The organism is Xylanibacter ruminicola Ga6B6 (assembly GCF_000687715.1).
In the GTDB taxonomy this organism is placed as follows: domain Bacteria; phylum Bacteroidota; class Bacteroidia; order Bacteroidales; family Bacteroidaceae; genus Prevotella; species Prevotella ruminicola_B.
On record NZ_JHXD01000001.1, the window covers coordinates 173,015 to 229,654 of the forward strand.

The window sequence follows — 56,640 nt, forward strand, 5'->3', positions numbered from 1 at the left end:
TCACGACTGCCGCGAGGGTATCTGCGGTATGTGCTCGCTCTACATCAACGGTACACCTCACGGTCTTACCGAGCGTGGTGCTACCACCTGTCAGCTCTACATGCGCCGCTTCAACGATGGCGACGTGATTACTGTAGAGCCTTGGCGTTCAGCTGCCTTCCCCGTCATTAAGGACTGTATGGTTGATCGTAACGCCTTCGATAAGATTATCCAGGCTGGCGGTTACACCACAATCCGTACCGGTCAGGCTCAGGATGCTAACGCTATCCTGATTCCTAAGGAGGATGCTGATGAGGCTATGGACTGCGCATCTTGCATTGGCTGTGGCGCTTGCGTAGCAGCTTGTAAGAATGGTTCTGCCATGCTGTTCGTTTCATCTAAGGTAAGCCAGCTGGCACTGCTCCCACAGGGTCGTGTAGAGGCAGCTCGTCGTGTTAAGAACATGATTGCCAAGATGGACGAGCTTGGTTTCGGTAACTGTACTAACACCCGCGCTTGCGAGGCTGTTTGTCCTAAGAACGAGACCATCGCTAACATCGCTCGCCTCAACCGCGAGATGATCAAGGCTAAGATGGCCGATTAATAACTCTTTATAGGTAGTGGAGACAACATGTCTCCATTACCTCTTTTTATTATTATGGAATAACTAAAAACTTAGGTATAATGAGAAAAAACGAAAGATTTGTCATCACCATTAATCGCGAGTTGGGTAGCGGTGGTCGTACCGTCGGTCGTGTTTTAGCCGAGAAACTGGGTGTGCCCTATTACGACAAGGTGCTTCCTAAAGCTTTGGAAGAGAAGTTCGACCTTTCACATCGTCAGATTGAGGATTTGAAAGGCAAGAACCGTAGCTGGTGGGAAGAAATTAAGCGTGTGTTGGTTCTAGGAGAAGGAGCAGCCAATTCTTCTGAGTATTACGACGAGGATAATAACAGGTATGTGACCTCCGAGGCTGTGTTGAAGGCAGAAAGAGAAATCTTGCAAAACATTGCAAGCGAGGAGTCGTGTGTCATCGCCGGTCGTTCGGCCTTCTTTGCTATGAACGATAATCCCAACCATCTGAGCGTTCTCATTCAGGCTTCTATGGAACACCGTGTGAAGCGTGTTATGACCAAACAGGGTCTTACCGAGAAAGAGGCCAAAAAGGTTATTAAGATGGTGGATGATACGCGCGAGGAGTATATGAAGAATAATGCCCATACTTCGCGTTACGACACCCGTAACTACGATCTGGTTATCAGAATGGATGGTAAAACCGAGGAAGAGGCAGCCAATGTGATATTAACATATATTGGTTGATATATCCCTGATAAGGATAATATAAGAGCGCCGCAATATTCTTGCTTCGGCGCTCTTTTTTTTGTGCTGTGGGGTAGGGCTACTCCAATGGGATATCGGGGTGCTGTACGGCCAGCGGCAGGTCTTTCTGCGACAGATAGAACATGTACAGAATAACCGGTTTGGTGCCACGGTTCTCGCCATGGTGTATGGTGCCTACCATCTCAACTACGGCCTCGCCCTCATGTACCACCTTGGTCTTGCCATCCTGTCCGATAATGGTCAGTTCGCCCTGCGTCAGTACACCATAGTTCATAGCTACGTGGTGATGCCATCCCAACTTCTGTCCTGGAGGAAATACGTACTTTACGGCCACCAGTTCGGGGCGCCCTTGGAAATAGTCGGGCAACTCTACACCGTCCCAACTCTGACTTGTACGAATCAGTTCTACACTCTCAACCTTGGCCGCCGCTCCGTTATCGGCGTGCGAATTAGGGCAAGCAGTTAAAGTAGTAGCTGTAGCCAGCATGGCTGTTGCCACGATAGCATGCATAAATACCTTTGTGTTCATGATAAATAATGTTGTTAATAGATTATACTTATTGTTCTACTTATTGGTACTATGTTGCAAATGTACAAATAAATCTTCATCACGCAACAAAATAGTTATCTAAATTTTGTTAATTTATAAGCAGGGCTAAGATGTGGACTATTCAGATAATCTCTGTGCGCTATTCGGATAATCTTTATCAGGTGTTCAGATAATCCCTATAGGGGGATAGAGATAATCTGAACGAGTGGCTCGTGACGTCTGAGCGAGTCGTAAGTCCCGTCCTAACGATCTGTCTTGCTTTTTGGGGGAACGGAGCAACCGGAGCAGCAGAATTTGGAATTTTTCTCCTGCGTACGTGCGTGAAGTTTTTTTTCGATTTTAAAGTTCCTGCACGTACGCGCGAGGATTTTTAAAAAAATGCCTGCTCCGTATAAAATGCCTGCTCCATATTTTTGTGTGTAAATTGAAAATGGTGTCTATAGTATAACGTTACTGGATGATGGGCTGTTTGCCGAAGTAGCCTGACAGTAGTAATACTAATGCTGTGCAGGCAAGGATCCCATCGGCGATTCCTGTGGGAATCATGAATAACATCAGATTCATGGTTATCGCGGAGTGTATTATTTTTAGCTATAAATTTGATTATTCGGATATTATTTGTATCTTTGCCGCAGGAACATAAAACTTAGATGCGTATGAATATTGGTGATAAGGCGCCAGAGATTCTGGGCAAGGATGAACAGGGACGGGATATCCGTTTGAGTGATTATCGTGGACGTAAGTTGGTGTTGTACTTTTATCCAAAGGATAATACCAGCGGCTGTACGGCTGAGGCTTGTAGTTTGCGCGACCATTATAACGAACTGCAAGGGGCAGGCTACGAGGTGGTGGGCGTGAGTAAGGACTCGGCAGCATCGCACGTGAAGTTTAAGGAGAAGCATGAACTGCCTTTCCCGTTGATAGCGGATGTGGACAAGGAACTGCTACAGGCGATGGGTGCCTGGGGCGAGAAGGTGATGTACGGTAAGAAAACCGAGGGCACCATACGTACCACGTTTATTATTAACGAGGAGGGCATCATCGAGCAGATTTTTGCCGGCAAGCAGGTAAAGACCAAGGAGCATGCCGAGCAGATACTAAGCCGATAGCTTAGGGCGCTTGGTGTTAACCAGGTACATGCCGTACAGGATGAGCACAGTACCGATGATGAACCATACGGTGATCTGTTCGTTAAGAACCATCCAGGCAAACACGATGGTAGTAACGGGATTAAGATACACGTAGTTGGTGGCTACCACAGCCCCCAAGCGCTTAAGTGCCCAGTTCCATGCCACGTAACAAAGCATGGAGGCTACACAACCTAAGAATAGCAGGTTGGCTAACAGCGTGGGCTTGTTGATGACCAGCTGGATGTTGAGGTCGGGATGCAGGATGTTATAGGGTATCATGGACAGCAGACCGTAAAAGAATACCTTGCGGGTAATGAACACCGTGGGGTAACGCTTGCTAACGGGGATAATCAGCAAACTGTAGAACGCCCAGCACATGCAGGCACCAAAGGCCAAAGCATCGCCCAAAGGCGAGAGGTGGAGCACAAAATGGCCGTTCATCACCACCATGATAACTCCCAATGCCGCCATAACAGTACCAACGGTTTGCCAGCGACTAAGACGCTCGGTTTTATAGAAAGCACCGATAATGGCAGAGGCAAACAGGGGGCATAGACTTACGATGATGCTGGTGTTGGTGGTTGTGGTGTAGTTCATGGCGCTATTCTCGGTGAGGAAGTAGAGCGATCCGCCAAATACACCTAATGCCATCATGTTGAGCTCGTCGCGCCAACTGTTGCTGAGCCAGTGGATACCCTTTGACAGGCTATAGCCTAACAACAGCAAGTAGGCGATAATAAATCGCAGAATAAATATCTGGGCTGCAGTTAGTCCGCCTAGCAACAACAGTTTAGTGCATACAAACGTGATGCCCCAGATGGCCACCACTATAAATGCTATAAGATGAGGTAGAAATCGCTTCATATTAAGTAAGTTTATGGGTGCAAAGATACAACTATTTTCCCATATTTAACAAAAAAAGCAAGATTTGCTTGCACTTTTCGGTGAAAAGCCGTACCTTTGTCCGCATAATATTAAACATATCTGATTAATCATGGAAACAGAACTGTTGTGGGGTTTCAATCTCCAAGCTTGGATTACGATTATTACAGTGCTGGGTATGTTTACTACTCTGCTACTAACCAAATTGCGTGCTGATGTGGTATTCTTGGCTGCTATAGGCATACTGCTTGTTACAGGTGTGCTCGATGCTAAAGAGGCGTTTTCGGGCTTCAGTTCTTCGTCGGTAGTGGTTATCGGAGTATTGTTTGTGGTAGTGGCTGGTCTTACCTATACCGGCGTGCTGCAATGGATAGTGAAAAACTTGTTAGGACAACCCAATAGCTATGGTAAGGCTGTGATACGACTGATGCTGCCAGTGGCCGGACTGAGTTCGTTCTTGAGTAATACCACGGTGGTGGCCATGTTTGTGGGCATCGTGAAAATGTGGTCGAAAAAGTTGGGTATCTCGCCCTCAAAGCTGCTTATCCCTCTGAGTTATGCCTCGGGAATGGGTGGTGTGTGTACGCTGATTGGTACACCGCCAAACCTGATTATCAGTGGACTGTATGCCGATAAGACGGGCCATGTGATGAACGTGTTGGCAACTACGATACCAGGCTTGTTCTGCTTGCTGGTAGGTGTGCTGAGCATTATTGCCATGCGCAAGCTGCTGCCCGACAGAAAGGCCCCCGAGTCGGATTTTGAGGATACAGCCGAATATACCGTAGAGCTGCTGGTGCCATCGAGCAACAAGTTTATAGGCGAGACACTCGACTATGCTGGCCTGTACGATGTGAAGGGCGGCCGACTGATCAGGATCCGCCACTTTGATAATGTACCCGTAGCGCTGAGCAAGAACGAGTTTGTGATGGGAGGTGACCATCTGACATACGCCGGACATATTAAAGACATACTGCAGCTGGCCCAGGAGCGTGGCTTGCAGGTTGGCGACGAGGTGATTAACGTGGGTAGCAAAACGCTGATATCGGCGCTTGTCATGATAGCGATGGTAACAGTATCGGCCTTGGGTATTATGCCACTGCTGCACTGTGCTTTTATTGCCGCTGCTGCCATGATGATACTGCACTGCTGTACGCCCGACCAGGCCATGCGCGCTATTAACTGGGACATATTGATGGTGTTTGCCGGTAGCGTGGTGCTGGGACTGGCTATCCAGAAAACGGGTATTGCCGAACGCCTGGCCATGGGTATTCTGGATGTGTGTGGTACCAACCCGATAGTGGTGATGACTGCCATCTGCTTTGTGGGTACGTTTATCACCGAGTTTATATCAAACACCGCTGCCGGTGCCATGTTCTTCCCCATCATGTACGAGGCTGCCGAGAAGTTGGGTTACGAGCCATACCCATTCCTGATAGCCCTGATGGTAAGCGTGAGCAGTAGCTTTGCCACACCTATCGGATCGCCTACACACATGCTGGTTTACGGTCCTGGTGGCTACCGATTCAGCGATTTTATGCGTATAGGACTGCTGATGAACCTTATCATACTGGCAGCTAACATATTTATAGTGAACATTATTTATCCACTGACACCCTTGCAATAAACAATACGAACTAAACATAAATGAACGAACTGATTACTCAGATTAATGATGCCGTTTGGGGCTATGTGCTGATTGCCGCGCTGGTAGGCTGTGGCGTGTGGTTTACTATTAGAACACGCTTTGTGCAGTTCCGGATGGTGGGCGAGATGCTCAGGTTGCTGACCGATTCGGCAGTTGACACAGTAGGCGACCAAGTAAAGGATACAGGTAAAGAGGGCAAGCATAAGCATATATCCTCGTTTCAGGCTTTTGCCGTGAGTGTGGCCACGCGTGTGGGTACGGGCAACTTGGCTGGTGTGGCTTCGGCCATTGCCATCGGTGGACCAGGTGCCGTGTTCTGGATGTGGATTATCGCCCTTATCGGATCGGCTACGGCTTTTGTAGAATCTACCTTGGCCCAGCTGTTTAAGCAGAAACACAAGGACTCGTTTATCGGCGGTCCTGCGTACTATATCCAGCATGGCTTGCACCAGCGATGGATGGCCATTACGTTTGCGGTGCTGATTACGCTGCAGTTCGGACTGTCGAACAACTCAATCCAGGCTAACACCATTTGTGGTGCCATGCAGGAGGCCTTTGGCTGGAATCCTGTATGGGTGGGTATTGCATTGGCAGTTCTGGGCTTGTTTATCGTGTTTGGCGGTATTCAGCGTATTGCCCATGTAAGTGCGGTGCTGGTGCCTGTGATGGCTATCGGCTATGTGGTTCTGGCCATTGTGGTTATTGCCATGAACATAGAGCATATACCACATGTGTTTAAGGTGATTGTAGAAGATGCCTTTGGCATACACCAGATAGCTGGTGGCGGTATTGGTGCAACGATTATGAATGGTGTGAAGCGTGGTCTGTTCTCGAACGAGGCGGGCGAGGGTAGTGCACCTAACGTGGCTGCTACGGCTGCCGTGTCGCACCCCGTAAAGCAGGGCTTGATTCAGGCATTGGGCGTGTTTACCGATACCTTGCTAGTTTGCTCGTGTACGGCGTTCATCATTTTGATTAGCGGCCTGTATGAGGTGCCTGAGCTGAATGGTATCGCACTCACGCAGTCGGCACTCCAGAGCGAGGTGGGATCGGCTGGTCCGGTGTTTGTGGCCATCGCCATCTTCCTGTTTGCCTTCTCGAGTATCATCGGCAACTATTATTACGGCGAGGCAAATATCCGTTTCATTACGTCGAATGCACAGGTGATGACAACCTACCGCATCTGTTCGGCTGGTGTGATGGTGATTTTTGGTGCGTTGGCCAGCTTTGAACTGGTGTGGAACATTGTCGACTTTTTTATGGCTTTCCTTACAGCTTGTAACCTGATAGCGATTGTGCTGTTGGGTCGTTACGCCTTCCGACTGCTTGATGATTACCGCCAGCAGAAGCGTGCAGGTATCAAGGAACCCACATTCCACCGTAGTCAGTTTCCTGAGTTAGAGAACGAATTAGAGTGCTGGGAGTGATGAACGAAACACAACGTGGATTTATACAACTGCACCTGAGCGTGCTGCTGGCAGGCTTTACAGGCCTGTTTGGGCGACTGATTACCCTGAACGAGGTTGATATTGTGTGGTACCGTATGCTGTTTACGAGTGCCATTCTGCTGGTGTTTACTGGATTGCCACGTGTGGGCTGGCGTAAGTTTCTGCAGCTGTGCGGTTGTGGAGCGCTGTTAGGCTTACATTGGATACTGTTTTACAGTAGCATCAAGGCCTCGAACGTGTCGATTGGTGTTATCTGTTTCTCGTTAGTGGGCTTTTTTACCGCCCTTTTCGAGCCGCTGATTTACCATCGTAAGCTGTCGGTTACCGAGCTGGTGTTCTCGCTGATTACCGTGCTGGGTGTGCTGTGCATTTTTTCATTAGATGCCCGTTACCGCTATGGTATCGGCATTGGTGTGGTGTCGAGTGCCGTGTGTGCGCTCTATGCCATCTGCAATAAAAAGGCAAGCGTGGGTGTGCGTAGTCGTACGGTGCTGATGTACCAGATGTCGGGTGGTATCGTGCTGGTATCGATGATCATCCCCATCTATCTGGCTTTCTTCCCCAGCAATCAGCCCGTGGTGGTTATTCCCGAGGGTACTAACCTGTGGCTGATGCTCTGTCATGCACTGTTCTGTACGGTGGGTATGTATCTGCTACAGATACAGGCGCTGAAGCGACTCTCAGCCTTTACGGTAAACCTGACGTACAACCTGGAGCCTTGCTATACCATTATATTAGCATTCCTGATTTTTGGCGAGGGCCGCGAGATAAACTTCTCGTTCTATATCGGCATCGCCCTGATACTGCTCAGTGTGCTGTTGCAAACCCGACGGGCACTGGGACCTAAAAAATAAACATATATGCAGACAAGTTACGCATTATTCTTTGATATCGACGGTACGCTGGTAAGTTTCGAGACGCACCAGATTCCCGCTTCTACCATCCTGGCACTTACACAGGCCAAGGCCAATGGGCACAAGGTGTTTATAGCTACCGGGCGCCCACCTATTATCATAACCAACCTGGGTGCTATCGAGCACCTGATCGACGGGTATGTAACTACTAATGGCGCTTACTGTTTTGTAGGCGATGAGGTGGTGGCCTGTAAGAGTATTCCGCCACACGAGGCCCGATTGATAGTTGACGATGCCATAGAGAAGAACTATGGCGTGATAGTGGTAGGCGAGAAGGATGTGGCTGTGCTCGACCCGCAGGGACAGGTGGATGAGATTTTTCGTCAGCATTTAGCGGTGGAGAATCTGGATAAAGCCAAGCCTGTAGAGGAGGTGCTACAGCAGCGTATTATGCAGATAACACCTTTCTTTAGTAAGGATTATGAGGCAGAGTTGATGGCACGCGTGCCAGGCTGTACCTCAGGGCGCTGGCATCAGGCATTTACCGATGTAACCGCATTAGGTGCCGATAAGGGCGAGGGACTGTTGGCAATGGCCAAGCACTTAGGGCTGAATCCCGACCATACCATGGCCTTTGGCGATGGCGGTAACGACACTACCATGGTGCGTAAGGCCGGTGTGGGCATAGCTATGGGTAATGCCATCGACGAACTGAAAGCTGAGGCTGACTACATTACTGCATCGGTTGACGATGAGGGGGTGCGCAAGGCCCTGCAGCACTTTGGCTTGATTTAGTTAGGCCAAAGGCAACGTCATGACAAAGCGGGCACCTGAGGTGTAAGTGGTATCGAGCACCACATCGCCACCAAGTCGACGTGCTAATGAGCGTGCTACGGTGAGGCCAATACCAGTACCTTCGTAGTACTCATCCAGCTGAACAAACTCATCAAAAATATGTTCTACTTCATTGTTGGGTACACCAATACCAGTGTCCTCAACGATGAATTCGATGGTACTGTCAGTCTTTTTGAGTGCAAGTGTAACCTGTTGTTGCTCTGTTGGTTCTTCGTTCTTCGCCTCGGCTGGATGGGTAAACTTACGGGCGTTATCAAGCAGCATGGTAAGTGCACGGGTAGCAGCCTGTTCGTTGGTGGTGATGGTTACTGCGCCTTCGGCGTCGCCAACCTGTAAGTCGAACTTCAGGTGCTTGGCATTGGCAACCTCGCTGGCATCGGTGGCCTGTGCCGCAATCTGTACGGCCAGCACATTGTCGGTGCGGTCGATAACGGCCTGACTGCTGGCATCACTCAGTTCCAGCATCTTGTTAACCAGACCGGTAATACGGTCGGTATTCTCCACAATCTTATGATTGATATCGGTGCGGGTAGCCTCGTCGAGCTTCATATCGGGCATAGTGATAATCTGTGTAAAACCACTCAGGATATTCAATGGCGTACGTATCTCGTGCGAAATCTGACGGATAAAGTTGGTCTTCATCTTCGACGACTCCTCGGCGCGTTCGTTGGCTATCACCAGGTTGTTATAGCTAATCTCGAGTAACGTGTGGGCACGGCGCAGTTTGCGATAGAACTCGAACAGCACTCCTAAGAATATCAGCAGCAACAGTACCACTACTACGATGGCCTGCATGCGCTGACTGTTGAGTGAGGCTCGCTGGGCGGCAATCTCCTGCTCTTTCTGTTCGGTTTCGTAAATCACAGCTAATTCCTCGGCATCGCTGCGGTGCTGGTATGCCTTTACCGAATCGAGCATCTGAACAATGTGCTCGGCTTTTTGTAGCGCCTCTTCCTTGCGCCCGGTCTTTACCATGGCTTTGAAGATGATTCCGGGGCTGTTAATCAGATAGTCGAGTGTGGGCGGAACCTCTGCAGCAATTTCAGCAGAATCAATGCGAAGTACAATAGAAAGCAGTTTCTCCCACTGCTCGGTAGTTTCCAGGTAAAAAGCCTGATCGTACACGCCTCGTAACTTATGGGCATAATTGGATGACAGGAAACTCTGGTAGGCGGCTTCTGCCTCCTCGTGGTGCCCGGTCATTGACCACATAATGGCTTTGTCGCAATTCAGTGTGGCCAGATAGTCGCTATATTTTTCTGTAGGTGCATTGGTGGCGGCATAGCGCTCAAGGGCAGTTTCCATCATATCGAGCCATGGCTCAATCACGTCGAACCTGTTCTGGTTCATGTAGTAGTTGATGATATTAGAGGCTATCAGCATGCAACTTTCCTGGCAGTTGGGGCTGTTTGGATAGCTCTGTGCCAGTTGTAGGGCTCCTTGGCGCACCTCTTCGAAGGTTTCGGCGGCCTCCTTGCTATAACCAAGACGTAATTGGCACATACCAATTTCCATCTGGAGGTTGTTGCTCATGTCGCGACCAACGATGCTACTATCTTTGCTGGCGATCTCGTAACCCTCGGTGGCGGTTTTAAGCGCTAATTCTACGTTGTTATTGTTTAGATAGCCTGTGCATACGCCCATGTATGCATCGTAGAAGTTGCCCTTGCTGATTTGCAGTAGTTTGTTGCCTTCGATGGCTTTGTTATAGAAAATCAGGGCCGAACGGAGTTGCTCCATTTCTTCATACTTCTCGCCCCTCATAAAGTCGGCTTGGCAGGTGGCTACCTTGCCTATCTGTTCCAAACTGTCGAGCACTTGGAACCAGCGGTTGCCCTCGTACTCGTCCAATTGTTTTCTAATTTTGTCGCCGGTTTGTTCTTCGGGGTTGGGTTGGTTCGAGGCTTCTTGTTTGTTCGGCTGGTTGTTGTGGCACGAGGTGGCAGTTAGTACAAGCAAGGGTAGCAGCACGGCTGCAAAGTGGCGTCGGCGGAACAGCAAGCGCCATAGAGGCATGAACATGAGCATAATGGATAATAGAATTAGTGGCAATAGGAAATAAAGCAATAGGCGATAGTTGCTGAGAATAACCTCGTTGGGGCATACAAGGGCTATGCTCCAACCTGTTTGGCGGAACGGCATGTAGAATACATGACTATCTACGCCATCCAGTCGTAGTGACTTGTAACCTGTTTCGCCATCGGTCATAGCACGGCCCAATGAGGTAAGGGCTGTGTCGGGATGCTCGATGGTAGAGGTGAAAATGGTTTCGTACAGCAGACGGGTGCTGTCGGGATGAACAATGTAGGAGCCGCCACGACCTAACAGCATGCAATACGATTTGGGCATGGGCTGATAGTTTTCTATCTGATCGGCCAGCCAGCTCAGTGGCACATCGGCCGAGAGGATACCCACTGTTTTATCGGGGCCACCTTGTATGGGCTGGCAGTACGAGGTCATAATATCATTAACCACAATACCGCTGGTGCTCTTCTCGGCAAACGGCTCTATCCAGTACGAGTGGTACAGCATACGTGGGATAACGTACCAGTCCATATAAAAATACTGATAGTTGTCGTTACCCTCCTGTTCGGTTACGATGCGGTTACCTTTTTTATACGAGTAAGCCGAGAAATATTGACCTTTCTCTTTATAGAAATAGGGATCGAACGAGATGCTGCAGCCTTTCAGGTCGGGGTGCTGATTCAGTAACTCTCTGCTATACTCGAACATCATGTCGGGCTGGTCGATATGCTGTTCAATCTTTGGAATCAGACTGTCAGCAGCGGCCTCTATCTGATGCAGATGACGGTCGGTACGCTCCATGACCTGTTGTAGCGATTTTACGGCATCGTCCATCGCCTGCTGCTGTATAATCTGGCGACTATAGATGAGTACTGCTGCCAGCAACAGTGCGAGTGCTGCACCAAAGGCAGCTGTTATCCAAGGGTGCTTTTTCATAGGCCAATCAGTTCTTTATAGGTTACTTCGCGTTTCAGCATGCCGGCTTCGAACATCATCTTACTGGCCTTTCGTACCATATCGGCACGTACACGGAACTCGCGGCGTTTCGACTCGCGATCAATCTGCAGGCGTAACACCTCTTCGAGCATCATCTTCTGCATCACGCGGTTGGTGTGGATACCGTTCTTGCGTACATACTTCATGACAATCTCCAAGGCCTCGTCGGGGTGAGCGGCTACCCATTCCCAGCCACGGCGACTGGCGGCTGCAAACTTACCCACAGTGCTGCGGTGGGTGTCATAATACTGGCGTTTTACATAAACGCCGTTTTCCTGTATGTTATAATCGTGATCGCTAAAACGATACAAACTTCTCTCGGGTAGTTTAAAGCCGGCCTGCTTCAGCTGACAGAACTCGTTGTAACTCACTACCATAGTGGCATCTACGGCACCCGACAGGAATACGTTGATATCGCTGGTAAAACGCACCCACTCGTAATCCATGCCCTCCTTCTTACTCATAATATAGGTTAGGTAGTTGGGGTCGGAATTGAAGATAGCCACACGCTGACCTTTCATCTTTAACGGATCAGCACCCCAGCGCGAAACTAAGATGTTACTGCTGTTCATGGAGTCCTGAAAGATGTTTACCAGTGGTGTGCCTTGGGCAATGAAGTCCATGGCCGACATCATTGAAAACATGGCGGCATCGCACTGGTCGGTCTTCAATCTGTTTGAGGCCGAACTGGTGAGCGAGGGGTGCTGGATAACCACATCCAGGCCCATTTCAGCGTAAAATCCTTTCTCTTTGGCGGCATAATAGCCGGCAAACTGTGCCTGCGCCGTCCAGATGGTAGTAAACACAAATCTTTCACCCTTTGCCGCTACTGGTAAGGCCAGCATCACAGCAAAGACCAAGGTGATATGTTTAAGGCTATGTCTCATTCTATTTTTCTCTCGTCGGGCGCAAAGATACAAAAAAGTTTTAAACTATGTGCGTTTTTTTGTACAAAGATGTAACTTTTTGTACACTAAGTATCTAATTTCCATATATTTTTATTAATTTTGCACCCAAAATTCGAAAGATATGAATATTGAAGCATTAATCAGCAAGGCTGCAGGCGAGGCAGTAAAGGCCCTCTATGGCATGGATGCCACAGAGAAGATGCTGCAGTTGCAGAAGACAAGAAGTGAGTTTGAGGGTAACTTGACTCTGGTGGTATTCCCCTTTGTGAAGGCTGCCAAGAAGAGTCCGGAGCAGACAGCACAGGAGATTGGTGAATACCTGACTGCTAACTGTGCAGCTGTTGAGAAGTTTAATGTGGTAAAAGGTTTCTTGAACCTGAGCGTTGGTGATGGTGCCTGGTTGCAGTTGCTCGATGCTATCGATAAGGATGAGCATTTCGGCATGAAGCAGGTTACTGATGAGTCGCCTCTGGTTATGATTGAATACTCATCGCCTAATACCAACAAGCCTTTGCACCTGGGTCATGTACGTAATAACCTGCTAGGTTGGAGCTTGGCACAGATTATGGAGGCCAACGGCAATAAGGTGGTGAAGACGAACATTGTGAACGACCGCGGTATTCATATCTGTAAGTCGATGCTGGCTTGGCTGAAGTACGGCAACGGCGAGACTCCTGAGACATCGGGCAAGAAGGGCGACCACCTGATTGGTGACTACTATGTAGCTTTCGATAAGCACTACCGCGAGGAGGTGAAGGAACTCGTAGCCCAGGGTATGGACGAGGAGAAGGCTAAGCAGGAGGCTCCGCTGATTAAGGAGGCTCACGAGATGCTGGTTAAGTGGGAGAACAACGATCCCGAGGTACGCGCTCTGTGGGAGAAGATGAATAACTGGGTATATGCCGGTTTCGACGAGACCTACAAGAAGATGGGCGTATCTTTCGATAAGATCTACTATGAGAGTCAGACCTATCTGAAGGGTAAGGCTAAGGTTGAAGAGGGCTTGGCTAAGGGCCTGTTTGAGCGCCACGAGGACAACTCGGTTTGGGCCGACCTGACTAACGAGGGGCTCGACCAGAAGCTGCTGCTGCGTAGCGATGGTACTTCGGTTTATATGACTCAGGATATCGGTACAGCCGAGATGCGTTTCAAGGATTATCCTATCGATAAGATGATATATGTGGTAGGTAACGAGCAGAACTACCACTTCCAGGTACTCTCTATCTTGTTGGATCGCTTAGGATTCAAGTGGGGTAAGGAGCTTACACACTTCTCATATGGTATGGTAGAACTGCCAAACGGTAAGATGAAGAGTCGTGAGGGAACGGTTGTTGATGCCGACGACCTGATGGCACTGATGGTAGAGGATGCCTACAAGACCTCGATGGAGCTTGGTAAGTTCGACGATATGACCGAAGAGGAGCGCCGTGAGATTGCTCGTGTGGTAGGTATGGGTGCCCTGAAGTACTTTATCCTGAAGGTTGATGCTCGTAAGAACATGCTGTTCAACCCCGAGGAAAGTATCGATTTCAACGGAAATACCGGTCCTTTCATCCAGTACACCTACGCTCGTATCCGTTCGATCCTGCGTAAGGCCGAATCGGCCAGCGTAACTAGTATCTCTAGTAGCTCTAGTCTTTCTAGCAAAGAGGTGGAGCTTATCCAGAAGATGAACGAGTTTGGTGCTGCTGTAGAGCAGGCTGGTAAGGATTACTCGCCAAGCGGTATCGCTAACTATTGCTACGAGCTTACCAAGGTGTTCAACCAGTTCTATCACGATTACAGCATTCTGAACGAACCCGATGAGCAGAAGAAGGCAGTACGTTTGATGCTGGCAAAGAATGTAGCCAAGATTATCAAGAACGGTATGGGCCTGCTGGGCATCGAAGTTCCTGAGCGTATGTAATATGCAGAATCCCCCAGATTATAGACACGATACAGTTCTGCCCTTGCCAATGGAGGTAAGGGCAGACGCTTTTGCAGTAGATGCTGCTTGTAGCGGAAACCCTGGACCGATGGAGTATCAGGGTATTGATCTGACTACAGGCGCAAGGGTTTTTCATTTTGGTCCTGTAAAAGGCACAAATAATATCGGTGAATTCTTGGCTATTGTGCATGCCTTGGCACTTTGTTGGCAAAAGGGATGGCACGATAAAACCATTTATTCGGATAGTTATAATGCCATTCTATGGGTGTCGAAAGGCAAATGTAAAACTACACTTGAACGCACCCCACAAACCGAACAGCTCTTCCAAATTATTGCAAGAGCCGAGAACTGGTTACGTACCCACCAGTACCGTAATCCCATCATTAAATGGGAAACACAGAAGTGGGGTGAGGTGCCTGCCGATTTTGGTAGAAAATAACTATTTGTTTTTTCGCTGATAAACTACAATCACATTTTTGTCGTAGGTATGACTGCTTACCACTTGGGCGCTAGCAGGAATCTGTGGTGCGCGCGTACCATCGCTAACGGTCAGTGATGTGTTGGTTTCAACACGGAGTTCGTCCCAGAGGTCTTGCATGATAAAGGATTGCAAAGTTTCGGTACCGCCTTCGACAATAATCGACTGGATGTTCTGAGCATGTAAGCTCTCAAGATTTAGCGGGTGAGCACGATCTATCACCATGCGCTTGGGATCAGGTCCGTACCATTCGCGTACATTCAGCTGCGGATGTTCGCGCTCATCGGTAACGCGACCAACTAGAATTGCATCCTCCTCAGCACGCAGTTTATGCGAAAGCATCTTAGTAAAGTCGCTCGAAATCTGTACGGGCTGGTGATGATTGTCGATAAAACCATTGGCGGTTTGCGCCCATTTCAAGATAATGTAAGGACGTTTTTCGCGATGGAATGTGAAAAACCGACGGTTCAATGCCTTGCATTCGGCCTCAAGTACACCTACTTCTACTTCGATGCCTGCATCGCGCAGTTTCTGGATACCTCGCCCCTGAACTTCGGCGAATTCATCGATACAACCCACAACCACGCGACGTACACCTTTCTTGATAATCAAGTCGGCACAGGGGGGTGTTTTTCCATAATGCGAACATGGCTCCAGCGATACGTAGATGGTTGATTCGGGTAATAAGGCTTCGTCTTCTGCTCGTACAGATGCAAAGGCATTTACCTCGGCATGAGCCAGACCGCATCGCACGTGGTAACCCTCGCCAATAATACGGCCGTTATGCACAATAACTGCGCCCACCATGGGGTTGGGCTTGGCGTTCAGTTGTCCGTTTATAGCCAGCTGAATGCAGCGTCGCATGAATTTTTTGTCGTCTATCATATTATTTTCACTATTCACTATTCACTATTCACTACTTTTTTGTATTTTTGCACCATGAATTACGAAGAACTCTGCCAAAGACTCTGCAAGATTTACGATGCCGGCGAGGCGAAAGCCCTTGTCCGTTGGGTGCTTGATGTACGCTTCGGCCTGTCTACTGCCGATATTTATTGTGGCAAAGTTACACAATTATCGGCAAACGACCAAGCAGAACTCGAAAAAATCATGCAAAGACTCGAAAAAGCCGAACCTGTGCAGTATGTTTTGGGTGTGGCCGACTTCTGTGATCGTCAGTTCTTTGTAGCGCCTGGCGTGTTGATCCCCCGCCCGGAAACGGCCGAATTGTGTCATTTAATTGTTAACAACGGTGGCAGGGATATCTTGGATATAGGTACAGGTAGCGGCTGTATCGCTATTACATTGGCATTGGATATATCCGACTCTGAAGTTACGGCTTGGGATATTTCTGAAGATGCGCTGGCCATTGCTCAGCATAATGCTCAGACGCTTGGTGCCGATGTGAAGTTTGAGAAACGTGATGCTTTGGCTTTGGAGACAGAGACTGACAGATGGGATGTAATCGTAAGCAATCCGCCATATATCTGCCGGAAGGAAGCCAATGAAATGGAAGAAAATGTGCTGAAATACGAACCTGATACAGCCCTGTTTGTGCCCGACGATGATCCGTTGCTGTTCTATCGCCATATCATGCATTACGCCATATCAGCCTTAAAGCAGGGTGGACGATTGTATTACGAAATTAATCCCATTTATGCCGATTCCATTGTAGATAATCTGCAGACCTTAGGCTTTGTAGATATCGCGAAGATTGACGACCAATACGGCAAAACAAGATTTATAAAAGCAACAAAAGCATGACAAAGGAGAAAACAGAACAAGAGGCTTATCTGCAGTTGGCGGCAGTTTGTGCGCAGGCCGAACACTGCGAGCAGGAGATGCGTGATAAGATGAAACGGTGGGGGATGGACCCAGAGGCGCAGGACCGTGTGGTGGAGCGTCTTACCAAAGAACGCTATATAGATAATGAACGTTATGCCCGTGCTTTTGTAAAGGATAAGGTACGTTATAACAAATGGGGGCGTCGCAAGGTACAGCAGGCGCTCTGGATGAAGCGTATAGATGATGACATACAGCAGCGTGTGCTCGACGAAATCGATGATGAGGAGTACCTGAAAGTGCTGGTGCCGCTGTTGAAACAGAAACGCAAAAGCATTAAGGCGGCCAACGATTATGAGTTGAATCAGAAACTGGTGCGTTTTGCCTTGAGTCGTGGATTCGGCTATAGTATAATTCGTCAATGTCTGGATGTTGACGAAGAGATGGATATTGACGATGAAATGGATTAGTATCTGGCGACGACTACTGGATTTCATTTCGCCACGCACTTGCGTGGTTTGCGGTCGCCGACTGTCGGCTACCGAAGAGGTTATTTGTATGAAATGCCACTTTCATCTGCCACGTACTGGCTTTGGGCTTAATCCCTATGATAATGAGATGGCGAAAAGCTTCTGGCATCTGATTCCCATCGAACGTGCTGCAGCGTATTTTTATTACGAAGCCCATTCTGATACTGCCAACATGATTTATCAGCTTAAATACAAGGATCATCCCGAGGTTGGTGTGATTCTTGGTCGAATGTTGGCTAAAGAGATGCAAAGTGCAGGATTCTTCGAAGGAATAGAAGGTATAGTGCCTGTGCCATTAGCTAAGAAACGTTTGCGCCAGCGTGGCTATAACCAGAGCGATGCCATTGCTCAAGGTGTTAGTGAGATTACTGGATTGCCTGTTTGGACCGATGTGGTGAGACGAGTGGATTTTGTGGAGAGTCAGACCAAGAAGAGCAGATGGAGCCGTGCAGAGAATGTGGACCAGATGTTTGCGCTGAACCAGATTCCTGAAGGGACGAAACATCTGCTAGTGGTTGACGATGTGGTTACCACAGGCGCTACTGTGACAGCTTGTGCTAAGCAAATAGCCCAGAATGGTGGCATAAAGATAAGTGTTCTGGCGCTTGGCTATACAAAAAGATAGGTAATAATTTGGTTATTCGCCTGATTTACACTATCTTTGCACCCAAAATACAGAATAACGTTATGGAAATCAAAAATCAATTTGCCCAGAAACTGATGGAGATTCAGGCCATCAAGTTGCAGCCAAACGACCCGTTTACATGGGCTTCGGGTTGGAAGTCGCCTATTTATACTGATAATCGTAAGACGCTTTCGTTCCCACGTCTGCGTTCGTTCGTAAAGCTGGAGCTTTGTCATGCTATTCAGGAGAACTTTCCTGAGGCTGAGGCTGTTGCAGGTGTGGCCACTGGTGCCATTGCACAGGGTGCACTCGTAGCCGAGGAGCTGGGCTTGCCTTACAGCTATGTTCGGCCAAAGCCAAAAGATCATGGTATGGGTAACCAGGTTGAAGGCGAGATTAAGAAAGGTGCCAAGGTGGTTGTAGTGGAGGATTTGATTTCTACTGGCGGTAGCAGTCTGAAAGCTGTTCAGGCACTGCGCGACTATGGTGTTGAGGTAATTGGTATGGTAGCATCGTTTACCTACGGATTCCCTGTAGCAGAGAAGGCTTTTGCCGAGGCTGGCGTGAAGCTGATTACATTGAGCAACTATGAGGCAGTGATCGAAGAGGCTGCCAAGACTGGTTATATTAAGGAAGAGGACAAGGCTGTTCTGGCTGAGTGGCGTAAGAGTCCTGATACCTGGAAGCAGGATTAAAGTTCAAACCTCAAAGTTCAAAGTAATATGGGATTATTCGGAGGAGAAAGTAAGTTTGAGAGCAGCGTGAAGTTGGTTCCTTACTCGCAGCAGGCTGTCTACAATAATATCAGCGATCTGACCAATCTGGAGAAGGTGCGCGACCGTGTGCCCGAGGATAAGGTGCAGGGATTTAGTTTTGATACCGACACCGTGAGCATTAATGTGGCTCCTGTAGGCGAACTGAAACTGCGTATCTGTGATCGCGAAGAGCCTAAGTGCGTAAAGTTCGAAACGGTTCAGAGTCCAGTTCCCTTCAATGTATGGGTGCAGGTGTTGCCTGTAGATGAGAACTCATCGAAAATGAAAGTGACGGTTAAGGCTGAATTGAATCCATTTATCAAAAGCATGGTAGAGAAACCTTTGCAGGAAGGCGTTGAGAAGATAGCCGAAGCTCTTGCAATGGTACACTATGAATAAATGAATAGTGATTAGTGAATAGTGAAAGATGAAACTCTGGGAAAAGAATTTTGAAGTCAACAAGGAGATAGAGCGCTTTACTGTTGGTCGCGACCGCGAGATGGACCTCTATCTGGCTAAGTACGACGTGCTGGGCTCTATGGCTCACATCACCATGTTGGAAAGCATCGGACTGCTGGAAAAGGATGAACTGACCCAGCTGTTGGCCGAGCTGAAGAACATCTACCACCTGGCCGAGCGAGGTGAATTTGTGATTGAAGACGATGTGGAGGATGTACACTCGCAGGTTGAGATGCTGCTGACACGTAAGTTGGGCGATATGGGTAAGAAGATACACTCAGGTCGCTCACGTAACGATCAGGTGCTGGTAGATCTGAAGTTGTTTACACGTCATGAGTTGATGGAGATTGCCGATGAGGTGAAGAGTCTTTTCGATGAGCTCATCCAAAAGAGTAATCAGTACAAGGATGTGCTGATGCCTGGCTATACCCATCTGCAGATTGCCATGCCATCAAGTTTTGGCTTGTGGTTTGGTGCTTATGCCGAGAGTCTGGCCGATGATATGTTGTTCCTGCAGGCTGCCTATAAGATGACCAACCGCAACCCCTTGGGTAGTGCTGCTGGTTATGGCAGTTCGTTCCCCCTGAACCGTACGATGACCACCAATCTGTTGGGCTTCGACTCGATGGATTATAATGTGGTGTATGCCCAGATGGGACGCGGAAAAATGGAGCGCAACGTAGGTTTTGCTATAGCTACCATTGCTGGTACTATCGCTAAGATGGCGTTTGATGCCTGTTTGTTCAACTCGCAGAACTTCTCGTTCGTCAAGTTGCCCAAGGAGTGTACCACAGGTTCGAGCATCATGCCGCACAAGAAGAATCCTGATGTGTTTGAGCTGATTCGTGCCAAGTCGAACAAATTGCAGTCGCTGCCCCAGCAGATTATGCTCATGATGAACAACCTGCCTGTGGGTTACTTCCGCGATCTTCAGATTATCAAGGAGGTGTTCCTACCTGCTTTTGACGAACTGAAGGACTGTCTGCAGATGTGTGCATACATTATTAATAAGATTGAGGTTAACGAGCATATTCTTGATAACCCCATGTACGATCCGATGTTCTCGGTTGAGGAGGTAAACCGCTTGGCTGCTAATGGCATGCCGTTCCGCGATGCCTACAAAAAGGTAGGTCTTGATATCGAAGCTGGCGAGTTTAAGGCCTGTCATGATATACACCACACCCACGAGGGTAGCATCGGCAATCTGTGCAACGACCAGATTCAGGCTTTGATGGAGCAGACGCTGAAGGGCTTTAACTTTGAGCGTATGACCGAGGCCGAAAAGAAACTGTTGGCATGAAACGCTGTCTGACACTCTTACTCTGCACCTTGCTGATGGCTTGTGTGGGCGATGAGAATATCTATCGCGAGTACGAGTGTAGGTTTGTGTTCGATCCTACGTTGCATCCCTTGCCTTGTCAGCTAACGGCTATGCTCTCAACCCCTGGGCAGTTTATGAAAATTGAGACGAGTGTGCAGCAAGGTGTGCGCCACCTGAAGACGACACGTAATTTTGATGGTGCCACCGAGGATATCCGTCTGACTACTGAGCGCGAATCGCGACAAACTTATGCGTTAGGCGCCAACAATTGTATTATTGTGGGTGTGAGCAGCTATGATAATATACTGGTGGCTTATGAGGGACAGTGTGCCAACTGTTTGAAGGAACTGGGTGGACGAAATTATCCGCTGACATGGCAGAATAGTGGTCTGTATCTGCATTGTAGCAAATGCAACCGAACATACAATGTGAACAACGGTGTATTGGCCGAAGGTAACGCAGGAATAGCACTTTACAGGTATAAAGTGGGCTTAGATGGCGGTATTCTGAGGGTTTGGAATTAAAAAAAGATAAAAAGTTTGGTGATTCCAATAATTAAACTTACCTTTGCACCGCAAAAAAGGCGCCGCGATGGTGAAATGGTAGACACGAGGGACTTAAAATCCCTTGGCCATTAAACGGCTGTGCGGGTTCGAGTCCCGCTCGCGGCACACAACAATACTGAGACTTTATTTTATGCAAAAAAAAGAAATTCTACTACTGTCAGCAGCTACGCTGATGATGTTTACATCGTGTTCAAAACTTGGCGAATTATCAGCAGATAACTTCACCGTAACACCAAATCCACTCGAGACTCAAAAAGGTGCCGTTCCTGCAACTATCAACGGCCATTTCCCCGAGAAGTATATGAAAAAGAAGGCTGTAGTTACAGTCGTGCCCGAACTGCGCTATTCGAATGGTGTAGTTGAGAAGGGTACCACTGCCACTTTCCAGGGCGAGAGCGTGCGTGGTAACGATCAGACCATCAACTACAAGATGGGTGGTAACTACACCATGAAGACCAGCTTTGCTTACGCTGGCGACAACAAGGCTGAGATGTTCCTCACATTCGATGCCCGCATTGGTAACAAGAAGATGGAGGTGCCTGCTGTTAAGGTGGCCGATGGCGTTATCGCTACCTCTGAGCTCTACAAGCAGACTATCCTGACTACTCAGGCTGCTGTAGCTCCCGATGCTTATCAGCGTATCACTAAGAAGAAGTTGGATGCTAACATCAAGTTCCTCATCCAGCAGGCTAAGCTGCGTAAGAGCGAGCTCAAGAACAACTCGGTTCAGGAGTTTGTTCGTATGCTCAAGCAGATTAACAATGATCGCGAGAAGTTGAATCTCGACAATATCGAGGTTTCGGCCTATGCTTCGCCCGATGGCGGTTTCAGCATTAACGATAAGTTGGCTGGCGAGCGTCAGAAAGTTTCTGAGAAGTACGTAAATCAGGAGCTTAAGAAGATTAAGCTCGATGCCCCTGTTGATGCTAAGTACACTGCTCAGGACTGGGAGGGATTCCAGGAGTTGGTTAAGGCCAGCAACATTCAGGATAAGGAGGTTATCCTGCGCGTGCTCTCTATGTATAAGGATCCACAGGAGCGTGAGCAGCAGATCAAGAATATCTCAACCGCTTTCCGTGAGTTGGCTGATGGCGTTCTGCCTGAGCTGCGCCGTGCGCGTCTCACCATCAACTACGAGACTATCGGACGTAGCGACGAGCAGATTTTGGAACAGCTCCAGAACGATGCTACCAAGCTGAGCATCGAGGAGATTCTGTATGGTGCAACTCTGAAGACTAATGCCGATGAGAAAAAGCAGGTTTACATGACTGCCGCTAAGGTTTATCCTAACGACTATCGTGCTTACAACAACCTGGCTACCATCGAGTACGAGCAGGGTAACTACGAGGCTGCCAAGCAGTATCTGCAGAAGGCTACAAACGTGCCTGAGGCTAATGCGAACCTTGGTTTGCTGGCTCTGAAGGATGGCGACGTAGCTACCGCTGAGCGTTATATCGCTGCTGCTACCGATGCTAACGGACTGGCAGAGATTATGGGTAACCTGAACCTGGCTAAAGGCAACTATGCTCAGGCTGAGGAGAACTTTGCAGAGGTTTACTCAAACAGCGCTGTGCTGGCTCAGATCCTGAACCACGATTACGTATCTGCTGCTGTTACTCTGAAGTACATCAAGAACCCTGATGCTGTGTCAGAGTATCTGAAGGCACTGATGAGTGCCCGTATGGGTAACAATGCCGATGCTGCCGAGGCACTGAAGGAAGCCATCAAGAAGGATCCTGCTTTTGCCAAGTATGCAGCTAACGATATCGAACTGAAGAATATTGAGAAATAAATAATGAAAAAGACGTGTCTCCTTGCTCTTGTAGCAGCATTCTTACTGTGCTCTTGTGGCGATGGCCAGAAGAAGTTTAAGATAGAGGGCAGTTTTAAGGGCTTCAATCAAGGAGAACTCTACGTCTATGGGCTTAATTGCGCCCAAAAACTGGATACCATCGGAGTGTGTAGGGGTGAGTTTACCTATAAGGCCGACATCACCGAACCTACTACACTCATCGTGGTGTTCCCTAACTTCTCTGAGATTCCTGTTTTTGCTGAGCCTGGCGTTACCATCACCATGGAAGGCGACGCTGTTCACCTGAAGGAAACGGAAGTTAAGGGCACCAATATCAACAAAGAAATGACGGCATTCCGCCTGAAAACCAGTGCGATGATGCCCCCAGGTGTGAAAGGCACAGCTACGCAGTATATTTACGAGCGTCCTGAGTCGCCTATCTGCACTTATCTGCTTACCAAATATTTTGTAATGGTGCCTAATCCCGACTATGATAATATACAGAAGTTGGGAAATATGATTATGAAGGCTCAGCCCGATAATAAGGAGGTGGCTGCCCTCTTGAAGAAATTAGGTACCTTACGCGCTGTTAAGCAGGGCGCACATCTGCCTTCATTCTCGGCCAAAGGATTGAAAGGCGAGACTGTATCGTCGGCCGATCTTAATGGCAAGGTAAATGTAATCAGTCTCTGGTCTTCGTGGAACTACGAGAGCATAAGCATTCAGGGACTATTGGCACGCATGCAGCGTGATAACCCTGGCAAGCTGAAGGTGGTGAGCATCAGCGTGGATGGCAGTGTGAAAGACTGTCAGCATATCGTGGATCGCGACTCCGTAAAATGGAGCACCATTTGCGATGGGCGCATGTGGGAGTCGCCTATACTGCAACAGTTAGGTATGACTTATCTGCCTGATAACATTGTTATCGACAGTCAAGGCAAGATAGTGGCACGCACGCTGAACTATCAGGATCTGACCAATAAAATCAAGGAATTAATCGAATAAACAATGCTTGTTAAAACCTATAGTGCAGCCGTTACCGCACTCGAAGCAACCACCATAACCATCGAGGTTAATCTGACAAGAGGCACTTCGTTCCACTTGTCTGGTTTGGCCGACACCGCAGTTAAAGAGAGTTACGACCGTATTCGCGCAGCTATCGAGAATATTGGTTATAAAGCCCCAACAGCCGATTTGACAATTAATATGAGTCCTGCCGACATCCGTAAAGAGGGTAGTGGCTACGACTTGCCATTGGCTATCGGTATATTATCTGCCTACAGTAAGGTAGAGGAAGATGCGCTGAAGGATTATATGATGGTGGGCGAGTTGGGCTTGGATGGCAAACTGAAACCCGTAAGTGGTGTGCTGTCGGTAGCCATCCGTGCACGCAAGGAGAAATTTAAAGGTCTGATTGTGCCCAAGGAGAATGTGCGCGAGGCAGCCGTAGTAAATCAGCTTGAGGTGTATGGCATGGAAAATATTGCCGATGTTATCGCTTTTTTGAACGGTGGCGAGAACTGCGAACCTACCATTGTTGATACACGTAAGGAGTTTTACGCTCACCAGTATGCCTTTGATCTTGACTTTGCCGATGTGCGAGGTCAGGAGAGCGTGAAGCGTGCTTTGGAGGTAGCTGCTGCTGGTGGGCACAATGTGATACTGATTGGTCCTCCAGGAAGCGGTAAGTCGATGATGGCCAAGCGTCTGCCTAGTATCTTGCCGCCATTGTCGCTGGCCGAGAGCTTAGAAACTACCCAGATACACTCTGTGGCAGGCATCCTGCCCAGTGGTACCTCACTGATATCACAACGTCCTTTCCGCAGTCCGCACCACACCATATCGCAGGTGGCTATGACGGGTGGTACGCAGAAAGCGCAGCCTGGTGAGGTGAGCCTGGCCCATAATGGGGTGCTCTTTTGCAATGGGATGATTTAACAATAATTACATAAAGAAATTACTACCTTTTTGTTTGTTTTTTGTATCTTTGCATCCGTAATCATTGAACTAGTTAAGGATGGCAAAGAAACAACGTGCAGCACTCATTTGTCGAGTTAGTACACCTCAACAGATTAAATTAGGGTTGGAAAGTCAAGTGGCAGTCCTTAAAAAACGTGCCATTAAGGACGGTTACGAGGTAACTGATGAACTAATCTTTCAAGAACAGATAAGTGGTCTTGATGCAAAGAAGCCAATCCGTAAGAGTTTGCAAGACCTTATGGATGCAGTAGAAGAACACAAGGTAGATGTTTGTTACACATTTGAGCTCACAAGAATTTCACGTGACCCATACAACTTGGTAGAACGTGTCAAGTGGTTTACTGACCGCAAAATCCCTATGTATATCTATGATGCAGAAATGTGGACTTTAGATAGGGAAACCAAAGAAGAACTAGAAGAAACTACTAGTTACGTATTTGGTGCGGCAACCTATGGAAAAGTTGAAATCAGAAAAATGAAGGAACGTACAATGCGAGGAAGAAATGAAGTCGCTAAAGAAGGTATGTACGTAGGTCATTTAAGCGATGGTTACTGTGTGGTTAAAACTGAGCGAGGAAAAGAAATTAGAGTAGATGAAGATAGAGAAGAAGTTATTCATAAAATCTTTGACCTATACACTCAAGGAAATACTATTGACCGAATAGCGGAGTATCTTAACACTAACAATATACCTTCTGCTAACAGTTATAGACTCAATTCACCCAAGTTTAAAGGGTATCAAGAAACATACCGTAGAAAAGGCTCAGTTGTACCAATTAAAAGAGTAGGTATTAAATGGCAAGGTTCTACCATTTCTAACTATCTACATAACAAATGGTACATGGGTGAAAGAACGTATAACAAGCAAACTTACTACATAGAACCAATCATAAGTACGGAGCAATGGAGAGTTGTATCTGCAATGTTAGAGCGTAATGCTATAAGCTTTCGTTCAAAAAAAGAAAGCACCAAACACCCTTACTTGTTAAGCGGTTTGCTGTTTTGTGGGAACTGTGGGAGGCGAATGTACGGTCATTTCACTGGTCTAAATAACCACTACTATTGTTCATCGGTGGAAGAAGGTGTAAAATGTGGTTTAAGAGGCGTGTCTAAAGAAAATATTGAAGCAGCAGTAGCACTAGTGGTTAAGCAAAAAGGTGGACTTGATGTTGTGGAGGGGAAAGAAGGTGTAGTAAGCAACTTTTTCAAAGTTAGTCCTAAAGAAGAAAAGAGGTTAAAAGAGGAGATTAAGACTAACAACAAACTTATAGCAGAATATGAAAAGAAGTCAGACGAACTTGATAAGAACTATGCAGAAGCGGTTAAGCAAACTGTAAAACATGCTGATGATAAGAATAGGGTAGCCGTATATGAATCCATGATAGCTGAGATAGAAGATGAGAAAATAAACTTAAACAACAAGAAATACAGATTAACTCAACAGAACATTTTAAACACTAAGAAACTGAATGTAGGTTCTAATGCAGACAAGATTCTCACAAAGTTGATGGATGAACGTAATTTATCTACATTAAGAGAATTGTTTGTAACTGTAATTGAGAAGGTACATGTGTTTAACCTAACCCCAAGTATTAATGTAATTATAATCAATTTTGTTGATGGTACTAAAGAGTGTTTTCTGTATTCTTATAGACTGATGAAACAGAAAATCAAAATCTTTACTCGTAGTCTGTTCTATTATGACATGAGGGATAATGTATTGAGGTACAAAGATAGTTCTGTAATAGTAGATGCAAAAGAACTGATTAAGACCGACCCACTGCTAATACCGTTTGAACGTCTAGAGGAGTTAACAGATAAAGCCAAGGAACAAGATGCAAAATATAAGGAATGGAGAAAGAAGTATAACACTGGTTTGCCTACCACAGTCCCTTATGTGGTGAAGGATGAAACTTATAAGGAAATCTCCCTAAAGAAGAAACACCTTTACAATAGAAAGTATAAAATAAAGAAGCATAAGAAACTGACTAGTGAAGAAAAGAAACAAATGTTAGCAGAGATTGATAAAGAACTAGCTTTCTTGTCTGCCAAGGTTAAGTATTTGAATAGAGAAGAAGCCGTTAAGGAGTATAGAAAACAAAAGGGTAATCGGTGATGTGGTTAGGGGTAGCTACTGAGGTAGCCCAATAGGGCCACCACCCATCTATGTCCTCCTTCATTTCAAAGCACAAATTGAAAAATTCACCAATTCATGACATCTGTTGGTTAAATTCTGGAGGACCTCCATTGGAATCTCTGAGGGGGTCCTCCTTCATTTTGCCTAGGAAGTATATTGTTGAGGCTTGGTATAAGGATGTTTTTAGAGCCGTAGAGCCGTTTTCTCGCCTAGGAGGTATAACTATCCACCTTGCAGAACTAATGCTGCAGAGAACCGTAATTTTGAACTACAGATAGGTACTCAGATATTTCCATTTCATCTGGAATCAGTTTTGTTTTCTTGTCTCTCAATGCAGAGCCTACCACTTTGTTCATCTTTTCAATAACCGTTGGACTTGTATCTTCATGGCTATCTAAATACTCACTTCCACTTTGAGATAGTCTATTCTTGATGTTCCTAAATTGCTCTAGTGTTCTTACACTCTCTAGTTCCTTGAGATAAGGACTTATGACTTGAAACCACTGTTGGTATTGTTCATCTTCGCTTGGTATATGTGTTTCTTCAATCTTAATAGCTTTCTCCATAAGAGATTCCGTAAGGGTTTGTTGAGATTCTGTAAGACTTTCTACTATCTCAAGTTCCTTATTGCCCTCAGTTTTTTCTATATTATTTAATATATTATTCTCTTTATCTAATTCTTTATCTATATCTTCTTCTGTACTGTAATTCTTACCTTCAATTACTGTAATTCTCTCTACTAGTCTTTTTACAGTAATCTCAAGTTCTTTGATTCTATTGGTCATTTCAACAATCTGTTTACTGTAATCATTACTGTGATTGTCTATTTCCTTTTTACAGTTATCATCAATTGGTGTTCTACAGTAATCGACTATCAACTTCTGATTAATTCGGTACAGTGATGCACCATCTTTTCTTGAACCACTTTTTCTTTCAATGAAACCCAACATAACTAGTTTATTAACGGCTGCAATCAATGTCTTTTCTTGAACGTCACAATCATTGCACAAGTCCTTATTAGAACGGTAGAAGTAGCCATCTTTCTTTACTATCTCAAGACCGTTGTAAATAACCAACTGACCTAGTACGACCTTTTGTTTAGTTGTCAGTTCTTTAGATTCTCTTAGGCTAGGGGGCAGAACCTCTAGTAATTCTTCATTAGTGTAATTTACCATAACTAATTTAGTTTAATCTTATTATTTTCATCTATTGAGCGGTTTTTAATTAAAGGTTGATGGGGAAGATTAAACCGCTCAGATGAAACCCCATCAACCCATTCACAGATGTAATCATCAACTTAATAAAGATTCTCTATCAGAGTTTTTCAAGTATTATATAAAACATCGGCTCAATGCAAATATATAGAAAATTATCGAAAAAAGCAAATATTTCTAGGATTATTTCTAAAATGCCATATATTTATGAATATAATTCAAAGATAATTCATGTAATAATTATATCTATAAATTGAAAAGTAATATGAACGATACGAATAACAATCAGAATCCAAGTACACGACCATCAAGAAAGGGAATTTTGAATCCGATGGCAAATCGGTCACATTCTTTACAGAGTCGCCAAAAAATGAGCCAATCTCACAAGAATTATTGGGCAAAGGTTCATCAACAACAGCAAGCCAATAGTGGAATGACAATGGACGAATTTCTAGGGAACAATAAGGATTTGGATATTAAGGGTTATATCAAGTCACTGATGCAAAAAGAGGGATTACTTAAAGAAATAATCAGAGAAGAAATTAACAAGTTGTATGACACCAAGTTACGTAATACGTCAGAAATATAAAGACCTAGTTAAGAGATACGAGAACGAGAAAGACCTTGCAACAAAGATTGAAATGAAACATAGGTTTATTCATTGGATGAAAGTCTATTATGTTGAATTAACCGATGCAGAAATTGAGTACCTTCAAACTTTTATCTGCAAGGTTAACTTTTATGACTAGTTTATTGGGAGGCTATTTTAAGCCTCCTTTTTTGTTGAAATTCACACGCACGGTAGGTTTGTGGGAATAGCCACAAAAAGCCAAGAAATGCCTAAATAAAGGCAATTCCAACGATTTTACTAGTCAAAACAAACGCTTTGGTGCGTTTATCTTCTACTATAATTTTATAATCAGATGTAACCATCTTCTTTCATTTTAGCCCTCACAGCATCATTGATATACGTATTTCGCTTAACGTCACTAGGTAAGGCACTAAACAAGTCTGATGACATTTTGTAGTGTATATCAACGGTTGTTACACCAGTTGAAGGTCTGCCCCTACGCTTCTTTTCTTCTGTATTCATATCTTTAGAATTTTCTGCAAAGGTAAGCATTATTTTTATAAAGTGTACACTTTAAATGTTAATGAAATTTAAGTGTACACTTATATTCAAAAACAATCTTAAAAACGAATATAAAAGTGTACACTTTAAATATATTATTTGTATCTTTGCAATGTCAAACAGATAGTAATATTAACAATTTAAAAAGTATCAGTTATGTGGGGCATCTATTTCAAAGTAAACGGCAAAGGTCAGTATAAGAACTATATGGATGGTACTTATGCAGAAATGAAGAAGGTATCTGATGATTTAATCAGCAGAGCAACCGCAAAGGGTTTCAAGATGGTTAGACGTGCTCAAGGTACTGGTGGTGTATTCCTCACTTATTCAAACGGTACAACTAAAGTAGAATTGGTCTATGTAGAGACTGAGAGAGATAGAAAGTGGCTAGCATTCTACGACAAGTGCCAAGCAGAGCGTGAGGCATAAGAGAACAAAGCAGCATTATAAGTTTAACAATTTAATCAGATAGGAGATTTAGTTATGAAGCAGATTTCAACAGTTAGCACCAATGAGATTGCTCGTTACGCAGCAAAGAACATCGTTTTGAACCACGTGGATATGCTTACAGCCACAAGTAAGGGTATCGCCCTTGAGACAATGAAGAAACGCATGATGCGTGGTGAGGTCGTAAGATTTGCCTATATGAAGAAGGATGGCAGTGTACGTGTTGCTGTTGGTACATTGCAGCCACAAGCAGTAGAGGCAAACGTGAAGGGTACTGGTATTCCTAAGAAGTATTACGGTATGTTTGCCTACCTTGACCTTGAGAAGATGTCTTGGAGAGGATTCAAAGAAGAGAGATTCATCGGTACGATTGAGAACTAAAAGGAATGGGGAGAAATCCCCATCCTTCACAAAACATATAATCATACAGTTATATTAAATAGAATATTCAATTTGTTTATAGAAATGAATATGAATTGAAAATCAGATAGTTACGAAATGAGTAATAAGAGATACATTCAAAAACATTGTTGAACTAATAAAAACATAGGATTATGAAGCAAGAATTTCACGAATATAGGACGAGCAACGCTTTGGATTGGGACGTTATGTTATCACTAGTGAGAAAGTTGTATAGGGATGGTGATTACCGTCTTTCGTTACTTATTGGTTGTTCCTCGTTTTTTGGTTTACGCATTTCGGACACTTTGAGTCTTACGTGGGCAATGTTGCTCGATGATGATAAGTTCGTTATCTATGAGAAGAAAACAGGTAAGAGAAGGGTTGTTAAGATAAACAAGGGATTTCAAAAGCATATCAAAGATTGTTATGATGCCTTGCATATCACCAATGAAAATGAAAAGTGTTTCTTGTCGAGAAAGAAGATGGTGTATTCAACACAGCGTATCAACATTTTACTGAAAGAAATAAAGAAGAAATATAACGTAAGAATTGAGCACTTTTCGACACATTCACTTCGTAAGTGTTGGGCTCTGAAGGTCTATAAGGAGAGTGGAAATGATGCCTCTCTAGCCTTGCAAAAACTAAGCATTCTGATGAATCACGCCTCCGTATCAGTCACACGAACCTATTTGGGGATTACAGAGTCTCAGTTGTTAGATACTTATGACCTTTTAGATTTTTAAAATGGTTATATGATTGCGCCGATCCGGCGCAATCATCACAAATAAATCACAATAAAATCATATTATTAACTAGATTTCCAAATAAAAAGAGTAATTTTGCAGCATGAAAGAATTGAGTTTATTTGAAGAACCTATACAAGGGAAGCCATTTTTGAAATGGGCTGGTGGTAAAGGACAGCTTATAGATGCCATTTCAGCCCATCTTCCAAATATGGATAATATAGATACCTACGTAGAACCATTCATCGGTAGTGGTGCTGTAATGTTTTGGCTAGTAAGTAACTATCCAAACATCAAACAAGTGGTTATAAATGATTTAAACACTGAATTGGTGAACCTCTACCAAATAATCAAATATGACGTAGAAGGTCTGATTACAGAATTAAAAGCACTTGATTCTGAGTATAAGGCTAGACCCACTCAAGAAGAAAGAAGTGAATATTACTACCAAATCAGAGTAGAGTATAACGCTAGAGATTTGGCTTCTAGAGAAAGAAATGTTAGATTGGCTGCATTATTCATCTTCTTAAATAGAACGTGTTTTAATGGCTTGTATAGGGTAAATGGAAAAAATCTTTTCAACGTACCATTCGGCAAATATGCAAATCCCAAAATCTGTGATGAGGATAATTTGAGAAATGATAGCGCACTTTTGCAAAAGGTTGAGATATTGAATGGAGACTATGCAGAAACTCTTCAGTATCTCAGTGAAAGGACGTTTTACTACCTTGACCCACCTTATAAGCCCATCAGTGAAACATCTAGTTTCAACTCCTATAGTTCAATGTCTTTCGATGATGAACAGCAGATACGCCTAAAGGGGTTCTGTGATGCCATCAATGCGCATAATGGCAAATTCATGCTGAGTAATTCAGACCCAAAGAGTGTTGATGATACCAATACCTTCTTTGATGATTTATACAGAGATTATAATATTAATCGAGTTTTGGCGAAGAGAAACATCAATGCTAAAGGTAATAAACGTGGAGAGATTAACGAATTGCTCATAACCAATTTCTAAGCAGATGGCATATTTCGAGGGTAACGCATTTAAACTGTATCTAGGAGATTGCTGTGATGTCCTTTCATCAGTGAAGGATATAGATATGGTTTTTGCTGACCCTCCTTATTTTCTCTCAAATGGTGGACTTACAATTAATAGTGGTAAGATTGTATCAGTAAACAAAGGCGATTGGGATAGTAGAACTGTTGATGTTGACGAGTTCAATTATAAGTGGATTAAGGCTGTTAGAGAGAGTCTAAAACCTAGTGGCACTGTGTGGATATGTGGCACTATGCACAATATATATTCCATTGTCAAGGTACTAGAGGAACTAGGTTTTAAGATTCTCAATACGATTACATGGCAGAAGAAGAATCCACCACCTAATTTCTCATGCAGATTCTTTACTCATTCAACAGAGTTCATTATATGGGCTAGGAAATGTGGAAAGGTTGGGCATTATTTCAATTACGACCTTATGAGACAGCTTAATGGTGGCAAACAGATGAAAGATGTTTGGACGTTTAATGCAATCTCAAGATGGGAGAAGTTGAACGGTAAACACCCAACACAGAAGCCTCTATCAGTAGTTTCTAGAGCCATCTTAGCATCAACAAAGCTTGGTGATAGAGTTTTAGACCCATTTTGCGGTAGTAGCACTACTGGTATTGCAGCATCCATCTTTTGTAGAGAGTTTATAGGCATTGACACAGAACCATCATACCTTGAACTCAGTAAGAGAAGGTATGAGGAACTGTTGAAGAATGGTAGTGAGTATTACATCAAGAAAATAGAAGGTCTTATTGATGGAATTGACTATTTGAAGCCTGACAGCAAGTGCATATAGTCAATATCACCATCAATGAAAGCCTTTAGTTTGTTCAATAGTTCTTTGAACATAAAGGCACCTTCATTTCGTTTCTCGCAGTAACAGAATAATTCGATAATCAGTGCATTGTAATCAATTGGTAAGGTCTTATCAACCTTTACATGACCATACTTGGATAGTATTACATCCACCGTCTGAGGCTTATAGTTCTTTCTGTCCTCGACAGAATCAAAAGGCACACACCTATCATAGAATGAAATATAGTATTCTACTATTTCCCTAATCTCATTGGGATATTTCTGAGACTTAATTATCAAATCAGTAATCCAATACAGATGGGGAGGTGTTTCTGGTCTTTCGTCTTTGCCAACTCTCAGCAGTTTGATAACGAAATCCAAATCAGGATGCGCACCTCTACTACCTTGGAACATGGCTACTATTGTCCCATCAGTCAGTATATAGGTGTGTATCGCAGTCTTTTTAGGTCTTAACTGATGTAACGCACCTTCGAAATAGTAATTTGAGTTATATGCGTACATAACTTATTCTAATCCTAGGTAATCCAACGGAATTTCATCAAAGAAGTAACGACAGCCCACATCTTCAATATATTCCTTAACGTCTCTGTATTCTCCTTGTTTGAACCATTCAGACAGATAATAACAATACTCAACTTTGATACCTAGGGGGCTAAATAATTTGGTGTATTGCTTCTTCTTGAAATCACAAGTCTGTAGTTTTTCATCAACGCTACCACTAGAACTTTGAAACTTTTTCTCAATGATGAACAGTGTGTTGGTCTTATGAACCAAAATTGCATCATCTGGCAAAAGTTTCTTTGAGATAATTTTGGTGTAATCAACTTTCTTGGGCTCAAGTAGATTCTTGTAAAGCTTGTGCTTCTGATAGAGAGTGGCAACCTTCTCTTTGTCTTTATAAACGTTGTCACCTAGCAATGTGAATACATCGCTATTCTCAAATAAATCTCTCAATTCAGTAGTTTGCTCAAAATGCAGTCCATTAGCATTTGTCTGAGCACCACCACCAACAGTATTAATATTCCTTGGCATAATTAAAAACCTTTAGACCTACATATTTCGTCTAACTCTCTCCACTTTTTCCCTCTGCTAAAGTTTGCAGCAGTGTTGTAATCCATCCCATCAATAAGAACTTGATAAACTCCTAACCTTTTAACACGTTTACCAAGTCTAGTGAAAGCCTTATTTTCTTCTGCTACCATTCCCATATAGATGATAGAGAAATCTATGGCTACACTAATTTCATCAGTACCGTAACCCTTAGCAATTTCCTTGATATAATCGAATACAGCGTTTGAACGTTCTTTAGTGGTCTTGTTGTAGATATTAACAAAATCATCATATAGTTTCTGTGACCCATGAGTTAAGGAATACTCATGCAGTCGTTTGAAATACTGATAGTCCTTTGGTGCATAGCGTGGTACATTAGGACGTGACAGATAAACACACCAATCATCAAAAGAGCCTCTATCATACTCTAGGTAACTCCCATCGGAGAACTGTGTTACTATTTGACCCATAATATTAAGTTTTTAATTAATGGCTACAAATTTCGGAAAAATATCTGGAATGGCCTAGAAAAACACTAAAAATATTCATTTTCATAACATTTTTGAATACAAAACTTGGAAGTTGCCGATATATTACCTATCTTTGTGGGCAAATTAGTAACATAAAACAATTAGAGTATGAAGAAAATCAATTTATTACTGGGTGTGGTGTCAATGCTTCTATGTATTTCTTGTTCAAGTGATGATTTTGAAATAACCACAAAAAACATCATTGGTCATTGGCAATCTGTTACATATTATGGTTATAGTATCAATCTTAATACTAACGAGAGAACAGATTATGAAGAAAAACCCTACACTTCATTATCTATCAAATTATATGAAGATGGAGCATGTACCAAAGGAAGCACAAATGGGACATATAAACTTTTAGGTAAAGAATTAGACTTATTCCTTAGTTATTACCATAGTATGCTGAAAAAAGAAATATCATGGACAGAGCATTATACAATAGACGAATTGTCATCTGACAAAATGGTTCTGACAAATATTTCTCATGGAACCTCAGGTGGTTCAGACCCAACATATTATGAAGATAGGACTACATACACAATGAAAAGAATAAATTAATAATGCAATAGAGAAAAGCCCCTCCTTATTCGATTCTGAATCTAAAAGAATATTAGAATCTCTGGAAAACCCTCTATTTATGAGGGTTTTTCTTTTTGTTGAGGCTCTAATCATACCTTTTTATCAGTTAGCTTACGTAAATGAATGTGATTTTTAGACTAAATGATGAAGCAAAAACAAGGCTAGCAGTCAATGATTCATGTTAATTGGTGAACCTAATCAATTTTGTGGAATTGTGAATATAGGTTAATTTTTTTGGATATTTCGATTTTTTTTCGTATCTTTGCAATAGGTCGGTTGAGTTACTGAGATTGGTAAGAGGATATTTCGAGTAACATTTAGTAGCAACCATTGGAAAGTTTTTAAGCGAATTAGAGTAACCTTAAAACTAATGAATTAGCTAATTTTACGTGATTGCAATTTTGTTGCAGTGGTGATATTTTGTCTCTAAAACTAAATACTAATTGAAATATTTGATAACTTAAAATTATACAAACAATGAAAAAAACAACTGATAAAATTAAGAAGGTATATGTGAATAATGTATTAATGAATTTAGAAACTAATGGTAAGAAACACGAAATCGAACTGATAAATAGACAGTCTGATTTGACCAAACAATATAAGAGAGCACAATCCTTTGTAAGAGATAATAAGGATATATTTAAGGGAATTGATTTGTATAAAGCCATAATTGCTACATTAGAAAAACGTGCAAATGGTTTATATGAAAACGATATTGTTGGTGAAAAAGATGAAGAATTTTTAAATAAAATCGATGAATCTGATAAAAGTATAATTAGAAAAGAAATTGTCGTAGAAGGGGACAATATTCCTAAGTCGAAACTGATGAATTGGTTCTTTGGTGAAACACAATATAAGATAAAAAAGGATTTTATTGATAAGATGGATTTAAAGAAAGAATTTGTTGGTTATAAAAATGGTAATGAGGTTTTTTATTGTGAAGAGTTTAATTGTTTGTATGAGGTCGTTTAATTGGTAAATAAAGCAGTTATGAAAAAGTGTAGTAATAATATAATAAAGGAAAAGTATGAAATGTTTTATGATAAAGATGATGTAATACTTTTCAATTCGAGATTATTAAATAAGGGTAATAAGGATGAAGTAGAAAGAGAAAAGGGTATAATGAGTAACCTATATACTGGTGATTTTAAAATACCTTATGATGGCAAAGAATTCCATTCTTCCGAACAATTATTATTCTATATTAATATTGTTAGATGGGCTAAAATAGTTGGATTTGATGATGAAGAAATTACGAAGAGAATTGATTATCTTATGAGTTGTAAAAATGGTTTTTACGTTAAGAATACACCTCAAAGTATGTATTTCTATGAAAGTGTAGTAAATAAAAAGAAAAAACTTATCGGTGTAGAAAACGCTGCAATAGATTGTTGGAAAAATCAATATTTCATTTTGAGACTGAAATATTTATATTGCGGAGAGTTTAGAAATGTTTTAGAAAAATATAAGGATAAAGTATGGTGTGAAAACTCAGATAAGGCTACTTGTAAGTTTTCCTTTGCTGGAGTAATATGGGATGAAACATTACAAAAATATCGAGGTTGTAATGTTGTAGCACGTGCTATGAGAAGAGTGTTTAATGAGCGAGAAATGATAATGAGAGGTCAATAATACCTCTCATTTTCTAAAATTATATTTCAAAAATTTGGAATTTTAAAATATTATTTATATATTTGCAATAGAGGTCGAGATACATCATTTTGATACTCAATATTTTGAATAAGGGAAATCTTTTTTGAGATTTTCCTTATTTTTTTTTGTTTAATACAAATTTAGTTTGTATTTTTGCATCCGTAATTGTTCAACTAATTTAATATTCTTAGTTATGACAAAAGAGGAATATGCGAAATCATCTGTTGATACTGATTATGATGAGTATCAAGATTGGGTTGTTTCCAACTACGATGTTGCTGATATTGATGATGAAGTCTTTGAAAATGCAATCAATGATGCAATCTATGAAGGCTATATGGCTCATCTATATCAAGATGAAGAAGATAATGATGATACTTGGTTAGTAGATGATTATCAAGTATTGGTGTCAGATATTAAATTTGAGATAAGAAAAAGATTAAAAGTTGATTAGTATCACTTATAAATTTATATAGTATGGCAGAAGTTAAGAATGAAAAGAAGCCCCCTAAGAAGGGTAAGCGAGGGAAATCCAAGGTACAACTTAAACTGGATAAGTTGAAGGAGGTACTAAAGAAGGGCACTAAAGAGCATTTGGATGCCATTGATATGGTTATTCAGCAATATGATGATTACACAAAGCTATCCTCTCTTGAAGATGAATATGAAGCCTTAAAAGCAAGAATCGAGGTGGCTAAGGCTACTAAGGCTAATCAGGCGGAAAGAGAAAGATTGAAAGCCGAAGCCGAGAAGAAGAAAACAGAGGAATCAAAGTAACTTAGGGGTAGTAAAAATCGATATTATTGTCACTGATTAGGGTGCTATGGGGAGAAATATTACAGCTAAAAAGGTAGTAAAATCTGGTTACAAGTATTTGTTAATCAGTAAATTGCCAAACTCTGGTTGTCTTATTTCGTTTTGTGATGAGCTACCAGAATTCTCACGTGCTACACTCGAGGTGCTGCGCCAACCATTGGAGGATAGAAAGATTACCATCAGTCGTGCAAAATATACCATCGAGTACCCCTGCTCGTTTATGTTTGTGGCCTCGATGAATCCATGCCCTTGTGGCTATTATGGCGACCCTACGCACCATTGCGTGTGTACGCCAGGACAGATACAGCGTTATATGAACCGCATTTCAGGTCCGCTCCTTGACAGAATGGACCTGCATATCGAAGTGCCGGTAGTACCTTTCAACCAGTTGTCGCAGATGCAGCAGGGTGAGCCCAGTGAGATGATCCGTGCTCGTGTGATTGCTGCTCGTAAACGTCAGGAAGAGCGATTTAAGGAGTTTAAGGGTGTCTATTGCAATGCACAGATGTCGGAACGTATGATTCACCAGTTCTGTGAGCCCGATGAGGCTAGTCTGAATATGCTCCGTATGGCTATGGAGCGCCTGCATCTGAGTGCACGTGCCTACAACCGCATTCTGAAGGTGGCACGTACCATTGCTGATATCGAAGGTACAGAGCGCGTTCAGAGTCACCATATTGCTGAAGCCATTGGCTATCGCAATCTGGATCGTGATGATTGGAGTGAACGATGAAATAGATTTTTATTATACAAGTATAGCTTATGGACACTAAGAATTACGAACAACTGCTTTTAGAGCATGGCATCAAGCCCACTGCCAACCGTATTACGGTGGTAAAGGCGCTCGAAGCTTCTATGCTGCCACAATCCATGGCTGAACTACAGAACCGAATCGATACTATCGATAAATCAGGCATTTTCCGCACGTTGCAGCTTTTCCGTGAGCACCACTTGGTGCATGTGATTGATGGTGCTGTGGATGGTCAGCGTTTTGAGCTCTGCCATAGTCATCACGACGATCACGATGATGATGTGCACCCCCACTTCTACTGCGAGCAGTGCCTGCAGACCTACTGTCTGGATGGCGTTATGATGCCTAAGGTAGAACTGCCCGAGGGCTTTGAGGCCCATACATCTAATTATATTATTAAAGGAACTTGTCCACATTGTAAGAAATGAAGATAGACGTTAGAAATCTCCGTGTGATAGCTTTCGACGCCGATGATACCTTGTGGGATTGTCAGAGTCATTTCGAGGAAGTAGAGAAACATCTCTACGATCTGATTGCTCCTTATTGCGACGACCCAGCCCACGAGTTATTTGTTACCGAATCGGGAAATATGGCCGATTTGGGCTATGGTTGCAAGGCTTTCACTATTTCGATTATAGAAACAGCGCTCCGTGTTGGTGGCGCACATTTATCACATACCCAACTGGCTGAGTTGTTGGCACACAGCAAACAGCTGTTGCATCTGCCTGCCACACCATTGCCTGAGGTAGAGGAAACATTGCAGCGTTTGCAGGCCTATCCCTACCGTCTTGTGGTGTTTACCAAAGGCGAGTTGCAGGATCAGGAGAATAAGCTGTACCGCAGCCATCTGGATAAGTATTTCTCGCATGTAGAAATCACCAGCAATAAAACCGAAACAGAGTTCTCGCAGCTCTGTGAGCGTCTGGAGGTTCAGCCCTCACAGTTCCTCATGGTGGGTAACTCGCTGAAGAGTGACATTGCTCCAGCCCTCAATATCGGTGCCTGGGCCATTCATATCCCCTTCCACGTTACCTGGCAGTTGGAGCACTCTGAGGATATTGAGCATCCACGACTGACAAAGATTACCCATTTCAACGAAATATTGAAGCTATTATGAACTATATTTTCGAAACCCGCATGGAGGTGCGCGACTACGAGTGCGATATCGAGGGCATCGTTAATAATGCCAACTATCTGCACTACGCTGAGCACACCCGTCACCTGTTTCTTCGCAGTCTGGGCGTTAGCTTTGCTGCGCTGCACGAGCAGGGTATCGATGCCGTTGTGGCTCGTATGAACCTGCAGTATAAAACGCCACTCCGCTGCGACGATGAGTTTATCTCACGTCTGTCGCTCACCAAGGAGGGTATCAAATATGTGTTCCATCAGGCCATCTATCGTGCCAGCGACGAGAAGCTGTCGTGGAAAGGCGATATCGAGCTGGTATGCCTGGTAAACGGTCGCCTGGCCAATAGTCCTGAGTACGACGAGGCTTTCAAGGATTTTATTTAATGGTATGAGAAAGGTTTTATTGTCGTTGCTGTTTGGTATGCTTGCTGCGCCTCTTGTGGCAGAGGAGTATCAGCTGGTTTTTGCCGATGAGTTTGATGGTAACGGGCGCCCTGATAGCACCATCTGGGGCTATGAGCAGGGATTTGTGCGTAACCACGAAGCTCAGTGGTATCAGGCAGATAATGCCTACCTGCACAATGGCATGCTGGTGATCGAGGCTCGCCAGGAAACTGGTCGTGAGGGTATTCCCTATACCTCGGCCAGTTTAAATACTAAGGATAAGTACAGCTTCCTGTACGGACGACTGGAGGTTTGCGCCCGCATCCCAACTGCTGGTGGTGCTTGGCCCGCCATCTGGACGTTAGGCAACGACATGCCTTGGCCCTCGTGTGGCGAGATTGATTTGATGGAGTATTACCGTATCAATAGAGTGCCTCATATCTTAGCCAATGCCTGTTGGGGTAACGACCAGCCCTACAAGGCTGTGTGGAATAGTAAGAAAACACCATTTACCCATTTTACTGAGAAAGACCCTGCATGGGTCCAGCATTTTCATATATGGCGTATGGACTGGGACGAAACGGCTATCCGATTGTATCTGGATGATGAGTTGCTGAACGAAATTCCTCTCAGTACCACGCAGAACGGTAAGATTGGCGGTTATACCAATCCCTTCAACCATCCGCAGTATATCCTTCTGAACTTGGCCATAGGTGGCGATAATGGTGGTAACATCGATAACGCCGCCTTCCCTATGCGTTACGAAATTGATTATGTACGTGTGTACCAGAAAAAATAATACGCACATGAGGATTGAAGATAAGATCACAGAGCAGGCTTCGCATTACGACCATCTGGAGCAGATGGAGGTAGGCGAGGTGCTGAGGAGCATCAACCAGGAGGATAGGTTGGTGGCCGAGGCTGTGGGACGCGTGCTGCCGCAGATAGAGACACTGGTGCTGGCCATCGAACCAAGAATGAAACGCGGCGGCCGACTGTTTTATGTGGGTGCGGGCACCAGCGGTCGTTTAGGCGTGCTTGATGCTAGCGAGCTGCCACCAACTTTTGGTGTACAGCCCGATTGGGTGATAGGCTTGATTGCTGGTGGCGACGAGGCCTTACGACGCGCTGTAGAGCGTGCCGAGGACGATAAGGAGCAGGGTTGGAACGACCTGATGCGCTATCAGCCTACCGCCGATGATACGGTGATAGGTATTGCAGCCTCTGGTACCACACCTTACGTGATTGGTGCCATCGAGGGAGCTCGCAAGCAGGGTTTGCTTACAGGTTGTATTACCAGCAATCCTCATACGCCTTTGGCTGCTGCCGCTGAGTATGCCATAGAGACGATTGTCGGCCCAGAGTTTGTAACTGGTTCCAGTCGTATGAAGAGCGGTACTGCCCAGAAGATGGTTCTGAATATGATTTCTACTGCCTTGATGATTCGTATGGGGCGTGTAGAGGGTAATCGTATGGTAAAGATGCAGCTTACTAACGAGAAATTGATAGACCGAGGCACCCGCATGATTGCCGACGAACTCGGTATCAGTTATGACGAAGCCCATCAGAGATTATTAGCAGCAGGGAGCGTTGATGTTGTATTAAAACAGAAACTATGAATATAAAGATGTTTAAACTTAAGGCCATTAACAAGATGCTGACGCTGCTGGGTTTCAGTTCTGTGGCATTTGTGTTTACTGCTTGTTATGGTACAAAACCTTGCGACTATCGTGAGGAGATGGCAGATAGTCTAAGTGTAGCTTTCAGAAATGCTGCGAGCGATTCTATAGGAGTTAATCAGCAGCCTGCTGTAAGCGCTTCAGATGGCACAGCAGAAGTTCGCCGTTAGCATCGCGTAGGTGCATGCCGTTGCCCTGGCAATAGCGGAAGTATTTGCAGTCCTTGCACTCGCCATTGCGCATCCATTCGCGATTGCGATAGGGGGCATAGCGGTTCTCCCAAACCTCCATAAAGTCATCCTCGTAGATGTTGCCCTGATGATAGTCGGCACGTATGCTGGCACAAGCAGCTATCGAGCCGTCGGCCATCACTGAGCCTACCGTAATGCCGGCCTGACAGCTGAAGAACCTGCTGCGGGCCTCGCCTTCGTAGTTGCCCAGAAATCCCTCGCAACCATAATCGGCACGGATACGCCCCTCCTTTCTTGTTTCACGGATAAAATCGAACACCCCACGAAACTGCTCGTTGGTTAAGCGCATGTCAGGATCGAGTGTCGCACGACCTACTGGAAAAACAGTAAACAATCGCCAGCGCTGTACACCTTTTGAAATAAGGAATTCCTTAATATCGTTCAGCTGCGTATAGTTACGGCGGTTCACGCAGGTCACAATATCAAATACAAAGCCTTTGGTGGCTACCAGCATACCGATGGCATTGCTCACCATCTGAAAGCTCTGGTCGTTGCCTCGCATCCAGTTGTGGTTATCTTCTAAGCCATCCAGACTGATGGCCATCGAATGGATCCCAGCACGTAGAAGATTCTGCCAGCGCTGGGGCGTAAGATGCAGCGCATTGGTAACCATTCCCCAGGGGAAGCCCTTGTCGTATATCGCACGGCCGCACTCCTCGATGTCCTGACGCATCAGCGGTTCGCCACCCGATATGATGACAAATACCTTGTGTGGATCGGTTTTTTGGGCGATGCTATCGAGTACACGCAAAAAGTCGTCCTTGGGCATATCCTTGCTTTCCGACTTCATCTTGCAGTCGCTGCCACAGTGGCGGCATTTCAGGTCGCAACGCAACGTACACTCCCAGAACAGTTGTTTCAGGGGATGTTCCTTGCGCACCATTTCTTCCTTCTGTCGCCAGAGTTCTAAAGCTAACTTTTTGCGAAGGGTAAGGGGAGTTGGCTTCATTATTTCTTCTTCAGTTTAATATCCTGTTTAATCGTAAAAGTGCCGTTGTTCCAAATGCCTTCGCCATCTTTTACCTTCTGGGCGTTGCTGTAGTTAATGTCGATTGTATCGTTCTGGTAGGCACCATTGGTATCGCCATCCACATCCTCAACAATCAACTTGATTTCCGGACTTTGGGGGAAGTGGGTTGATGTCATATCGTAGTGTCCGTTAGCATCAGTCAGTACAGAGTCGATGGCAAACGTTATGGGTTTGCCCTCATAGTTTGTTACTTGTTTCACTGATGTCTTGATGCCTTCTACAGCCTTGCCACCCTCGTCGGTTACTGTGCCCGATATCTTATACTCGGCTGAAGGAACGCCATACATCAGTACAGGTGAACCGTACATCTCCATAGAATTCTCTGATGAGCAACCATAACCCAACAGCGACAGCAGGGCTGTGAGGATGGTGTTGTACCAGCGATTGAATCTTACTTTCATTGTTCGATTTTGTTTAAAGTGGATACAAAAGTATGAGTTTTTTCTTAAATAACTTGAACAAACGGCAAATCTTGCATCCAGAAGCGTAGAATTAACGATTTTTTGTATAATTTTGCAGCCTGAAGTTTTAACGTGTTTATACTAAGCAATGACTTACATAGGTGAATTGATATCGATTGGCGTAGCCTTTTCATGGACAGCTACGGCGCTTTTGAGTGAATTTGGTAGTAAACGACTGGGTAACCTGACGCTGAATGTGCTGCGTATGGGTTTGGCCTTGGTGTTTTCGTTGGTGCTGTTTTTTGTTGTAACAGGTAGCATGATGCCTCCAGGCGCTTCAGTCGAGGCTGCTGGTTGGATGCTGCTGTCGGGTGTGGTTGGCTACGTGATAGGCGATTTCTGCCTGTTTCAGTGCTATATCATCATTGGTTCGCGCTACGGACAGTTGTTTATGACCTTAGCACCGCTCTCAGCCGCCCTGATGGCCTGGATAACCCTGGGACAGCAGATGAACGCTATGAGTATCTTAGCCATGCTGATTACACTGGGTGGTATCAGCATCTCGGTATTAGGTCGTGGCGAGCATCACAAGGTGGGACTGAAACTTCCTCTTAACGGCGTGTTGTTTGCTATTAGTGCAGCTATGTGTCAGGGTATTGGTTTGGTGCTGAGCAAGATTGGTATGGACCACTACGAGGCTTCGCTCACAGGCACACCCGAATGGCTGGTGCCCTTCAGCGCTAATTTCTATCGCTGTGTAGCGGGTATCATAGGCTTCTCGCTGTTATTGTATTTCCGCAAGGGTTTAGAGCCTCTACGCGAAGCTATGCACGATCGTAAGGGATTGGCAGTTGCCACAGCCACCACCGTGTTTGGTCCGTTTGTTGGTGTAGGCTTTTCGCTGATGGCTGTACAATACACAGCAGCTGGCATCGCCAGCACACTGATGGCGATGACACCTATTATTATATTGCTGCCGTCGTATTGGTTGTTTAAGCAGAAGATAACCTGGCGCGCCGTAGTGGGTGCGGTTATCTCGGTGGTAGGTGTTAGCCTGTTCTTCTTAGGCTAACCCTATTTAATGCGCCACACGTTGAGCACAATGCCCTTGAAATCGCTTGAGAACGAAGGTGCGCAAACAAACAGCGAATTGTTCAGCCAGCCGTATTTGCTGTCGGCAGGCGCCTCGAATTGGGGTGCTGCGCGGAAATAGAAGCTGGGCTTGCCATCGGCATCCTTGCCGTTGGCAATGATACCACGGTTACGAACGTGGATGTAGATACCATCATCGGTCTTGATACAGTAGATAGCCTCCAGCTCTGTACGTCCTTCGGCATTCAGCTGGTAGTCGGCACCACCGTTCACAATGGTTCCCTTCAGACCCTTACCCTCAAAGGTACCACCTGTAATGGGGATAACGGTGCGGCGTCCGTGCTGCGTGTTGTCGATACCATAAGCTTCGCCAAGGGTCACCTTCAGCTGCAAAGCAAACTCTAACTGTGGAGCCTCGGGCTCCTGAATCTGTGCGCTGGCACTGATAGAAATGGCGGCCAGCAAAGCCATAAACAGTTTTCTCATTGTAGTATTTTTATAGTTGATTTGGTGGTGAGCGTTAGAACTCACCAAAGTCGATGCTCAGCTGTCCATCGCCCAGCAGGTTGTAGCTTTTGCGATGATAGGGCGTAATGCCGTGCTGCTTGATGGCCTCGCGATGCTTCTTGGTGGGGTAGCCCTTGTTCGAGTGCCAGTCGTATTGAGGGTATTCCTCAGCCAGCTGGTTCATATAGTCGTCGCGATAAGTCTTGGCCAGAATGCTGGCAGCTGCTATGGCGAGATATTTACCGTCACCCTTGACTATGGTAGTGTGGGGGAGTGTTTCGCCGTTAGCAGGCTCTTTATAGGGCTTAAAACGGTTGCCATCAACGATGATAGCCTCTGGACGTACCTTCAGTTGGTCGAGTGCGCGGTGCATCGCCAAGATAGAAGCATTCAGAATATTGATTTTATCTATCTCTTCAGGTGTAACAATGCCTACAGCCCACGCTACAGCGTCGCGCTCAATCATCTCTCGCAGCTGATAGCGCTTCTTCTCCGACAGTTGTTTGGAGTCGTTGAGCAACTCGTTCTGATAACCTTCTGGCAGTATGACAGCTGCAGCATACACACTACCTGCCAGACAGCCACGCCCAGCCTCGTCGCAACCTGCCTCTATCTTACCTTTGTAATAATGACTTGCTAACATAATGATCTTTATTTTGGCTGCAAAGGTACTAATTCTCCTCGATAAAAGCAACAAAGATACAAAATAATTATGTTATACAGTTGTAACGCAAGCATATTAGTAAGTAGTTGATTATCAGGAAACCTATGCCGTCATCAGATAATAATACCTTATACAATTCATAAGTTATCAAAGTATTTGCCAGTAGTTATGTAATTTTGCTGCATAAAATCAAATTAAAACTAACATCAAAAATGAAACGAATACTATTATCAACACTTGTTGTCGCCTTTGCGATTGTAGCATCAGCAAGTAAGAAGAAGGGCCCTACAATGGGGTGGAGTTCATGGAATACTTTCGCAGTAAACATCTCTGAAGACATCATTAAAGGTCAAGCCGATGCGATGGTGAACCAAGGATTGAAGGCCGTTGGTTATCAATACATTAATATCGATGATGGATTTCAGTACGGTCGTACGCCAGAAGGTAAGGTATGCATACATCCTGAGCGATTTCCTAACGGGTTGAAAGTGGTGAGTGACTATATCCATTCGAAAGGACTCAAAGCTGGAATCTATAGTGATGCCGGTGACCTTACTTGTGGTAGTATCAGTAATGGTGATGTGAGGAATACAAATGTAGGTTTGTATGGTTATGAACAAGTGGATGCTGATTTCTACTTCAAGGAGTTGGAGTTCGATTTTATTAAGGTAGATTATTGTGGTGGTAATCATCTGAGTCTTAATGAGCAAGAGCAATATACGCGTATCTCAAACGCCATTAAGAATACCGGTCGCGATGTTGTGTTTAACATTTGCCGTTGGCGCTATCCAGGCGATTGGTGCCACTATGCCGCAAACTCTTGGCGTACCACGGGTGATATCCACGAGAGTTGGCAGTCGGTAAAGGACTTGGTAAACGAGAACCTCTATATGTCGGCCTATTGCTATAATGATACCTATAATGATATGGACATGTTGGAGGTAGGACGCTCGCTGACAGCAGAAGAAGACAAAACTCATTTTGGCTTGTGGTGTATCATGGCAAGTCCGCTACTGATCGGTTGCAATATGGCTACTATTAATGAGCGTGCCTTGGAGTTGCTCAAGAACAAAGAGCTGATTGCCTTGAATCAGGATCTACTTCATTTGCAAGCCTATGTGATTCAGCATATTGGTGAAACTTATGTATTGGTTAAAGACTTGCTGAAACTGCATGGTAACACCCGCGCAGTAGCGCTCTACAACCCTTCAGATAAGCCTGTAGAGATGTGTGTTGATTTCAGCGAACTGGAGTTAGGTGGAAAGGTGTCTGTGCGCGACTTGTTCGAGCATAAGGAGTTAGGTAAGATGCAGAACTCGCTTACAGTTCAGGTTCCAGCCCATGCCACACGTATCTATCGCCTGAAGGGCGAGAAGCGCCTTGAGCGCCGCGTTTATGAGGCTGAGACTGCTTTTCTGCACGATTATCAGCAGGTGGCTAATCATGAAGCCTTGGGTACAGCTATCTATCTACCAGGCGATGGTGCCAGCGGTCGTATGTTTGCAGGTTGGTTAGGTCACCGTCGCAGTAACTATTTAGAGTGGAGAGATGTGTATGTGAAGAAAGGCGGTAAATATGTGGTAAAGTTCCGTGCAGGTTCTCAGGAAAAACGTTCATTCAACGTGGAAGTGAATGGTGAGACAGTTGGTACTGTAAGTGTGAATACCAATGACTGGAATCATTTCCAGGAGTTTGAGCTTACCCTCAAACTAAAGGCTGGCTCAAACCGTATCCAACTGTATAATGCAGATGCCTGGATGCCGAATATCGACAATATGACTATATGTTCTAACAGCCTTTAGTGGGGCTGTTAGAACATTTGTGACACACGACGGATGCCCGCTATAAGGGTATCAATCTCTTCTTTTGTGTTATAAAGTGCGAATGAGGCACGAACGGTGCCTGAGATGCCCAAACGGTCCATCAATGGCTGTGCACAATGATGACCGGTACGAACAGCAATGCCCAGACGGTCGAGTAGGGTACCCATATCCAAGTGGTGGATATCGCCAACGTTGAACGATACTACAGCATCCTTCTTCGATGCATCCATCGGACCGTAGATCTTCATGCCGTCGATGGTCATCAGCTGCTCCATGCAGTAACGGGTGAGTTCCTGCTCGTCCAGCTGGATGGCATCAAAGCCGATAGCATCGATATATTCGATGGCCTTAGCCAGTCCGTGGGTAGCCACATAGTCGGGTGTGCCAGCCTCGAACTTGAATGGCAGGCGCTCAAAGGTGGTCTTCTCCCAAGTCACCTTGTCAATCATCTCGCCGCCACCCTGATAGGGAGGCAACTTCTCCAGCCACTCTTCCTTTCCATACAGCACACCGATGCCGGTTGGTCCGTACATCTTATGTCCGCTGAAAGCAAAGAAGTCGCAATCCATTGCCTGTACATCTACCTTGAAGTGGGGCGCACTCTGGGCACCATCCACCAGCACAGGGATGTTGTGGGCGTGGGCTATCTTGATAATCTGCTCTACAGGATTTACCGTTCCCAGCACGTTGCTTACGTGGGCCACGCTCACGATCTTGGTCTTGGCAGTAATCAGCTGCTCCAGCTGATCGATACACAAGATACCATCGTCGGTAATGGGGATGTGCTTTACCACAATGCCACGCTTCATGGCCTGTAACTGCCACGATACGATGTTTGAGTGGTGCTCCATCTCGGTTACAATCACCTCGTCGCCGGCCTGCATCTGGCTTTCGCAGAACGAGCTGGCCACCAGGTTAATGGCCTCGGTAGTACCACGCGTAAAAATAATCTCCTCTATCTTGCGGGCATTGATGAATCCACGAACTGCCTCGCGCGCCGCCTCGTGCAGGTCGGTAGCCTGTTGCGACAGGTAGTGTACACCACGATGCACGTTGGCATTCACGTTGAGATACTCGTCGCGCATAGCGTCGAGCACCATCAATGGCTTCTGTGTGGTAGCCGCGTTATCCAGATAAACCAACGGCTTTTTATATACCTCGCGACCCAGGATAGGGAAATCCTCGCGTACCTTTTCTATATTAAACATTGAACTTTGATATTTTTATTTGCATAGTTTGCAGCCTGAACATTTGTTCAGTTCGCCACGGAATCGCTTCTCTACCAGGTAGTGCAGACGATCGCGCAGTGGCTCTAACTGCATGTGGTCGATAACCTCGTTGATAAAGGCATTCTGCAGCAGTACCTTAGCCTCCTGCAATGAAATGCCTCGCTGGCGCATGTAGAACAGGGCGGCATCGTTCAGCTGTCCAACGGTAGAACCGTGGGCACACTTCACGTCGTCGGCATAAATCTCCAGCATGGGCTGGGTGTACATGCGTGCCTCTTTGGTGGCAGTGAGGTTCTGATTGGTCATCTGCGAGGTGGTTTTCTGAGCACCATGCTCAACCAGCACACGACCGGCAAAAGCACCTGTAGCCTTCTCGTCGAGTACATATTTGTACAGCTCCTGCGAGTTGCAGTGAGGCACCTTGTGAACTATCAGCGTGTTGTTATCTACGTGTTGCTGCTTGTCGGCAATCACACAGCCATAGCATTGGCACTCGGCACCCTCGCCACTGAAGGTCAGGTCGAGCTTGTTACGGGTAATTCCATTATGTAGGGTGATGACGTTGTGGTTTACACGACTGTTGGCCTGCTGGTCGATATATACGTTGCTTACGCGTACATTCTTATGATGCGTCTCCTCCATGCAATAGAGGTCTAACGATGCATTCTCGCCTACGTAAGCCTCGATAACCTGTGTGGCCAGGAAGTTACGGTCGTCGGCAGCATGATCGCAGAACAGCATTTTAATTTCGGCACTCTCTTCGAGTACAATCAGCACACGACGGTTCACCATCAGGTCGGTCACTACATGCTGAGCGTTCTGTGGTGTTGCCTTCAGGATGTTAATCACCTGAATGGCGCGATCCACCTTCACGTTCTTGGGCACGTAAACCAGCAATCCATCCTGTGCCAGCATGGTGTTGAGTGCTGTAACGGAATCCTCACCAGTCTTAGCTAGCTTGGTGTAGTACTTGCTAACCAGCTCAGGGTAATCGCGCATAGAGCCGATTACAACGCCCTCAGGTAAGTGCCCCTTCTGCTTGTCGTCGTGGTAGAACATATCGTTTACCACAAAGTACAGGCTTGTGCTCAGGTTGGGCACGTCGCAATGGAAAGCCTCGTAGGGATCCACAGGTATCTGCAGGCGATTCAGGTTCACACCGTAGTCGGGCTCAAACAGCTTCTGCATATCGGTGTACTTGTATCGCTCCACTTTTTTTGAGGGGAATCCCTGCTTACGGAAGTCCTCAAAGGCCTGGTCGCGCACCACGTTCATCGACTCTGGGGCATGCTTGATAATCATCTCGCGTGCCTGCTGATAGAGGTCAATATATTGTTGTTTGCTATTCATTATTCCTCGCCTATTTCTTCCTTAATCCAATCGTAGCCGTGCTCCTGAATCTGTACAGCCAGCTCTGGACCGCCAGTCTTCACGATTCTACCCTTGTACAGCACGTGTACAAACTGGGGCTTGATCATTTCGAGCAGACGGTCGTAGTGGGTGATAACGATGCACGATGTCTCAGGTGTCTGCAGTTTGTTTACACCCTCTGCCACAATACGCATGGCATCTACGTCAAGACCAGAGTCGGTCTCGTCGAGAATGCTCAGTTTGGGCTCCAGCATAGCCATCTGGAAAATCTCGTTGCGTTTCTTCTCACCACCGCTGAAACCCTCGTTAACCGAGCGGTTAGCCAGCTTCGAGTCGAGCTCAACAATCTTACGTTTCTCGCGCTGCAGTTTCAGGAATTCGGCAGCGTTCATGGGCTCCAGTCCCTGATACTTGCGCTTCTCGTTGATGGCAGCCTTCATAAAGTTGGTCATCGATACACCTGGAATCTCAACGGGATACTGGAACGAGAGGAACAACCCCTCGTGGGCACGGTCCTCAGGCTTCATCTCCAGCAGGTTCTTACCGTTGAAGAAAGCCTCGCCCTCGGTCACCTCGTAAAGTGGGTTACCCACCAGTACGGCGCTCAGGGTAGATTTTCCTGAACCGTTAGGACCCATGATGGCATGTGTCTCGCCATCGTTAATCACGAGGTCGATGCCTTTTAGTATCTCTTTATCGCCAATCTTGGCGTGTAAGTTCTTAACCTCTAACATTAATGTATTTGACTATTTGACAATTTTCTATTTTACAATTAAAGGAAGGCGTAGCGACAGATAAACAGTGCGGCCAGCAGGATAGTGGCCCAGTTAATGTTGTTACGCTCGTCCTTATCTTTGAGTGTGCCCGACAGCAGATGGATGAGTACATACGAGATAACACCCATCAGGATACCATCAGAGATACTGTAAGTAAGTGGCATCATCACGATACATACAAAGCAAGGGATGGCTGTAACATAATCGCTGAAGTCAACCTTGCGGATGTCGTGCATCATCATCACACCAACCAGAATCAGTGCGGCGGCTGTGGCCTGTGCTGGGATGGCCAGGAACAGGGGCGCAAAGAGCAATGCTACTGCAAAGCAGATGGCGGTAGTAAAGCTGGTAAGACCAGAGCGGCCACCCACGTTCACACCCGAAGCGCTCTCTACATAAGTAGTTACTGTTGAAGTACCCAGCATAGCACCAACGGTGGTACCGATGGCATCAGCCATAAAGGCCTGGTTCAGGTTCTTCACGTTACCGTTATCATCAACCATGCCGGCACGGTTTGATACACCAATCAGGGTACCGATGGTGTCGAACATATCGATAAAAAGGAAGGTGAGTACCACTACCACCATATCTACGGTCAGAATGTTGTGCCACTCAAACTGCCAGAAGATGGGGCTGATTGATGGTGGAACCGACATCACACCTGTGTAGTTGGTAACACCCAGAGGGGTACCTACGATGGTGGTTATCAGAATACCAATCAGCAGCGAGCCTGTTACCTTGCGTACCAGCAGGGCGGCAGTAAGCAGAATGCCGAATATTGCTAGCAGCACAGCAGGATCGTGCAGATTACCTAAGGTGATGAATGTAGATTCTGATGAAGCTACGATACCAGCACCCTTCAATCCTACAAAAGCGATAAACAATCCAATACCTGGACTGATGGCTCGTCGCAATACCAATGGTATGGCGTTAACAATGTGTTTGCGCAGGCCTGTAACGGTGAGCAGGATGAAAATTAATCCCTCGATCAACACAGCCGTAAGTGCAAACTGCCAGGTGTAGCCCATGGTAAGCACTACGGTGAACGCAAAGAATGCATTCAAACCCATACCAGGTGCCAAGGCAAAAGGCAATTTTGCATAGATGGCCATAACCAACGTACCTACAACAGCTGCGATACATGTGGTGGTAAACACTGCCCCTGCATCCATACCGGTTGCCGAGAGGATGCTTGGGTTTACGGCTAAGATGTAAGCCATTGTTAAGAAGGTGGTAATACCACCAATAACCTCCTTGCGCAAAGTCATTGTGGAGGCATCAAATCCAAATAATTTCTGAAGCATATCGTTTTTATTTATCCAACAGTTCCTTCTAATGATACTGATAATAGTTTCTGTGCCTCAACGGCAAACTCCATAGGCAACTTCTGCAGAACCTCCTTGGCATAACCGTTAACAATAAGTCCTACGGCTTGCTCGGTGGGAATACCGCGCTGGTTGCAATAGAAGAGCTGGTCTTCCGAAATCTTCGAGGTGGTAGCCTCGTGCTCAAATACGGCTGTATCGTTGTGCACATCCATATAGGGGAAGGTATGTGCGCCACAATCCGATCCTAAGAGCAGCGAGTCGCAGCTTGAGTAGTTACGGGCGTTGTCGGCAGTTGATGCTGCACGCACCAATCCGCGATACGAGTTCTGCGAGTGACCAGCTGAGATACCCTTTGAGATGATGGTACTCTTGGTGTTCTTACCGATGTGTATCATCTTGGTACCTGTATCGGCCTCCTGATAGTTGTTAGTAACAGCTACTGAGTAGAATTCAGCCACAGAGTTATCGCCGCGCAGAATGCACGATGGGTACTTCCAGGTGATGGCACTACCCGTTTCAACCTGTGTCCACGACAACTTACTGTCAACGCCACGCAGATCGCCACGCTTGGTTACCAAATTCAGTACACCGCCCTTACCGTTCTCGTCGCCAGGATACCAGTTCTGAACAGTAGAGTATTTTACCTCGGCACGGTTCATCACGATAATCTCAACGATGGCGGCATGCAACTGGTTCTCGTCGCGCATAGGAGCTGTACATCCCTCCAGGTACGATACGTAGGCATCGTCGTCGGCAATAATCAGTGTACGCTCAAACTGACCCGTGTTGCGGGCATTGATGCGGAAGTAAGAGCTGAGCTCCATGGGGCAGCGAACACCCTTGGGAATATAAACAAACGAACCATCGCTGAACACAGCCGAGTTGAGTGCTGCAAAGAAGTTGTCCTTGTAAGGTACAACTGTGCCTAAGTACTGACGCACCAGATCGCCGTGCTCCTTGATGGCCTCGCCAATCGAGCAGAAGATAACACCCTTTTCGCGCAGCTTCTCCTTAAAGGTGGTCTTTACCGATACGCTATCCATGATAGCATCTACAGCGGTGTTACCACTCAAGGCCAGGCGCTCTTCAAGGGGGATACCTAACTTATCAAAGGTTTTCTCTAGCTCTGGGTCAATCTTGCCGTCGCCTTCGGGCTTCTTAGCCAGTGGGTCGGCATAGTAGCTAATGGCTTGATAGTCAATCTCTGGCACATGCACATGGCCCCACTTAGGTTCCTGCTGCTCTTTCCAGTAGCGGAACGCCTTCAGGCGGAACTCAAGCATCCACTCGGGCTCCCCTTTCTTAGCAGAGATGAGCCGAACGATATCCTCGTTCAGCCCTTTCTCGATTATTTCAGTATGTACGTCGGTAGTGAAACCAAACTCGTATTTTTGTTCAGCTACCTGACGTACAAATTCATTCTTATTATCTGACATTATTACAGTTTCTGTTCTACCTCAATCTCTGTGAAGGTCTCGATGATATCGCCTACCTGGATATCGTTGAAGTTAACCAGTGAGATACCACACTCCAGTCCGCTTGCAACCTCCTTGGCATCGTCCTTGTAACGCTTCAGGGCATCGATAGGAGCGGTGTGGATGACGATACCATCGCGGATAACGCGGGCCTTGTCCTTGTTGTGTACCTTACCACTGGTAACCAGACCACCGGCAACAGTACCAACCTTCGAGATTTTGAATACCTGCTTAACCTCGATCTCACCAGCCAGAATCTCCTTCTTAACCTTATCAAGCATACCCTGCATGGTCTGCTTCACATCGTCGATAGCATCGTAGATGATAGAGTAGGTATTGATTTCAACACCCTCGCGGTCGGCAGCCTTACGGGCATCGGCAGAAGGACGTACCTGGAATCCGATGATGATAGCCTCTGAAGCCGAAGCCAGCATAACGTCGTTCTCCGAAATCTGACCCACAGCCTTGTTGATTACGTTCACCTGAACCTTCTCGGTAGAGAGCTTGATGAACGAATCAGAGAGGGCCTCGATACTACCGTCGGTATCACCCTTAACGATAATGTTCAACTCGTGGAACTCACCCAGAGCAATACGATGCGACAGCTCATCCAGACCAAGCTTGGTGGTGGTACGCAGGCTCTGCTCGCGCTGCAGCTGAATACGCTTGTTGGCAATCTCGCGGGCCTCCTGCTCACTCTCCATGACGTGGAACGAGTCACCTGCAGTAGGAGCACCATTCAAACCGAGGATGATAGCTGGTTCGGCAGGACCGGCCTTTTCAATGCGCTGGTTACGCTCATTGAACATAGCCTTTACCTTACCCCAGGCTGTACCTGCAATTACCACGTCGCCTACCTTCAGTGTACCGTTTGATACGAGTACTGTAGATACATATCCACGACCCTTGTCGAGCGAACTCTCGATAATACTACCAGTTGCCTTACGGTTAGGATTAGCCTTCAGGTCGAGCATCTCGGCCTCGAGCAATACCTTCTCCAGCAGCTCGTCAACGCCGATACCCTTCTTTGCACTAATCTCCTGGCACTGGTACTTACCGCCCCATTCCTCAACCAGCAGGTTCATGTTGGCCAGGTCCTCACGAATCTTATCGGGGTTAGCGCCTGGTTTATCAATCTTGTTGATAGCGAATACCATTGGTACGTTGGCAGCCTGTGCGTGGGCGATGGCCTCCTTGGTGGTAGGCATCACCGAGTCATCAGCTGCTACGATGATGATGGCGATATCGGTTACCTGGGCACCACGTGCACGCATGGCGGTAAATGCCTCGTGTCCTGGGGTATCCAGGAAGGTAATCTGTCGGCCATCCTTCAGCTTCACATTGTAAGCACCGATGTGCTGTGTAATACCACCGGCCTCACCGGCAATCACGTTGGTGTTGCGGATATGGTCGAGCAGCGATGTCTTACCGTGGTCAACGTGTCCCATCACTGTTACGATTGGAGCGCGAGAGATCAGATCGTTCTCATCGTCCTCCTCCTCTGTAATGGCGTTCTGTACTTCAGCAGAGACATATTCGGTAGTGAAACCGAACTCCTCGGCTACGATGTTGATGGTCTCAGCATCCAGACGCTGGTTGATAGATACCATGATACCGATGCTCATACAAGTACCGATAACCTGGTTCACACCAACGTTCATCATGGTGGCAAGTTCTGATACGGTTACAAACTCGGTAAGTTTCAGAATCTTACTCTGTGCTGCCTCGGCTGCCATCTCCTCGTTCATGCGCTCTGCTACGGCATCACGCTTCTCACGACGGTACTTGGCACCCTTCTTATTCTGGTTCTTCGAAGTCAGGCGAGCCAGTGTTTCCTTAACCTGACGTGCTACTGCCTCGTCATCAACCTCCAGTGGCTTCTGGATGGGGCGGTTCTTCTTGTTCTTCTTGCCGCCACCGTTGTTTCCATCCTGGAAGTTCTGGTTGCCACCCTTGTTTTTCTTATTGTTGTTCTGGTTGCCGCCATTACGGTTGTCCTGACTGGCTGCAGCCTCGATGTCAACACGCTCCTTGCCACCGTGAATGCGCTCGCGCTTCTTCTTCTCGCCGTGCATCTGAGCCTGCTTTTCCTCGCGCTCTTTGCGGCGCTCCTCCTTCGACTTCTTCTTTGGACGAGTGCTCTGGTTCAGCGAGTCGAGGTCGATCTTACCTACCACGTTAAAGTTTGGAGCCATCTTTTTCTCGCTCTTCAGCGTGAAGATGTTCTTCTGCTCGGTAGCGGCAGACTTCTCCTCCTGCTTGGGCTCAGCTTTTACCTCGGGTTTTGGCTCAGGCTTAACCTCGGCTTTGGGCTCTGGCTTTGGCTCAGGCTTCACCTCGGGCTTGGGTTCGGGTTTTACTTCGGCTTTCACCTCGGGCTTTGGCTCAGGCTTCACCTCTGTTTTTGGCTCTGGCTTTGGCTCGGATTTGGGCTCGGCCTTAGGCTCAGCGGGTGCTGCTGCCTGTGGCTTTTCCTCCTGACGCTTGGCGGGCTTGCCCACGTTGCTCAGGTCAATCTTTCCTAATGGAGTGAAAGTCTGCTTGATTTCATCCTTAACCTCAACGGTTTCAGATTTAAAGTCGGGCTTAGCTTTCTTCTCCTTTTTGGGGAATATCATTGCGGCCTGGTTCTTCACATCCTTGTCGCCCTTAAACTCCTTAACCAGCGCGTTGTACTGCTCATCGCTAATCTTGGTGTTCATTGTGGCGTCGTTGATTTCGCCCAGGTTCTTCTTCTTCAGATAGTCAACGGCTGTCTGAAGTCCGATATTCAATTCTGTTAATACTTTATTTAATCTTACACCCATTAAACTTCAATTTTTCAGTTTTCTAATTTTCAATTCTTACTCAAACTCCGCGCGGAGTACATCCAGCAGCTGGTCGACGGTCTCTTCCTCCAGGTCGGCCTTCTCAATCAACATTTCACGTGGAGCATTGAGTACAGCCTTAGCTGTATCCAGTCCGATAGCTTTGATGGCATCGATAACCCATTGGTCGATCTCGTCAGAGAACTCATCCAGGTAGATATCCTCATCGGCCTCGCCCTCGTTCAGTACGCGGAATACGTCGATGGTGTACTCAGTAAGCATAGAGGCCAGCTTGATGTTCATACCGCCACGACCGATGGCCAGCGATACCTCCTCGGGCTGCAGATAAACCTCTGCCTTGTGGTTCTCCTGATCCAGGTTGATGCTCGAAATCTTAGCTGGGCTAAGTGCACGCTGGATAAACAGCTGGGTGTTGGCTGAGTAGTTGATCACGTCGATATTCTCGTTGCACAGCTCGCGAACGATACCGTGTACACGGCTACCCTTAACACCTACGCAGGCTCCTACTGGATC

The 56,640-nt window shown here is 45.7% G+C and carries 59 protein-coding genes, 1 tRNA gene and 2 pseudogenes (2 of these 62 only partly in view); 41 read left to right on the top strand and 21 right to left on the bottom strand.

Translation table 11 applies throughout. The features are described 5' to 3' along the window. Positions 1-583, top strand: partial view of a succinate dehydrogenase/fumarate reductase iron-sulfur subunit gene (locus T500_RS0100680; RefSeq protein WP_028906516.1) — the 3' portion only. 176 nt of this gene lie to the left of the window's left edge; only the last 583 of its 759 coding nucleotides appear in the window; the start codon falls outside the window, past its left edge; its stop codon occupies positions 581-583. Positions 584-663: 80 nt separating this feature from the next. Further along, complete coding sequence (locus T500_RS0100685) at positions 664-1,299, top strand: AAA family ATPase (protein ID WP_028906517.1); 636 nt, start codon at positions 664-666, stop codon at positions 1,297-1,299. A gap of 79 nt (positions 1,300-1,378) precedes the next feature. On the opposite strand, the gene T500_RS0100690 is transcribed toward T500_RS0100685, so the two are convergent. Beyond that, positions 1,379-1,849, bottom strand: coding sequence for a cupin domain-containing protein (locus T500_RS0100690; RefSeq protein ID WP_028906518.1), 471 nt, complete (start codon positions 1,847-1,849; stop codon positions 1,379-1,381). A 677-nt stretch (positions 1,850-2,526) separates the two neighbouring features. Between T500_RS0100690 and bcp the strand changes: the two genes are divergently transcribed. Continuing rightward, positions 2,527-2,979 carry a thioredoxin-dependent thiol peroxidase gene (gene bcp, locus T500_RS0100695; protein ID WP_028906519.1) on the top strand — a complete coding sequence of 151 codons (453 nt, stop codon included), beginning with the start codon at positions 2,527-2,529 and terminating at the stop codon, positions 2,977-2,979. Here bcp and T500_RS0100700 read toward each other — a convergent pair. Next, complete coding sequence (locus tag T500_RS0100700; protein WP_028906520.1) at positions 2,968-3,864, bottom strand: DMT family transporter; 897 nt, start codon at positions 3,862-3,864, stop codon at positions 2,968-2,970. The two genes, bcp and T500_RS0100700, sit on opposite strands and share 12 nt — an antisense overlap. Before the next feature lie 130 nt (positions 3,865-3,994). Here T500_RS0100700 and T500_RS0100705 point away from each other — a divergent pair, with 130 nt between their 5' ends. From T500_RS0100705 to T500_RS0100720, 4 genes are read left to right on the top strand one after another with little or no spacing between them, the layout of a single operon-like run. Then, positions 3,995-5,509, top strand: coding sequence for an SLC13 family permease (locus T500_RS0100705; RefSeq protein WP_028906521.1), 1,515 nt, complete (start codon positions 3,995-3,997; stop codon positions 5,507-5,509). Between the two features lie 20 nt (positions 5,510-5,529). Beyond that, positions 5,530-6,957, top strand: a complete 1,428-nt coding sequence (locus tag T500_RS0100710) for an alanine/glycine:cation symporter family protein (protein WP_028906522.1) — start codon at positions 5,530-5,532, stop codon at positions 6,955-6,957. Continuing rightward, positions 6,957-7,832 (top strand): DMT family transporter, encoded by an 876-nt coding sequence (locus T500_RS0100715; RefSeq protein ID WP_028906523.1) that lies wholly within the window; start codon positions 6,957-6,959, stop codon positions 7,830-7,832. Before T500_RS0100710 ends, T500_RS0100715 begins: the two co-directional genes overlap by 1 nt. A gap of 6 nt (positions 7,833-7,838) precedes the next feature. Further along, the gene (locus T500_RS0100720) at positions 7,839-8,627 is read left to right on the top strand and encodes a Cof-type HAD-IIB family hydrolase (protein WP_028906524.1); all 789 of its coding nucleotides are present in this window, start codon (positions 7,839-7,841) and stop codon (positions 8,625-8,627) included. On the opposite strand, the gene T500_RS0100725 is transcribed toward T500_RS0100720, so the two are convergent. After that, on the bottom strand, positions 8,628-11,648 hold the full coding sequence (locus tag T500_RS0100725) for an ATP-binding protein (protein WP_028906525.1): 3,021 nt from the start codon (positions 11,646-11,648) through the stop codon (positions 8,628-8,630). After that, on the bottom strand, positions 11,645-12,595 hold the full coding sequence (locus T500_RS0100730; RefSeq protein ID WP_028906526.1) for an ABC transporter substrate-binding protein: 951 nt from the start codon (positions 12,593-12,595) through the stop codon (positions 11,645-11,647). Before T500_RS0100730 ends, T500_RS0100725 begins: the two co-directional genes overlap by 4 nt. Positions 12,596-12,737: 142 nt before the next feature. Between T500_RS0100730 and argS the strand changes: the two genes are divergently transcribed. Continuing rightward, positions 12,738-14,522 (top strand): arginine--tRNA ligase, encoded by a 1,785-nt coding sequence (gene argS, locus T500_RS0100735; protein WP_028906527.1) that lies wholly within the window; start codon positions 12,738-12,740, stop codon positions 14,520-14,522. A gap of 49 nt (positions 14,523-14,571) precedes the next feature. Further along, positions 14,572-14,982: a reverse transcriptase-like protein gene (locus T500_RS0100740; RefSeq protein WP_230580808.1), complete on the top strand. Its 411-nt coding sequence runs from the start codon at positions 14,572-14,574 to the stop codon at positions 14,980-14,982. On the opposite strand, the gene ribD is transcribed toward T500_RS0100740, so the two are convergent. Further along, positions 14,983-15,906 carry a bifunctional diaminohydroxyphosphoribosylaminopyrimidine deaminase/5-amino-6-(5-phosphoribosylamino)uracil reductase RibD gene (gene ribD / locus T500_RS0100745; RefSeq protein WP_051611798.1) on the bottom strand — a complete coding sequence of 308 codons (924 nt, stop codon included), beginning with the start codon at positions 15,904-15,906 and terminating at the stop codon, positions 14,983-14,985. It abuts the gene before it with no gap. Between the two features lie 54 nt (positions 15,907-15,960). Here ribD and prmC point away from each other — a divergent pair, with 54 nt between their 5' ends. From prmC to T500_RS0100805, 12 genes and pseudogenes are all read left to right on the top strand, one after another. Then, entirely contained in the window at positions 15,961-16,785 is an 825-nt protein-coding gene (gene prmC, locus T500_RS0100750) for a peptide chain release factor N(5)-glutamine methyltransferase (protein ID WP_028906530.1), read from the top strand. Next, the gene (locus T500_RS0100755) at positions 16,782-17,273 is read left to right on the top strand and encodes a regulatory protein RecX (protein WP_028906531.1); all 492 of its coding nucleotides are present in this window, start codon (positions 16,782-16,784) and stop codon (positions 17,271-17,273) included. Before prmC ends, T500_RS0100755 begins: the two co-directional genes overlap by 4 nt. Next, complete coding sequence (locus T500_RS0100760) at positions 17,260-17,958, top strand: ComF family protein (protein ID WP_028906532.1); 699 nt, start codon at positions 17,260-17,262, stop codon at positions 17,956-17,958. The genes T500_RS0100755 and T500_RS0100760 overlap by 14 nt, the downstream gene beginning before the upstream one ends. 62 nt (positions 17,959-18,020) lie before the next feature. Beyond that, positions 18,021-18,653: an orotate phosphoribosyltransferase gene (pyrE, locus tag T500_RS0100765; protein ID WP_013064235.1), complete on the top strand. Its 633-nt coding sequence runs from the start codon at positions 18,021-18,023 to the stop codon at positions 18,651-18,653. A gap of 27 nt (positions 18,654-18,680) precedes the next feature. Continuing rightward, positions 18,681-19,112, top strand: coding sequence for a polyketide cyclase (locus T500_RS0100770; RefSeq protein ID WP_036908099.1), 432 nt, complete (start codon positions 18,681-18,683; stop codon positions 19,110-19,112). Positions 19,113-19,140: 28 nt separating this feature from the next. Then, a complete protein-coding gene (argH, locus tag T500_RS0100775) occupies positions 19,141-20,472 on the top strand; it encodes an argininosuccinate lyase (protein ID WP_028906534.1) in 1,332 nt (443 codons plus the stop codon). After that, on the top strand, positions 20,469-21,017 hold the full coding sequence (locus T500_RS16195) for a hypothetical protein (RefSeq protein WP_051611799.1): 549 nt from the start codon (positions 20,469-20,471) through the stop codon (positions 21,015-21,017). Before argH ends, T500_RS16195 begins: the two co-directional genes overlap by 4 nt. 61 nt (positions 21,018-21,078) lie before the next feature. Continuing rightward, a tRNA-Leu gene (locus T500_RS0100785) sits at positions 21,079-21,164 on the top strand. Positions 21,165-21,189: 25 nt separating this feature from the next. Continuing rightward, positions 21,190-22,851: a tetratricopeptide repeat protein gene (locus T500_RS0100790; protein WP_028906535.1), complete on the top strand. Its 1,662-nt coding sequence runs from the start codon at positions 21,190-21,192 to the stop codon at positions 22,849-22,851. 3 nt (positions 22,852-22,854) lie between these two features. Beyond that, positions 22,855-23,856, top strand: a complete 1,002-nt coding sequence (locus T500_RS0100795) for a TlpA disulfide reductase family protein (RefSeq protein ID WP_028906536.1) — start codon at positions 22,855-22,857, stop codon at positions 23,854-23,856. Positions 23,857-23,859: 3 nt separating this feature from the next. Further along, positions 23,860-24,777: pseudogene (locus T500_RS14835) on the top strand (YifB family Mg chelatase-like AAA ATPase); the annotation flags it as partial. A gap of 91 nt (positions 24,778-24,868) precedes the next feature. Then, positions 24,869-26,947 (top strand): recombinase family protein, encoded by a 2,079-nt coding sequence (locus tag T500_RS0100805; RefSeq protein WP_028906537.1) that lies wholly within the window; start codon positions 24,869-24,871, stop codon positions 26,945-26,947. A gap of 260 nt (positions 26,948-27,207) precedes the next feature. Here T500_RS0100805 and T500_RS0100810 read toward each other — a convergent pair whose 3' ends face one another. Beyond that, entirely contained in the window at positions 27,208-28,143 is a 936-nt protein-coding gene (locus tag T500_RS0100810) for a helix-turn-helix domain-containing protein (protein WP_028906538.1), read from the bottom strand. A 304-nt stretch (positions 28,144-28,447) separates the two neighbouring features. On the opposite strand from T500_RS0100810, the gene T500_RS0100815 reads away from it, so the two are divergent. Next, a complete protein-coding gene (locus T500_RS0100815) occupies positions 28,448-28,771 on the top strand; it encodes a hypothetical protein (protein WP_155267375.1) in 324 nt (107 codons plus the stop codon). 330 nt (positions 28,772-29,101) lie between these two features. Here the strand turns inward: T500_RS0100815 and T500_RS16780 are convergent, their stop codons facing one another. Beyond that, on the bottom strand, positions 29,102-29,275 hold the full coding sequence (locus T500_RS16780; RefSeq protein WP_155267376.1) for a hypothetical protein: 174 nt from the start codon (positions 29,273-29,275) through the stop codon (positions 29,102-29,104). Between the two features lie 195 nt (positions 29,276-29,470). On the opposite strand from T500_RS16780, the gene T500_RS0100825 reads away from it, so the two are divergent. The 5 genes from T500_RS0100825 (at position 29,471) to T500_RS0100845 (ending at position 32,756) form a co-directional block, all read left to right on the top strand. Further along, positions 29,471-29,743, top strand: coding sequence for a hypothetical protein (locus T500_RS0100825; protein ID WP_028906540.1), 273 nt, complete (start codon positions 29,471-29,473; stop codon positions 29,741-29,743). Between the two features lie 54 nt (positions 29,744-29,797). Then, complete coding sequence (locus tag T500_RS14840; protein WP_051611800.1) at positions 29,798-30,142, top strand: SH3 beta-barrel fold-containing protein; 345 nt, start codon at positions 29,798-29,800, stop codon at positions 30,140-30,142. Between the two features lie 173 nt (positions 30,143-30,315). Then, positions 30,316-30,906, top strand: coding sequence for a tyrosine-type recombinase/integrase (locus tag T500_RS0100835; RefSeq protein WP_028906541.1), 591 nt, complete (start codon positions 30,316-30,318; stop codon positions 30,904-30,906). A 103-nt stretch (positions 30,907-31,009) separates the two neighbouring features. Then, positions 31,010-31,927, top strand: a complete 918-nt coding sequence (locus tag T500_RS0100840) for a DNA adenine methylase (RefSeq protein ID WP_051611801.1) — start codon at positions 31,010-31,012, stop codon at positions 31,925-31,927. Between the two features lie 4 nt (positions 31,928-31,931). Beyond that, positions 31,932-32,756: a DNA-methyltransferase gene (locus T500_RS0100845; protein ID WP_028906543.1), complete on the top strand. Its 825-nt coding sequence runs from the start codon at positions 31,932-31,934 to the stop codon at positions 32,754-32,756. On the opposite strand, the gene T500_RS0100850 is transcribed toward T500_RS0100845, so the two are convergent. Genes T500_RS0100850 through T500_RS0100860 form a run of 3 tightly spaced genes read right to left on the bottom strand, consistent with a single transcriptional unit; the run spans position 32,726 to position 34,296 of the window. Continuing rightward, positions 32,726-33,277: a hypothetical protein gene (locus T500_RS0100850; RefSeq protein ID WP_028906544.1), complete on the bottom strand. Its 552-nt coding sequence runs from the start codon at positions 33,275-33,277 to the stop codon at positions 32,726-32,728. The two genes, T500_RS0100845 and T500_RS0100850, sit on opposite strands and share 31 nt — an antisense overlap. 3 nt (positions 33,278-33,280) lie before the next feature. Further along, positions 33,281-33,808, bottom strand: a complete 528-nt coding sequence (locus T500_RS0100855) for a PD-(D/E)XK nuclease superfamily protein (protein WP_028906545.1) — start codon at positions 33,806-33,808, stop codon at positions 33,281-33,283. Between the two features lie 2 nt (positions 33,809-33,810). Then, complete coding sequence (locus tag T500_RS0100860) at positions 33,811-34,296, bottom strand: DUF7004 family protein (protein WP_028906546.1); 486 nt, start codon at positions 34,294-34,296, stop codon at positions 33,811-33,813. Positions 34,297-34,464: 168 nt separating this feature from the next. On the opposite strand from T500_RS0100860, the gene T500_RS0100865 reads away from it, so the two are divergent. The 12 genes and pseudogenes from T500_RS0100865 to T500_RS16785 all read left to right on the top strand — a co-directional run bounded on the left by T500_RS0100865 (position 34,465) and on the right by T500_RS16785 (position 41,522). Next, positions 34,465-34,917, top strand: a complete 453-nt coding sequence (locus tag T500_RS0100865; protein ID WP_028906547.1) for a lipocalin-like domain-containing protein — start codon at positions 34,465-34,467, stop codon at positions 34,915-34,917. Positions 34,918-35,415: 498 nt separating this feature from the next. Next, positions 35,416-35,913 (top strand): hypothetical protein, encoded by a 498-nt coding sequence (locus T500_RS0100870; protein ID WP_028906548.1) that lies wholly within the window; start codon positions 35,416-35,418, stop codon positions 35,911-35,913. A gap of 18 nt (positions 35,914-35,931) precedes the next feature. After that, positions 35,932-36,573, top strand: coding sequence for a hypothetical protein (locus T500_RS0100875; RefSeq protein WP_036908102.1), 642 nt, complete (start codon positions 35,932-35,934; stop codon positions 36,571-36,573). Between the two features lie 214 nt (positions 36,574-36,787). Next, positions 36,788-37,048: a hypothetical protein gene (locus T500_RS0100880; RefSeq protein WP_028906550.1), complete on the top strand. Its 261-nt coding sequence runs from the start codon at positions 36,788-36,790 to the stop codon at positions 37,046-37,048. A 23-nt stretch (positions 37,049-37,071) separates the two neighbouring features. Continuing rightward, on the top strand, positions 37,072-37,371 hold the full coding sequence (locus T500_RS0100885; protein WP_028906551.1) for a hypothetical protein: 300 nt from the start codon (positions 37,072-37,074) through the stop codon (positions 37,369-37,371). Positions 37,372-37,504: 133 nt separating this feature from the next. Next, positions 37,505-38,143 (top strand): annotated as a pseudogene (locus T500_RS14845) (ATP-binding protein); the annotation flags it as partial. 29 nt (positions 38,144-38,172) lie between these two features. Further along, complete coding sequence (locus tag T500_RS0100895) at positions 38,173-38,589, top strand: Fur family transcriptional regulator (protein WP_028906552.1); 417 nt, start codon at positions 38,173-38,175, stop codon at positions 38,587-38,589. Continuing rightward, the gene (locus T500_RS0100900) at positions 38,586-39,278 is read left to right on the top strand and encodes an HAD family hydrolase (RefSeq protein ID WP_028906553.1); all 693 of its coding nucleotides are present in this window, start codon (positions 38,586-38,588) and stop codon (positions 39,276-39,278) included. The genes T500_RS0100895 and T500_RS0100900 overlap by 4 nt, the downstream gene beginning before the upstream one ends. After that, positions 39,272-39,673 (top strand): acyl-CoA thioesterase, encoded by a 402-nt coding sequence (locus T500_RS0100905; protein WP_091860938.1) that lies wholly within the window; start codon positions 39,272-39,274, stop codon positions 39,671-39,673. The genes T500_RS0100900 and T500_RS0100905 overlap by 7 nt, the downstream gene beginning before the upstream one ends. A gap of 4 nt (positions 39,674-39,677) precedes the next feature. Further along, positions 39,678-40,472 carry a family 16 glycosylhydrolase gene (locus T500_RS0100910; protein ID WP_028906554.1) on the top strand — a complete coding sequence of 265 codons (795 nt, stop codon included), beginning with the start codon at positions 39,678-39,680 and terminating at the stop codon, positions 40,470-40,472. 7 nt (positions 40,473-40,479) lie between these two features. Next, the gene (gene murQ / locus T500_RS0100915; protein WP_036908104.1) at positions 40,480-41,292 is read left to right on the top strand and encodes an N-acetylmuramic acid 6-phosphate etherase; all 813 of its coding nucleotides are present in this window, start codon (positions 40,480-40,482) and stop codon (positions 41,290-41,292) included. Between the two features lie 8 nt (positions 41,293-41,300). Next, positions 41,301-41,522, top strand: coding sequence for a hypothetical protein (locus tag T500_RS16785; RefSeq protein WP_143010905.1), 222 nt, complete (start codon positions 41,301-41,303; stop codon positions 41,520-41,522). Here T500_RS16785 and T500_RS0100920 read toward each other — a convergent pair. Both T500_RS0100920 and T500_RS0100925 read right to left on the bottom strand, forming a co-directional pair. After that, complete coding sequence (locus T500_RS0100920) at positions 41,467-42,552, bottom strand: TIGR04133 family radical SAM/SPASM protein (RefSeq protein WP_028906556.1); 1,086 nt, start codon at positions 42,550-42,552, stop codon at positions 41,467-41,469. The genes T500_RS16785 and T500_RS0100920 overlap by 56 nt on opposite strands. Continuing rightward, positions 42,552-43,034 (bottom strand): radical SAM-associated putative lipoprotein, encoded by a 483-nt coding sequence (locus tag T500_RS0100925; protein WP_028906557.1) that lies wholly within the window; start codon positions 43,032-43,034, stop codon positions 42,552-42,554. The genes T500_RS0100920 and T500_RS0100925 overlap by 1 nt, the downstream gene beginning before the upstream one ends. Positions 43,035-43,182: 148 nt before the next feature. Here T500_RS0100925 and T500_RS0100930 point away from each other — a divergent pair, with 148 nt between their 5' ends. Then, on the top strand, positions 43,183-44,106 hold the full coding sequence (locus tag T500_RS0100930) for a DMT family transporter (RefSeq protein ID WP_028906558.1): 924 nt from the start codon (positions 43,183-43,185) through the stop codon (positions 44,104-44,106). 2 nt (positions 44,107-44,108) lie between these two features. Here T500_RS0100930 and T500_RS0100935 read toward each other — a convergent pair whose 3' ends face one another. Together T500_RS0100935 and T500_RS0100940 are read right to left on the bottom strand one after the other, a co-directional pair. Next, the gene (locus T500_RS0100935) at positions 44,109-44,612 is read right to left on the bottom strand and encodes a DUF3237 domain-containing protein (RefSeq protein WP_028906559.1); all 504 of its coding nucleotides are present in this window, start codon (positions 44,610-44,612) and stop codon (positions 44,109-44,111) included. A 34-nt stretch (positions 44,613-44,646) separates the two neighbouring features. Then, a complete protein-coding gene (locus tag T500_RS0100940; protein WP_028906560.1) occupies positions 44,647-45,276 on the bottom strand; it encodes a ribonuclease HII in 630 nt (209 codons plus the stop codon). A 233-nt stretch (positions 45,277-45,509) separates the two neighbouring features. Here T500_RS0100940 and T500_RS0100945 point away from each other — a divergent pair, with 233 nt between their 5' ends. Further along, positions 45,510-47,099, top strand: a complete 1,590-nt coding sequence (locus tag T500_RS0100945; protein ID WP_028906561.1) for an alpha-galactosidase D — start codon at positions 45,510-45,512, stop codon at positions 47,097-47,099. 8 nt (positions 47,100-47,107) lie between these two features. Here the strand turns inward: T500_RS0100945 and T500_RS0100950 are convergent, their stop codons facing one another. The 7 genes in view from T500_RS0100950 to nusA are tightly spaced (at most 38 nt apart) and all read right to left on the bottom strand, a layout consistent with a single transcriptional unit that may run on beyond the window. Next, positions 47,108-48,328 carry an aminotransferase class V-fold PLP-dependent enzyme gene (locus T500_RS0100950; RefSeq protein ID WP_028906562.1) on the bottom strand — a complete coding sequence of 407 codons (1,221 nt, stop codon included), beginning with the start codon at positions 48,326-48,328 and terminating at the stop codon, positions 47,108-47,110. Positions 48,329-48,343: 15 nt separating this feature from the next. After that, positions 48,344-49,699 (bottom strand): Fe-S cluster assembly protein SufD, encoded by a 1,356-nt coding sequence (sufD, locus tag T500_RS0100955; RefSeq protein WP_028906563.1) that lies wholly within the window; start codon positions 49,697-49,699, stop codon positions 48,344-48,346. Then, positions 49,699-50,454: a Fe-S cluster assembly ATPase SufC gene (sufC, locus tag T500_RS0100960; RefSeq protein WP_013064590.1), complete on the bottom strand. Its 756-nt coding sequence runs from the start codon at positions 50,452-50,454 to the stop codon at positions 49,699-49,701. Before sufC ends, sufD begins: the two co-directional genes overlap by 1 nt. Positions 50,455-50,492: 38 nt before the next feature. After that, positions 50,493-51,800, bottom strand: a complete 1,308-nt coding sequence (locus T500_RS0100965; RefSeq protein WP_028906564.1) for an NCS2 family permease — start codon at positions 51,798-51,800, stop codon at positions 50,493-50,495. Positions 51,801-51,811: 11 nt separating this feature from the next. Further along, the gene (gene sufB / locus T500_RS0100970; protein ID WP_028906565.1) at positions 51,812-53,260 is read right to left on the bottom strand and encodes a Fe-S cluster assembly protein SufB; all 1,449 of its coding nucleotides are present in this window, start codon (positions 53,258-53,260) and stop codon (positions 51,812-51,814) included. Positions 53,261-53,262: 2 nt separating this feature from the next. Continuing rightward, the gene (gene infB / locus T500_RS0100975; RefSeq protein ID WP_028906566.1) at positions 53,263-56,106 is read right to left on the bottom strand and encodes a translation initiation factor IF-2; all 2,844 of its coding nucleotides are present in this window, start codon (positions 56,104-56,106) and stop codon (positions 53,263-53,265) included. 36 nt (positions 56,107-56,142) lie between these two features. Beyond that, positions 56,143-56,640, bottom strand: partial view of a transcription termination factor NusA gene (gene nusA / locus T500_RS0100980; RefSeq protein WP_028906567.1) — the 3' end only. Its footprint extends 762 nt past the window's final position; only the last 498 of its 1,260 coding nucleotides appear in the window; the start codon falls outside the window, past its right edge — the gene reads right to left on this strand; its stop codon occupies positions 56,143-56,145.

What these genes read in the sequence shown, in the direction of transcription:
- T500_RS0100685 (WP_028906517.1), top strand. Translation starts at nt 664, where the DNA reads ATGAGAAAAAACGAAAGATTTGTCATCACCATTAATCGCGAGTTGGGT.
- T500_RS0100690 (WP_028906518.1), bottom strand. Translation starts at nt 1,849, where the DNA reads ATGAACACAAAGGTATTTATGCATGCTATCGTGGCAACAGCCATGCTG.
- bcp (WP_028906519.1), top strand. Translation starts at nt 2,527, where the DNA reads ATGAATATTGGTGATAAGGCGCCAGAGATTCTGGGCAAGGATGAACAG.
- T500_RS0100700 (WP_028906520.1), bottom strand. Translation starts at nt 3,864, where the DNA reads ATGAAGCGATTTCTACCTCATCTTATAGCATTTATAGTGGTGGCCATC.
- T500_RS0100705 (WP_028906521.1), top strand. Translation starts at nt 3,995, where the DNA reads ATGGAAACAGAACTGTTGTGGGGTTTCAATCTCCAAGCTTGGATTACG.
- T500_RS0100710 (WP_028906522.1), top strand. Translation starts at nt 5,530, where the DNA reads ATGAACGAACTGATTACTCAGATTAATGATGCCGTTTGGGGCTATGTG.
- T500_RS0100715 (WP_028906523.1), top strand. Translation starts at nt 6,957, where the DNA reads ATGAACGAAACACAACGTGGATTTATACAACTGCACCTGAGCGTGCTG.
- T500_RS0100720 (WP_028906524.1), top strand. Translation starts at nt 7,839, where the DNA reads ATGCAGACAAGTTACGCATTATTCTTTGATATCGACGGTACGCTGGTA.
- T500_RS0100725 (WP_028906525.1), bottom strand. Translation starts at nt 11,648, where the DNA reads ATGAAAAAGCACCCTTGGATAACAGCTGCCTTTGGTGCAGCACTCGCA.
- T500_RS0100730 (WP_028906526.1), bottom strand. Translation starts at nt 12,595, where the DNA reads ATGAGACATAGCCTTAAACATATCACCTTGGTCTTTGCTGTGATGCTG.
- argS (WP_028906527.1), top strand. Translation starts at nt 12,738, where the DNA reads ATGAATATTGAAGCATTAATCAGCAAGGCTGCAGGCGAGGCAGTAAAG.
- T500_RS0100740 (WP_230580808.1), top strand. Translation starts at nt 14,572, where the DNA reads ATGGAGGTAAGGGCAGACGCTTTTGCAGTAGATGCTGCTTGTAGCGGA.
- ribD (WP_051611798.1), bottom strand. Translation starts at nt 15,906, where the DNA reads ATGATAGACGACAAAAAATTCATGCGACGCTGCATTCAGCTGGCTATA.
- prmC (WP_028906530.1), top strand. Translation starts at nt 15,961, where the DNA reads ATGAATTACGAAGAACTCTGCCAAAGACTCTGCAAGATTTACGATGCC.
- T500_RS0100755 (WP_028906531.1), top strand. Translation starts at nt 16,782, where the DNA reads ATGACAAAGGAGAAAACAGAACAAGAGGCTTATCTGCAGTTGGCGGCA.
- T500_RS0100760 (WP_028906532.1), top strand. Translation starts at nt 17,260, where the DNA reads ATGAAATGGATTAGTATCTGGCGACGACTACTGGATTTCATTTCGCCA.
- pyrE (WP_013064235.1), top strand. Translation starts at nt 18,021, where the DNA reads ATGGAAATCAAAAATCAATTTGCCCAGAAACTGATGGAGATTCAGGCC.
- T500_RS0100770 (WP_036908099.1), top strand. Translation starts at nt 18,681, where the DNA reads ATGGGATTATTCGGAGGAGAAAGTAAGTTTGAGAGCAGCGTGAAGTTG.
- argH (WP_028906534.1), top strand. Translation starts at nt 19,141, where the DNA reads ATGAAACTCTGGGAAAAGAATTTTGAAGTCAACAAGGAGATAGAGCGC.
- T500_RS16195 (WP_051611799.1), top strand. Translation starts at nt 20,469, where the DNA reads ATGAAACGCTGTCTGACACTCTTACTCTGCACCTTGCTGATGGCTTGT.
- T500_RS0100790 (WP_028906535.1), top strand. Translation starts at nt 21,190, where the DNA reads ATGCAAAAAAAAGAAATTCTACTACTGTCAGCAGCTACGCTGATGATG.
- T500_RS0100795 (WP_028906536.1), top strand. Translation starts at nt 22,855, where the DNA reads ATGAAAAAGACGTGTCTCCTTGCTCTTGTAGCAGCATTCTTACTGTGC.
- T500_RS0100805 (WP_028906537.1), top strand. Translation starts at nt 24,869, where the DNA reads ATGGCAAAGAAACAACGTGCAGCACTCATTTGTCGAGTTAGTACACCT.
- T500_RS0100810 (WP_028906538.1), bottom strand. Translation starts at nt 28,143, where the DNA reads ATGGTAAATTACACTAATGAAGAATTACTAGAGGTTCTGCCCCCTAGC.
- T500_RS0100815 (WP_155267375.1), top strand. Translation starts at nt 28,448, where the DNA reads ATGAACGATACGAATAACAATCAGAATCCAAGTACACGACCATCAAGA.
- T500_RS16780 (WP_155267376.1), bottom strand. Translation starts at nt 29,275, where the DNA reads ATGAATACAGAAGAAAAGAAGCGTAGGGGCAGACCTTCAACTGGTGTA.
- T500_RS0100825 (WP_028906540.1), top strand. Translation starts at nt 29,471, where the DNA reads ATGTGGGGCATCTATTTCAAAGTAAACGGCAAAGGTCAGTATAAGAAC.
- T500_RS14840 (WP_051611800.1), top strand. Translation starts at nt 29,798, where the DNA reads ATGAAGCAGATTTCAACAGTTAGCACCAATGAGATTGCTCGTTACGCA.
- T500_RS0100835 (WP_028906541.1), top strand. Translation starts at nt 30,316, where the DNA reads ATGAAGCAAGAATTTCACGAATATAGGACGAGCAACGCTTTGGATTGG.
- T500_RS0100840 (WP_051611801.1), top strand. Translation starts at nt 31,010, where the DNA reads ATGAAAGAATTGAGTTTATTTGAAGAACCTATACAAGGGAAGCCATTT.
- T500_RS0100845 (WP_028906543.1), top strand. Translation starts at nt 31,932, where the DNA reads ATGGCATATTTCGAGGGTAACGCATTTAAACTGTATCTAGGAGATTGC.
- T500_RS0100850 (WP_028906544.1), bottom strand. Translation starts at nt 33,277, where the DNA reads ATGTACGCATATAACTCAAATTACTATTTCGAAGGTGCGTTACATCAG.
- T500_RS0100855 (WP_028906545.1), bottom strand. Translation starts at nt 33,808, where the DNA reads ATGCCAAGGAATATTAATACTGTTGGTGGTGGTGCTCAGACAAATGCT.
- T500_RS0100860 (WP_028906546.1), bottom strand. Translation starts at nt 34,296, where the DNA reads ATGGGTCAAATAGTAACACAGTTCTCCGATGGGAGTTACCTAGAGTAT.
- T500_RS0100865 (WP_028906547.1), top strand. Translation starts at nt 34,465, where the DNA reads ATGAAGAAAATCAATTTATTACTGGGTGTGGTGTCAATGCTTCTATGT.
- T500_RS0100870 (WP_028906548.1), top strand. Translation starts at nt 35,416, where the DNA reads ATGAAAAAAACAACTGATAAAATTAAGAAGGTATATGTGAATAATGTA.
- T500_RS0100875 (WP_036908102.1), top strand. Translation starts at nt 35,932, where the DNA reads ATGAAAAAGTGTAGTAATAATATAATAAAGGAAAAGTATGAAATGTTT.
- T500_RS0100880 (WP_028906550.1), top strand. Translation starts at nt 36,788, where the DNA reads ATGACAAAAGAGGAATATGCGAAATCATCTGTTGATACTGATTATGAT.
- T500_RS0100885 (WP_028906551.1), top strand. Translation starts at nt 37,072, where the DNA reads ATGGCAGAAGTTAAGAATGAAAAGAAGCCCCCTAAGAAGGGTAAGCGA.
- T500_RS0100895 (WP_028906552.1), top strand. Translation starts at nt 38,173, where the DNA reads ATGGACACTAAGAATTACGAACAACTGCTTTTAGAGCATGGCATCAAG.
- T500_RS0100900 (WP_028906553.1), top strand. Translation starts at nt 38,586, where the DNA reads ATGAAGATAGACGTTAGAAATCTCCGTGTGATAGCTTTCGACGCCGAT.
- T500_RS0100910 (WP_028906554.1), top strand. Translation starts at nt 39,678, where the DNA reads ATGAGAAAGGTTTTATTGTCGTTGCTGTTTGGTATGCTTGCTGCGCCT.
- murQ (WP_036908104.1), top strand. Translation starts at nt 40,480, where the DNA reads ATGAGGATTGAAGATAAGATCACAGAGCAGGCTTCGCATTACGACCAT.
- T500_RS16785 (WP_143010905.1), top strand. Translation starts at nt 41,301, where the DNA reads ATGTTTAAACTTAAGGCCATTAACAAGATGCTGACGCTGCTGGGTTTC.
- T500_RS0100920 (WP_028906556.1), bottom strand. Translation starts at nt 42,552, where the DNA reads ATGAAGCCAACTCCCCTTACCCTTCGCAAAAAGTTAGCTTTAGAACTC.
- T500_RS0100925 (WP_028906557.1), bottom strand. Translation starts at nt 43,034, where the DNA reads ATGAAAGTAAGATTCAATCGCTGGTACAACACCATCCTCACAGCCCTG.
- T500_RS0100930 (WP_028906558.1), top strand. Translation starts at nt 43,183, where the DNA reads ATGACTTACATAGGTGAATTGATATCGATTGGCGTAGCCTTTTCATGG.
- T500_RS0100935 (WP_028906559.1), bottom strand. Translation starts at nt 44,612, where the DNA reads ATGAGAAAACTGTTTATGGCTTTGCTGGCCGCCATTTCTATCAGTGCC.
- T500_RS0100940 (WP_028906560.1), bottom strand. Translation starts at nt 45,276, where the DNA reads ATGTTAGCAAGTCATTATTACAAAGGTAAGATAGAGGCAGGTTGCGAC.
- T500_RS0100945 (WP_028906561.1), top strand. Translation starts at nt 45,510, where the DNA reads ATGAAACGAATACTATTATCAACACTTGTTGTCGCCTTTGCGATTGTA.
- T500_RS0100950 (WP_028906562.1), bottom strand. Translation starts at nt 48,328, where the DNA reads ATGTTTAATATAGAAAAGGTACGCGAGGATTTCCCTATCCTGGGTCGC.
- sufD (WP_028906563.1), bottom strand. Translation starts at nt 49,699, where the DNA reads ATGAATAGCAAACAACAATATATTGACCTCTATCAGCAGGCACGCGAG.
- sufC (WP_013064590.1), bottom strand. Translation starts at nt 50,454, where the DNA reads ATGTTAGAGGTTAAGAACTTACACGCCAAGATTGGCGATAAAGAGATA.
- T500_RS0100965 (WP_028906564.1), bottom strand. Translation starts at nt 51,800, where the DNA reads ATGCTTCAGAAATTATTTGGATTTGATGCCTCCACAATGACTTTGCGC.
- sufB (WP_028906565.1), bottom strand. Translation starts at nt 53,260, where the DNA reads ATGTCAGATAATAAGAATGAATTTGTACGTCAGGTAGCTGAACAAAAA.
- infB (WP_028906566.1), bottom strand. Translation starts at nt 56,106, where the DNA reads ATGGGTGTAAGATTAAATAAAGTATTAACAGAATTGAATATCGGACTT.